This is a genomic window from Prescottella sp. D32 (assembly GCF_037287305.1).
GTDB lineage: Bacteria > Actinomycetota > Actinomycetes > Mycobacteriales > Mycobacteriaceae > Prescottella > Prescottella equi.
Map to the genome: position 1 here is coordinate 340,356 of NZ_JARBSW010000003.1, position 57,671 is coordinate 398,026.

Below are 57,671 nucleotides of genomic sequence, written 5' to 3' on the forward strand. Positions count from 1 at the left end.
CCGGCGGACGACCTGGCCGCGTTCGGCGTGGACACGGATCTGCTGCGGCACTGCCGGGAGACGGGCCTCGTCGATCCGCGAGTGCGGCGAGCACTGGGACACGTCGCGGCCCTCACCCGGGCGCTCTATCGCGAGGCCGAGCCGGGGCTGAACATGCTCGATCCGCGGGCCCGGCCGGGCATCCGGGCGGCCTACACGCTCTACTCGGAGATCCTCGACGAGGTGGAACGCAGCGGGTTCCGGGTGTTCGATCGTCGCGCGGTCGTGTCGAGGCGCCGACGGCTCGCGGTGGCGCTGCCGCTGCTGGTGCGCGCCACCCGGGCGAGAGCAGGTACGGCCGGGCGACAGGTCTGACCCGCCGCCCGGCCGCTACGCGGTGCTGTGTCAGAAGGCCATCGACTGGGCGCGGCGAACCACTTCACGCGCCTGGTCGGTGTGCATCGTCTCGATGGGCGTGGCGGACAGCGACTCGTCCTCGGTGAAGAGCCAGCGCAGAATCTCCTCGTCGTCGAATCCGCCGTCGCGCAGCACGACGATGAGGCCCGACAGCAGCCGGACCGGCTGGCCGTCGTCGCCGAAGAACGCCTCGGGAACACCGACGACGCTGTCGCGGCGGACCGCGATCAGCTTGTGGTCGCGCAGCAGCTGATGGACGTGGGTGACAACGATGCCCATCTGCTTCGACACGTCCGCCAACTGAAGCAGCGGGATCGAGCGGTCCAACACGTCATCGCAGTAAGGGATAGCACTCACTCCCGTAACGTTATCGGGTCGGCGGAGACGGTACGACCAGGGTCCCGCCGTGGAATCGGGTCGGGCGGCGTCTGCTGACTACGATCGAGATGAATCTGTGCACGGAAGCGAGGGGCGCGAGCGTGAATCCCGGAGGTCGACGGTTGATCGGTGTGGTGCTGGACAGGCGCTACCGCATCGATGCGCCGATTGCGCGGGGCGGCATGTCCACCGTCTATCGCGGCATGGACCTGCGTCTGGATCGCCCCGTCGCGATCAAGGTGATGGATCCGCAGTTCGCCGCCGATCCGCAGTTCCTGGCCCGGTTCGAGTTCGAGGCCCGGGCGGTGGCCCGCCTGGCCCATCCCGGGCTGGTGGCGGTCCACGACCAGGGCAGCGACGGCGAGCACGCCTTCCTGGTGATGGAGCTCGTCGAGGGCGGCACGTTGCGCGAACTGCTGCGCGAGCGCGGGCCCATGCCCCCGCACGCCGCGGCCGCCGTCGCGCGGCCGGTGCTCGAGGCGCTCGCCGTCGCGCACCGCGCCGGCCTGGTGCACCGCGACATCAAGCCCGAGAACGTCCTCATCTCGCACTCCGGCGACGTGAAGATCGCCGACTTCGGACTGGTCCGGGCGATCGCCGCGGCCGGCACGACGTCGCGCAGCGTGATCCTCGGTACTGCCGCATATTTGTCACCCGAGCAGGTCACCACCGGGACCGCGGATGCCCGCAGCGACGTCTACGCGGCCGGGGTGCTGCTGTACGAGATGCTGACCGGCGCCACGCCGTTCACGGGCGACACGTCGCTGTCGATCGCGTACCAGCGGATCGACAACGACGTCCCGGAGCCGAGCACCGTCATCGACGGCGTGCCGGCGGAGTTCGACGACCTCGTGGTCCGCGCGACCGAACGCGATCCGGAGCAGCGCTTCGCCGACGCCGGAGCGATGGCGGCGCAACTGCGCACGGTGAGTACGCAGCTGGGGCTGCCGGACTACCGGGTGCCCGCGCCGCGCCGCTCCGCGCAGCAGTCCGCGACGCCCACGGCCGTCACACCACGCGCGCCCGGAGCGCCGGGACCGTACGCCGAGCCCGGGAGTCGGCCCGTCCCGGCCGCCGACGCACCGACCACGGTCACCCCGGCGGCGGCCCCCCAGGACGGCGTCCAGCACACCAAGGTGGTGACGACGGTGACGCCGCGGCCTGCCGACGACGATGTCTCACCGCTCGACGCTCCGCCGGCCCGGCGCCCCTTCGGCGCGCCCGGGTCGCCGCAGCACGGTTCGCGGCGGACAGTTCTGGTGTGGCTGCTGGTGATCCTGTTGGTCGCCGGCGCGCTCGGTTTCGGTGGGTGGTGGCTCGGGTCGGGTCGCTACGCTGCGATTCCGGCCGTCGACGGTCTTGACAAGGCCGGCGCCACCTCGCAGATCGAGGCGGCCGGTCTGAGCGTGCAGACCCGCGGAGCGTACTCCGACACGGTGGCGATCGACACGCCGGTCGGCACCGATCCCGCGGCCGGTGAGCGCGTGACACGCGGGTCGTCGGTGGTCCTGCTGGTCTCGCTGGGGCGCCCGACGGTGCCCGAGGTCGGTGGCCGCGGCGACGTCGCGGCCGTGGAGGCGAGCCTGCGCGAGCGCACCTTCGTGCCGGTCGACGGTGGGGAGGCGTTCAGCGCGCGGGTTCCCGTCGGCGGGATCGCCGCCCTCGAGCCGGCGCCGGGCACCGTGCTCTCGGTGGGCTCCGAGGTCCGGATGCTGCGCAGCAAGGGCGCACCGCCGGTCGACGTCCCCGGGGTCGAGGGGATGTCGGAGGACGCGGCCCGCAAGGCGCTCGACTCGGTCGGCATCACCGTCCGCGACGTCCAGCAGGTCTTCGACGACAAGATCGACGCCGGCGACGCCGTCGGCACCGATCCTGCGGCGGGTACGTCCGTCAAGGCCGGTACCAGCGTCGTGCTGAAGGTGTCGAACGCCGTGAAGGTTCCGGCGCTGCTCGGCCGCTCGGTCTCGTCCGCCAAGTCCGAACTGGACAAGCTGGGGCTGCAGTACGAGGTACGCCAGATCGTCAGCTCGGACCGCTCACTGATCATCTCGCAGAGCCCCGGCGCCGGCGACCGCGTCGCCCCCGGCGGCACCGTCACCATCACGTCCCTGCTCTGACGATTTCCCGAAAACAGCTGAAGGGTCCCTTCGTGCGCTGCGAGCGTACGAAGGGACCCTTCAGCTGTTCGGGCTAGTCGCGCAGCATCTCCGCGACGAGGAACGCCAGTTCGAGCGACTGCTGGGTGTTCAGGCGCGGATCGCATGCGGTCTCGTAGCGACCGGACAGGTCGAGATCGGAGATGTCCTGCGCGCCGCCGAGGCACTCGGTGACGTTCTCACCGGTCAGCTCGACGTGGATGCCGCCCGGATGGGTCCCGAGTCCGTTGTGGACCTCGAAGAAGCCTTGGACCTCGTCGACGATGCGGTCGAAGTGGCGGGTCTTGTAGCCGGTGGTGGCCTCGTGGGTGTTGCCGTGCATCGGATCGCACTGCCAGATCACCTGGTGACCGGTGGCCTGCACCTTCTCGATGATCGGGGGCAGCAGGTCGCGCACCTTGCCGTTGCCCATGCGGGAGATCAGCGTCAGCCGGCCCGGCTTGTTGGTCGGGTCGAGGCGCTCGACGTATTCGACGGCCTGCTCCGGCGTGGTCGACGGGCCGATCTTGAGGCCGATCGGGTTCGCGACCAGTTCGGCGAACGCGACGTGCGCGCCGTCGAGCTGCCGGGTGCGATCGCCGATCCACAGGAAGTGCGCCGACAGGTCGTACAGCTTGGGGTGATCGTCGGTGTTGTCGAGACGCAGCATGGCGCGCTCGTAGTCGAGCACCAGCGCCTCGTGGCTGGCGTAGATCTGCGCCGACTGCAGGTTCGGGTCGGTGACGCGGCACGCGTTCATGAACCGCAGGCCGCGGTCGATCTCGGCGGCCAGCGCCTCGTAGCGGGCGCCGGCGGGCGAGGACGAGACGAACTCGCGGTTCCAGTCGTGGACCTTGTGCAGGTCGGCCATCCCCGAACCGGTGAGGGCCCGCACGAGGTTCATCGCCGCGCTGGCGTTGGCGTAGGCCCGCACCAGGCGTGACGGATCGTGGACACGCACGGCCTCGTCGGCGACGAGCGAGTTCACCATGTCGCCGCGGTACGACGGCAGACCCAGCGCGTCGGTGTTCGACGAGCGCGGCTTGGCGTACTGGCCGGCGATTCGCGCCACCTTCACGACCGGCATGCTCGCACCGTAGGTGAGCACGACGGCCATCTGCAGCAGCGTACGAATGTTGCCCTTGATGTGCGGTTCGGTGTTGTCCGCGAAGGTCTCCGCGCAGTCGCCGCCCTGCAGCAGGAAGGCCTCACCGCGAGCGACCTCGGCCAGCTTCTGCGACAGCGCCTCGACCTCACCGGCCACCGTGATGGGAGGCACGCTCTCGAGGACGGTGCGCATCGCGGCCGCCTGGTCGGCGGGCCACTGCGGCTGCTGCGCGGCGGGCTTGGCCAGCGCCGCATCCAGCTGATCTCGCATGGCTGCGGGCAGCGGCGGGAGTTCGGGCAAGCGGTCGATCGGAACGTCGACAGTCCAGTTCACCACTACAGGATATTCGCCTCACCCGGGTGGGGTGAGCGAAGGCCCCCATTCACACGGAATCGTTGCCCCGGCCGGGGCTCGTGATTCGCGTCACCGGACCGAGCGGAACGCCTCGATCGCCTCGAACTTCGCGAGGTTGTGCCGGGCGTCGGCGAGCGCGTCGTGGGCGTCGTCGGGAACCGGCGGCAGCGGCGGGGAACCGTTCGTCTCCCAGTGCTGACGCAGTTCACGGGTGTAGCGCGGCATGCACGACGGCAGCTCCGTCATTGCGCCCCACAGCTGGCACAGCACGACGTGGTCGTACGCCGCCACCCATGCCCACAGCTCCGGTTCGATGCCCGGCCGGGGAACCAGGAACTTCATGAGGTCGTCACGGATGCGTGCGCGGCTCTTCCAGACCGGCGACGACGGCGAGGGCAGCTTCGGCAGCACGTTGCGGCGCACCCACTTGCCGGCGCGGTCCGGATCGAACTCGGTGGAGACGGCGTAGAACTCACGCCCGTCCTCGCACACCACACCGATCGAGACCAGCTCGATTGTGCGACCATCCTCGATGAACTCGCAGTCGTAGAAGTAGCGCACGGTGGGGAGCCTATGCCCCGGATCCCGAGCCCTCGACACTGCCCCGCTCGCGGGGTCACTCGACACCGTGCCCCGTGTTCGTAGAAGGATGTTGTGGTGCACAACCCCACGAGCGACTTCGCCGGCCCCTCCCCCGCGGACGACGGCGCACCGCCGAAGACGACGTGGAGCCCCGCCGCCGTCGTCGCGGCCAGGGTCGTCGTGGCCTCCGCGTTCACCCTCGGGGCCCTCTTCTACCTGGTCGGTTTCCCGGGTGTGCGCGACGTGGGCTTCCAGTACCACATCGATCTCGACGTCTACCGCCTCGGCGGCGCCGTCTTCGCGGCCGGGGACCCGCTCTACGGCGAGCTGCCGCCGACGTTCTTCGGCCAGCACCTGCCGTTCACGTATCCGCCGCTCGCCGCCGTCGTGTTCGCCCCGATGTCGTGGATCTCGCTGCAGGCGGCCGGCGCGGTGCTCACGGTGCTGTCCCTGGCCGCACTGGTCGCGACGCTCGTGCTGGCGCTCGCGTCGGTGGGTGTGCGTCCGCGCACGACCCTGGTGTGGACGGCGCTCGGCGGCACGGCGGCCGCTCTCACGTTGGAGCCGGTCAGCTCGACGTTCGACTACGGCCAGGTCAACATCCTGCTGATGGTGTTCGTGGCAGCCGACTGTCTGATGAAGAAGACTCCGTGGCCGCGCGGCATCCTCATCGGATTCGTCGCGGCCGTGAAGCTCACCCCCGCGGTGTTCATCCTGTACTTCCTGTTCCGCAAGGACTTCCGGGCCGCGGTCACGACCGGAACGAGCTTCGTGGCGTTCGGCGCCATCGGCTTCCTCGTCGCCCGCGCCGACTCGTGGGAGTACTGGACCGAGACGCTGTTCGACTCGAGCCGCATCGGCGGCCCGGCCTACCCCGCGAACCAGAGCCTCACCGGCGTCCTCGCCCGGCTCGGGCTCGACCCTTCGATGCGGACCGTGCTGTGGCTGGTGCTGAGCGTGGCCGTGCTCGAGCTCGCCGCCGTCGCGATGCATCGGGCCTTCGCGGCCGGGCTGCCCGTCGTGGCGCTGTTCGTCAACGCGTTGTTCGGTCTGCTGGTCTCGCCCGTGTCGTGGTCACACCACTGGGTCTGGGTCGCGCCTCTGCTGGTGGTCCTCGCCGTGGCCGCCTACCGGCGCCGCAGCGTCGTCCTCGGCGCCGCCGTCGCTGCCAGTTTCGTGCTGTTCGTCCTCGCCCCGCACTGGGAGCTCGGCATCGGCCGCTGGGACGGAACCGGCTGGCCGCTGTGGGACCAGTTCCTCGCGTCGTCCTACGTGTGGTGGGCACTCGCCGTGATGATCGCGGTGACGCTGTCCCTCGGCCGGCGGGCCCGTCTCCGCGCCGGGGTCGCCGACTCCCCCACGCAGCTGGCGCCCACCGCCTGACACGGTCTCGCCCGCGGTGTCGCGCCACCAGCAGTAGACGTACAGCGCCAACGAGACCACGAGGGTCACGATCACCCATACCGTGACGGTGATGTCGACCCAGGCGCCGATCGGCGGCGCGCCGGGCAGGATGTTGCGCATCGGGATCACCGCGAAGACCATCGCGGCCATCCAGCCCAGCATGTCGGTGTGCACGACGCGGCGGCGGCGCGCGGTCTGGATCGACACGAACGCCGCCAGCGCCGCCAGGATCACCATCATCGCCAACAGCAGCGCCGAGTAGACGAGGATGCCGCCGGACCGGTGCACCTCCACGCGTACCTCCTGGACGTCCTGGCCGTCCGCCGAGAGCACGTCGTCGCCGACGGTCCAGCCCTCGGCTTCCCCGTCGACGAGCACACGGGTGGGATGGGTCTGCACGTCCGATCCGGATCCGGTGTACGCCGTCACCACGAGGGGATCGACGACGAACCGGTCGAAGGGCCACCGTCCGGCCTGCCCGTCGAGCAGCACCTGGGTGTCGAACGTCGTCACCGACGTCCCTTGTGGGAGGACGAGTTTCGTCCGGGCGATACTCGGCGAGAAGAGGACGGTCATCTCGCGCGCGAGATCGGCTCCGCCGGAATCGAGGAAGCTGGCGCCGGGCGCCACCGAGACCTCGACGTCGACCCGCGACGTGCTGGGACGGACCTCGGTGAGCGAGACGATGACGAGCACCTCGTCGGCATCGGGCGTCACCTCCGTCCATCCGGCATCACTGTCGTCACTCGCGGCGTAGACACCCAGCGACGACAGATACAGGGCGACGACGAGTGCGGCGATCAGCGACCAGAACAGGCGGGGCCGAGTGCGGGCGAACGAGACGACGGACACCCACGGAACATACCGTCAGGTCGTCATTCCGGGCAGTGACTCGACAGTGCTGCCGTCACCGAATCGTCCGGCGCGGAACCGACTTCCGGATCTCTCCCCGACAGGACGTCCCGTGCCGCCTTCGGATACGCCAGCATCTCGCGCACCGTGTTCCTCACCAGTGTGGATCTCCTGCCGCCGGCCCGGCCCGCGTACACCCCGTGGGCCTCGATTCCGGCGGCGCGGGCGAGCGCGACGGTGCGTGGCAGATGGAAAGGCTGAGTCACGAAGAGCGCGTTTCGGATTCCGAACGTTTCCGCCGCCCGCACACACGTGTCGTAGGTGTCGAGCCCATAGGGGTCGGCGACGATCGACGTTCGCGGAACTCCCACCTCGACGAGGTACTCGACCATCGCGGCGATCTCGTCGCCCGACCGCCCGTGCGCGTCGCCGGAGACCAGCACGACGGCCACCTTGCCGTCCCGCACCAGACGTGCGGTCGTGTCGAGACGTCCTTGGAGGAACTTCATCGGGCGGCCGTCCCGTACCCGCGCACCGAGCACGACCGCGACGGGCGCCCGGGGGGCTCGGGCCGCACGGTGCATGCGCCCAGCCGCGACCGCGCCGATCCACACGGCGGGACCGACGAGGGCGAGCAGCCCTGCGGCGGCGGCCGATCGGCCGAGCCGACCGAGCGTCACCCGCCCGCTACCCGGCGCGCGTGTCGGGCACGCGGTCGATGTCGGTCACCGGCTCGGCGGCGGGCGCCGGGTCCTTGAGGCTGGCGGCATAGATGTCGACGTACTCCTGACCGGACAGGCCCATCAGCTTGTACATGACCTCGTCGGTGATGGCACGTTCGACGAAACGGTTGCCGCCCATGCCCTCGAACCGGGAGAAGTCGATCGGCTCGCCGATGCGGACGGTGACCTTCGCCGGCCGCCACATCTTGGAACCGATCGGATTGACCTTCGCGGTGCCGATCATCGCGACCGGGATGACCTTGACGCCCGACTCGAGTGCGAGGCGCGCCATGCCGGTCTTGCCCTTGTACAGACGGCCGTCGGGCGAGCGGGTGCCCTCCGGGTAGATGCCGAGCAGCTTGCCCTGGCCGAGGACCCGCAGCCCGGCGTCGAGCGCGTCCTTGGCGGCGTCGGCACCGGTGCGGTCGATCGGCACCTGACCCACGGCCGAGAAGAACCACTTCTGGAAGGCACCCTTGAACCCGGTGCCGGTGAAGTACTCGCTCTTGGCGAGGAACGTGATCCGGCGCGGGCAGCGCAACGGAAGGAAGAAGGAGTCGAGTACAGCCTGGTGGTTGCTGGCCAGAATCGCCGGGCCGTCCGTCGGAATGTTCTCGGCGCCTTCCAGTTTCGGCCGCCCGAGGAGCCACATGACAGGACCCAACAACACGTACTTAAACAGCCAGTACCACATGGCGTCCTTCCGTCCGAGCTCGTTCCCCCGAGGCCTGCCAGGGCGGCCACCTACGCAATGACTGTACTCAGCAGTCTGGACGGCTGCCACACCGTGTTGGTGCGCTCCGCTGCGTCAACGCGGACCAGCCAGCGCCCGGCGCGCGAGGTCGGCGGCACCGATCATTCCGGCCGCCTCCCCCAACTGGGTGTGCCGGATCCGAGCGAGCGGCCGGTGCCCCGCGCCGGTGACCAGTCGCGCGTAGTGCTCGCGCGCCTCGTCCAGGAACAGCGATGCGGAACTGCCCACGCCGCCGCAGATGACGACGAGGTCCGGATCGAAGATGTCCGACACCGTCGCGAGCCCCACCCCGAGCCACCGCGCGAAGTCCGCGAACGTCGCGAGCGCCACCGGGTCCCCCTCCCGCGCGGCCGCCGCGATCCGTCGGCCGGTCAACGCGCCCGGATCGACGGCGACGTCCCGAGCCAGGACCGTCGAGCCGGACGGCTCGGCCGCGAGCATTTCGAGTGCGGTGTCCACCAGCGCGGTCCCGCTGCAGTACCGCTCCCAGCACCCGCGCTTGCCGCACGCGCACACCCGGCCGTCGGGCACGACCTGCAGGTGTCCGAGTTCCGGTGCCACGCCGAAGCTGCCCCGGTACAAGCGGCCGTCGATCAGCAGCGCTGCCCCGATACCCGTCCCGATCGCCACGACCACGACGTTCCGGCCACCTCCGGCCGCACCGAAGCGGCTTTCCGCCCAGGCCGCCGCGTTCGCGTCGTGTTCGAGCACGACCGGCAGCGAAAGCCGGTCTCCGAGACGGCGAGCGACGGGTGCGTCCACCCACGGCAGGTGCGGCGCGAACCGGACCGTGGTGCGGTCGTAGTCGACGAAGCCCGCCACCGCGAGCCCCACCGCCGCAATCCGGTGCCGTGACGTGAGCTCCCGGACGGCGCGGGTGATGCCCTGTTCGAGGGCGTCGGCAGAGTGCGGCGTCGGCGCCTGCGCGGTGTCGACGACCTCACCGCGGACGTCGACCACCGACGCGCGGATACTCGTCCCCCCGACGTCCACTCCGACGGTGAGCTCTTCGACGCTGTTCACGTCGACGATTGTGCCCACACCGCTGCGTGCGGTCGCCGCCGGGCGGTGCGGATCAGTCCTTGATCGTGATGTGGATCGGCACGAAGGCGGAGGCCTGTTCGGCCGGCTCCGGCACCTGCCCCGCGCGCGCCGCGGTGGCGTCCTGCTGCCCGTCGAGCACCTCACGCAGCACCGCGAGCAGGGCCGACGCATGACCCGCCACCGCCGTGACGAGGTCGTGCTGCTCACCCCGGATCAGCGCGGCGAGGGCGCACAGCGGACACCACGAACAGCTGCTGCATCCCGTCTGGCCGGCCGACTCGGGCCCGTCGGATTCCGCGGCGGCCTCGGCGCCCCGCGCCGCCTTCTGCAGGATCGGCTCGATCCGCTCGAGAACCGTCTCGGCCAGGGCCCTCAACTCCGCGACCATCTCGGCGTGCTCACCGGTCACTGCGGCCACACCGCCGGGTCCGGCACGAACCGCACGACCAGGTCGGTGCCGTCGAAATCCGCGTCGCGCACGGTGCACCGTCGGAGCACCGATGCCAGCCTGACGCGACGGCGCTTCCCGTCGGCCCCCACCACCAAGTCGTCCTCCACTCGTCCCAACGTCAATGCCCGAGGGTCCGCGAGCGGCAGGTGCATGCGCATCGCATACACCGATTCGAGGCCACCCGATCCTGATTCGAGCGCTACCCGGATGGGTTCGGTATCGGCGGTGAGCGCCGCCGACGGGCGGGATACGCCCGGGTAGAGGATGCGCGCCACGCCGTCCAGAGCCTTCAACCCTATCGGCTCGGTCGCCAGCTGGTCGACGGGAAGCACGACGGCGTCCCCGGCGGCCACGCGCAGATCCGCGAGAACCGAGTCCTGCGCACCGCGGCGAGCGCGGTACCAGCCGCCGGCATTGGACTCGTCCGCTTCGATGTCCGGCAGCAGCCCGTTGACGATCACGGCATCGACCCGCAGCGCCCCGAGAGCCAGCGCCGACAGCAATCTGCGTGTCTCCGCCGCCGCCATCCGCTCGGCCGTCGTCACCACCCGGATCGTCGTCCGCTCCCGATCCGAGAGCAGCGCCGCGATCGCCGACGCGGTCTCCAGCACGCGATCCACCATCGCGACGACCACGGCGATGCCGGTGTCGCCCGAGGTGAGTGCCGCCATGCGGCGGTGCTGGGGCCACACCCGCTCGATGTATCCGGCCACCGATTCGGGCAGGGACAGCAGGCGTTGCGCGTCGGAGGTGGCGGGGCAGTCGACGACGATCGTGTCCCAACGTGATTCGTCGGCCGACCGCACCACCTCGCCGAGCCCGAGTACGTCCTCCACGCCCGGCAGTCCGGTCAGCTCCTCCGGCGCCAGGTCGGTCAGGTCGGCGCCGTGATCGTGCGCTCCGCCCAGTGCCAGCAGCGCGACCAACCCCCGGTAGCGCTCCTCGAGCAACGCCAGCGTGTCGATCTCGAGGACGTCCAGTGCGGGTGCCACGCGCGTCGGTTCTCCCGGCGCGATCGGGTGGTCCAGCACGTCGGCCAGCCCGTGCGCACGATCGAGCGAGACCAGGAGGACGCGCTCACCGTTCGAGGCCGCGCCGACCGCCGTGGCAGCCGCCGTCGTCGTCTTTCCGGCACCGCCCTTGCCGACGAAGAACCGGACTGCGGCACCCGATCCCGAAGCTGCGGCGCTCAGCCCTCGACCCGCTTCTTGAGTTCCTTGAGCGCCGTGTCGGTGATGACTCTCTCGGCCTTGCGCTTGAACAGCCCGATCATCGGGATCGTGAGATCGACGGTCAGTTCGTAGGTGACACGGGTCCCCCCGCCGGCCTCGGGCTCGAGCGTGTACGAGCCGTGCTGCGATTTCTGGATCTCACCGGACACCAGGTCCCAGCTCACCGCCATGCCGTCCGGCGCCCAGCGGTAGCGGAGCACGTAGGTGTCCTTGACCATTCCGGCGTCGAGGACGAACCGCACCTCGTCGGCGCGGCCGTCGGGTCCCGACGCGAGGACCTCCACGGACTTCGCGGCCTCCACCCAGGACGGGTAGGCGCCGAAGTCCGCGATCACACCCATCACCTCGGCGGCGGGGGCGTCGATGGTGATCGACCTCTTGGTCTTCTCGGCCATGCCTCGGACGCTTCCTTTCAGAACGACGCGGTGCGCGCGTACCGCTCGTTCATCTCACACGATTGCCGACCTCGCGCACAATTCGCTACGCGGGCGGCTCCCCGGCGGCGCGTCCCGCCTCGAGTTGCTGCTTGATCTCGAAGGTCATCGTCTTACCGGCGAGGCGGCGGGCGTGGTTCATCCCGGCCAGGTCGAGTGACGCGAGAGCCTGCGGCGATACCCCGGTCGGCTCCGCGTGCAGGAAGTAGTGCATGACGGTTCCGTCCATCACCGGCTCGAGCCACACCTCCATCGTTCCGGTGAGGGGTCCCGCGACGGTCCAGCGGACGCCCTTCTCGGCCCGGTCCTCGCGCACGTCGAGGACCAGATCCGGCCACCACGCGCGCCAACGCGCGGGCACGGACACGCGGGCGGCCACCTTCTCGGGGGCTGCGGCGACGAACGTCTGGTCGGCGACCTGAATGCTGCTCACCCTCACAGCTTCACACACCGCCTGCCAGGTCGGTGATCTGGACTACACCTGGACGGACGACCATGCGAGCAGCCGCAGGTAGGTGGCAGTGCCGCACGTCACGCGCGGGCCGTCTATCGTGAGGATCAGCAAGCCCTACTCGTCAGTATCTTCAGTGTTCGGAGGTCGTCGTGCCCGAGTTCAGCGTTCCTGCCACATTCACGATTCCGGAGGACGCGTCCGCGGTCGACTCGGTCTACGAGTACGCAGCGACGAAGCCCGATCACGTGGTCTTCCGCAGACTCGTGAACGGATCGTGGGTCGACGTGACGGCCCGCGAGTTCGCGGAACAGGTGACAGCCGTCGCGAAAGGCCTCGTGGCCCGCGGCGTCCAGCCCGGCGACCGGGTCGCCCTGATGTCGGCAACCCGCTACGAGTGGCAGCTCATCGACTACGCAATCTGGTCCGCCGGCGGCGTGACGGTGCCGATCTACGAGACGTCGTCCGCCGAGCAGGTGAAGTGGATCCTCGAAGACTCCGGCGCCATCGGCCTCGTCGTCGAGACCGATCAGCATTCGAAGACCGTGGCCGAGGTCGCCGAGGCGGCGCCCGACCTGCGCGCGGTCCTCCAGATCGAACCGTCCGGCGCGGACGCCGGTGCCGTCGAGGTGCTCACCACGCAGGGAGCCGAGGTCTCCGACGACGAGATCCGCGCTCGCAGGGCAGCACTGAAGGCGAGCGATCCGGCCACACTGATCTACACCTCCGGCACCACGGGCCGCCCGAAGGGCTGCCAGCTCACCCATTCGAACCTGATCGCCGAGTCCAAGGGCATCATCGCCTCGAGCCTCGGGGATCTGCTGACCACGCCGGGCGTCAGCACGCTGATGTTCCTGCCGCTCGCGCACGTCCTCGCTCGCGCCGTGAGCATCGCAGCGTTCGACGCGGGCGCCTCGGTCGGCCACACGAGCGACATCCCCAACCTCGTCCCGACTTTCGCCGAGTACAAGCCGGACTTCATCCTCTCGGTGCCACGCGTGTTCGAGAAGGTGTACAACACCGCACGCCAGAAGGCCCATTCGGAGGGCAAGGGCAAGATCTTCGACGCGGCCGCAGCGACCGCGATCGCGTGGAGCGAGGCGAAGGACAACGGTGGACCCGGCCTGCTGCTGAACATCAAGCACGCGGTGTTCGACAAGCTCGTCTACTCGAAGCTGCGCGCCGCGCTCGGCGGCAACTGCAAGCTCGCGATCTCCGGTGGCGCACCGCTGGGCGCGCGCCTCGGCCACTTCTTCCGCGGTATCGGCGTCACCATCTACGAGGGCTACGGGCTCACCGAGACCACGGCGGCGTTCGCGGTCAACACGATCGGCAACCAGAAGGTCGGAACCGTCGGAAAGCCCTTGGCGGGCAACTCCGTCCGGATCGCCGAGGACGGCGAGATCATGCTGTCCGGCCCGGTGGTGTTCTCCGGCTACTGGCGTAACGAGACCGCCACGAAGGAAGCGATCGAGGACGGCTGGTTCCATACCGGCGACCTCGGCACCGTCGACTCCGACGGCTACATCACGATCACCGGCCGCAAGAAGGAGATCATCGTCACCGCCGGCGGCAAGAACGTCGCCCCTGCCCAGCTCGAGGACCACCTGCGGGCGCATCCGCTGATCAGCCAGGCAATCGTCGTCGGTGACCAGAAGCCGTTCATCGGCGCGCTGATCACGATCGACGCGGAGGCACTGCCCGCCTGGAACGAGCGCAACGGCAAGCCCGCCGGCACAACGGTTTCGGAGCTGCTGTCGGATCCCGATCTCACCGCCGAGGTCGACGCCGCCATCTCCGAGGCCAACAAGCTCGTCTCGCACGCGGAGGCGATCAAGAAGTACCGGATCCTGCCCGTCGACTTCACCGAGGAGACCGGCGAGCTCACCCCGACGATGAAGCTCAAGCGGGGCGTCGTCCACGAGAGCTTCGCGTCCGACATCGAGCAGATCTACAGCAAGTAGCCCACACCCGACGGCGCACGACGCCCGCGGCCCCGAAAGGGCTGCGGGCGTCGTGCGTTCCCGTTCTCCGGCGCGGGACCGTTCAGGACAACAGGTGGCGCAGCCGGGCGCCGAGCACGTCCCAGCGCCAGTGCGACTTGACGAACTCCCGGCCCGCTGCGCCCATCGCCGCTGCGCGGTCGCGGTCCTCGAGCACCTCGACGAGCGCGGCCGCGATGTCGTCCACCGAGGTCCCGTCGACGACGTACCCGGTCTCGTTCTCGCGCACCGTCTCCGGTGCGCCACCGGATCGTCCCGCGATCACCGGCACGCCGCTCGCCGACGCCTCGAGGTAGACGATGCCGAGACCTTCGACGTCCAACCCGGCGCCGCGGGTACGGCACGGCATCGCGAACACGTCCGCGATCGTGTGGTGCGCCGCCAACTCCGCCGCGGGGACACCCCCGGTGAACACCACGTGTTCGGCCACCCCGCACTCGTGCGCGAGGGCCTGCAGGCGCTCCGCGTACGGTCCGCCACCGACTATCACCAGCACGGCACCGTCGATGCGGCGTCGCACCGCCGACAACGCCCGGATGAGCTGATCCTGCCCCTTGCGGGGCACCAGGCGGGACAGGCACAGGATCGTGGGCCGCTCCCCCAGCCCGTATCGGGCGCGCAGCTCCGCGCGTGCCGCCGGGTCCGGGCGGAACACGTCGGTGTCCACACCGGGGGGCAGGTGTTCGAGCGCGGCACCGGCCCCGAACGCCGACGCGAAGCGCCCACGGGTGTACTTGCTGACGAACGTGACCGCGTCGGTGGTGTCGCCGATCCGCCGCAGCGCCTGCCGGGCACCGGGCAGCATCGACCAGCCCACCTCGTGGCCGTGGGTGGACGCGATCACCCGGTCCGCGCCCGCCCGGCGCACCGTCGGCGCGAGCAGTGCCAGCGGCGCCGCCGCACCGAACCACACGTTCGAGCACGCGTACTCGCGCACCAGCTTCGCGGCCCGGCGCGCGACGAACGGCGTCGGCACCATGAGCGTCGTGGGATGACGCACCACGCGGTAAGGCTGCTCGGCGTCGAAACGGATGTGGCTGTCACCCCGCCAGCGGGGCGCGTAGACCACCAGCTCGTCCGGCGGCAACTGGGCGGCAAAGGTGTGCAGGTACGACTGGATCCCGCCGGGGCGGGGGGGAAAATCGTTCGTCACCAACAGGGTTCGACGCATGCGTCCACCGTAGGTCCCGCGGACGGGGCGGCGGCCACCAGGGTCAGGACAGTTGTTCCTTGACCCACACACCCCACGAGTGCACCAGCTCGTCGGTCCCGACCCCCAGCACGCTGCGGATCCTGCGGTCGAGTTCCGCGTCGGCAACCGGCCCGCGGGCCAGCTCCCGGTACAGCGCACCCAGCTGCCCCTCGCCGTACTGCGACGCGATGAAAGTCGCCAACGACCACGACGATTCGTATGCGAGCCGAGCAGTGTCGCCACCGCCACGGAAGTCGCCGTCGACGGGCAGCCTGCTCGGCGGCCCGGACTTCGCGACGTCGGCCGCCAGGGTGGGTGCGAGCTGACCGAACTGCGCCTCGATACCCCGGTAACCGACGTAGTCGGCGTACCCCTCGAGCATCCACATCGGCGACCCGTCCTCGGTCACCGGACGCGCGGCGATGTGGGTGAGCTCGTGCCGCAACACCGAGACCCTCGTCAGGTCGGTCAGTCGCCCCGCCGACTCCGGGCTGAACACGATGCGCTGACCGGACGCCGTCCGCGAGCGCCGGTCGACCGCGTCGGACACGGCGACCGCAGCGATGTCCGCCCCGCTGTGATCGCTGCCGACGAGCGAGGAGAACTCCTCCTGCGAACCCGCGACCATGACCACGGCCCGGCGCGACCAGTCCTCACCCCACACGTCGGTGACGTGACCGACGGCGTCGCCGACCTCGCTCGCCAGCAGGTCGATCATCGGCGCCTGCGTCGTCGGCCCCAGCACGAACGACGGCCGGCCTTCCTCACCGTCCACGCGACGAACCGTCACCGGACCGAAATCCCAAGGGCCACGCCAGGTCTCACGATCGGAACCCGGCACGCCGGAATCGCTGACGAGCTTCCACTCGTCGCCGTGCCGCGCCAGGAGCAGCGCCACCGGTTTGCGGGTCGACTGCGCGTCGGCCCCCGCGATCGAGTAACGCAGGTACACCGTCGGCGCCCACACGTCCGAAGCCCCGAGTTCGTCCGCGGTCGCGGACGCCACCGGCGTCTCCGGCTCGACACCGATGTCGTAGGCGAACTCGCCGAACGGAACTCCCGCGGCGTTGTTCGCTCGGCGGATCTCCGACTCGAGGAAGCCGGGTTCGGCGTTCGGATCGAACAGCGCCGGCAACGAATCGGTGTCACCGGTGCGCACCGCGGCGGCCCACTCGTCGAGCAGGGCCTGCGCGCCCGCGCGTCGCGCATCCTCGTAAGGGTTGCCCACGGGGGCGGCACCCGGCGGGGCGGCTGGTTCGTCGTCACCGTGATCGAACGCCGACAGGCTCAGCACCAGCGCGACGGCCACACCCAGCCCGAGCAGACCCGCCCACTCCCACCGCCGAACACGCCGCCGGGGCGTGGCAGTGGACGAACGATCTTCAGCGGACACGTCCGAGAGTGTATGAGCCTCGGACGACAACGGACCCGATACCCCTGGGTATCGGGTCCGTTCGAGGGCCGTGTATCGACCGGGTCGGGCTGCGGGTCAGTACCGGCGTGCACCGTAGAACGGCATCGACGCCATCGAGTCGACCTTCACGGGCGTGCCGTAGGTGGAGGCGTGCAGTACGTTGCCGTCACCCGCGTACAGCCCGACGTGCGAGGCGTCCTCGTAGAACAGCACGACGTCACCCGGCTGCAGCTGACTCTTGTCCACCGGCGTCCCGCCACCCGCCTGCGCCTGGCTCGAGCGTGGCAGCACCTTGCCGATCTGCTTGTACGCCCACACGACCAACCCGGAGCAGTCGTAGGCGTCCGGGCCGGTGGCACCCCAGCTGTACGGCTTCCCGATCTGCGTCATCCCGGCCTGCAGCGCCGCGGAGCCGGTGCCGGGCGCCAGGTTCCCCAGGATGCGTCCGGCGTCGAACCCGGGCGGGAAGGAGCTACCGGCCAGCTGAGCCCGCTCGGCGCCGGTGAGACGGTCGAACGCCTGTGTCACCGACTCGATCTGCTTCTGCAGCTCACTCTGCTTGTTCTGCAGATCGTCGCTGACGACTCTGGCCTGGTCGGTGGCCGATCGCGCCGCGTCCGCGGAAACCCGCGAGGCCTCGGCGGCGGCGGACGCCTCGACCGACGCCTGCTTGAACCCCGCGACGGCCTTCGACGTCTCGTTCGAAATGGCGTCCAGCGCAGCCATCTGGTCCAGCAACTGCTGCGGCGAATCGCTCAGCATCAGCGCATAGAGCCGATTGGTCCGCGCGCCTTGGTAACTCGCGGCCGCCAGCTTGCCGACCGTGGGCCGGAACTGATCGATCCGGGATTCGGCCGCTGCGAGGGCGTCCCGGTCGCGCGCCAACCGCGCCTCCGCGTCCCGCTGGGCCGCCTGCTTGCCCTCGAGATCGATCTGGGCATTGTGGAGAGCTTCGGTGGTCCGTTCGGATTCCCGGGAGAGTTCCGCGAGGCGGTCGAGCGCCGCGGTCGGATTGCTCAGCACGGGATCGGCACCCGCCGAGCCTGCGGGCAGCCCCACGAGGGTCAGGGAGAGCACCCCCGTCGCCAGAGCAGTACACATCGAGCGCTTGAACTTGAGCGAGGACTTGTCAGCGGGCACAGCTGCGCGACACTCCGTTTCTGGATTCAGTCTCCATCGCACGGCGATGGGCTCCGTAATGTCTCGAATAGGTTACGGAAGGGTATATGTCCGTGTCTACCCACCGGTACAACAGAACGCCGCACAGTCGCGAATGCCACAGCTGACGCGGTGCGAACGGCGTTCGGATACGGCTCGGGGCGGGTCCGAAACCGGACCCGCCCCGAGAACCGAGAACTGTTGTGTCGACTACGCGTAGCGGCGAGCGCCGTCGAAAGGCATCGACGACACCGGCGCGAGCTTCACCGGCTGGCCGGCGGTCGATGCGTGGATGACGTTGCCGTTGCCGGCGTAGATACCCGAGTGGCTGCCACCGTAGAAGGAGATGACGTCGCCGACCTGCAGATCGTCACGCGCGACAGACCAACCGGCCGCGGCCTGGTCGTAGCTCGTACGCGGAAGGTTGAGGCCGGCCTGCTTGTAGGCCCACTGCACGAGGCCCGAGCAGTCGAACGCGTCCGGACCGGCGGCACCGTAGACGTAGGGGGCGCCGAGCTTGCTCTCCGCTGCCTGCAGGGCCTGCTGGCCGGCGCTGAGGATCGGCGCGACCGAAGCCGGAGCGGCGGGTGCGAGATCGGCGGAGCCGGTAGGCAGCGCAGGCGCGACGATCGGGGCGATCTGCGCGACGGCCGCGTCGACCTGAGCCTGGTTCACGCCGGGGAGGTCGACCGTGCCGACGCCCGGGACGTTGACGGGATCGGCGATGGCCGGGGCCGCGGAGACCGCGACGGCTCCGATTGCAAGTGCGCCGGCGACGGCTGCGCGCTGCGCGGAACGCTTGAGATTGGATGACGCCACGAGAAAGGTAACTCCGTTTCTTCCGTTCGTCCGCCGACCGAGTTAGCTGACGGGTTCGGGCTGGGAAGATCAGCCCTACCCGTCGACACCGCACACGCGGCTTCGACGGGATTCACCCCAAAGGAAACTTGGGTTCCCGGCACGTCCCCTCGATGAGGTTTCGATTAGGCGGGCCCAGCGATGCCGTTCCGGGTGGGACGGCAAGACTCCGCTAGGTCTCGAGAAGATTACGAAAGCGCATCCTCCGTGTCGACCCGGACGCGCCGAATCCGCACTTTTCAATCGTTTGGCCGGGGTTCGAGGCATCCTCCCGGCCCCAACATCACGGACGGATAACAACCAGTTCGGTTCCGCTCACACAGGGCGTTCACCCCGCTTCCCCCGCGCGGCGGCGGCGAACGCGCGCGACGAGCGACGAACCGCCGGTCGCCACTGGTCAGCGCGAGATCCACGGGCGCCGCCGAAGACCACACCCCGGCCCGCCCGCGTCCGTCACGACCACGCCGCGACGGCCGAAACCGAACTCGCCCAACAGCGATCGCACACGATGCGATCCGGGCGCCGAGAACGGCGGGTGTGATCCTCGTCTCTCCACGCCCGCGGACGGGTCCGACGCGCTACCGGAGCCGTTGTCGGAGGGGCTCTCTAAGGTCTGCGGTCGTGAGCAGATCGCCGAACGCCCGAACCGCCGACGGCCTCCAACTGACTTTCGACGAACTCGACACCCCCCTGCGCGAGACGACCTTCGTCGTCGTCGACCTCGAGACCACCGGCGGAAGCTCGGAGTCCGACGCGATCACCGAGATCGGGGCCGTGAAGGTGCGTGGCGGCGAGGTGCTCGGGGAGCTCGGCACCCTCGTCGATCCCGGCCGCGCGATTCCGCCGTACATCGTCGAACTCACCGGGATCACGACGGCGATGGTGCGCACCGCGCCGCGGATCGACACGGTGCTCCCGGCCTTCCTCGAGTTCGCCGGTGGTGCAGTACTCGTCGCGCACAACGCCGGCTTCGACGTCGGGTTCCTCAAGGCGGCAGCCGCCCGACAGGGTCTGCCGTGGCCCAAGTTCCAGGTGCTGTGCACCGTGAAGCTCGCGCGCCGAGTCCTGGGGCGTGACGAGGCGCCCTCGGTCAAACTGTCGGCGCTCGCGGCGCTGCTGGGGGCGGACACCACACCGACGCACCGGGCGCTCGACGACGCCCGGGCCACCGTCGACGTATTGCACGCGCTCATCGGGCGGGTCGGCAACCAGGGCGTGCACAGCCTGCCGGAACTTCTCGACTACCTGCCGCGCGTGTCGTCGGAACAACGCGCCAAACGCACCCTGGCGAGCCACCTTCCGCGGTCGCCGGGCGTGTACCTGTTCCGCGGGCCGTCGGACGAGGTGCTCTACGTGGGGACCGCGTCGGATCTGCGACGACGCGTGCGCAACTACTTCACCGGATCCGAGACTCGCGGACGGATGAAAGAGATGGTCGCGCTCGCGACCCGGGTCGACCACGTCGAGTGCGCGCATCCGCTCGAGGCGGGGGTGCGCGAGTTGCGACTGCTGAGCGCGCACGTGCCGCCGTACAACCGGCGCTCCAAGTTCCCGATGCGCGGCTGGTGGGTCACGCTCACCAACGAGGTTTTTCCGCGCCTCTCCGTGGTCCGTACGCCCACCGCAGACGCCCTGGGCCCCTTCCGGTCCCGGACGGACGCCACGGACGCCGCCGCGACGGTGGCCGAGTTCTGTGGGCTGCGGACCTGTACGACGCGGATCGGGAAGGGGCAGTGGCACGGACCGAAGTGCCCGCCACGGGACATCGGCGGTTGTCCTGCGATCGCCGACGACGAGGAGGGCTACCGCGTCGCGCCCGAGACGGCACGGGCGCTGATCCGGGGCGAGGACGACGCGCCGCTGCGGCGTGCGCGCGCTCGCATCGAGGAACTCGCCGCCGCCGAGTTGTTCGAGAGCGCGGCCCGCCTGCGGGACCGCGTGGCGATCCTCGGCCTCGCCCTGCGCCGTGTGCAACGGCTCGCCGCGCTGGCCGCCGTCGACGAACTGGTCGCCGCCCGGCCGGCTCCGGAGGGCGGTTGGGAGTTCGCCGTCATCCGGGCCGGACGCCTCGCGTCCGCGGGTGTCTCGAGGCGTGGCGTCGCGCCGATGCCGGTGGTCGAGGCACTGGTCGCATCGGCGGAGACGGTCCTCCCCGATCCGGTGCCACTGCGGGGCGCCTCACCCGAGGAGCTCGCAGTCATCGCGCGCTGGCTCGACGCCGACGGTGTGCGGATCGTCCGGACCAGCCACGGCTGGTCCGAGCCCGCACACGGCGCCGGATCCTGGGAGGACTGGTGCACGCTCGCCCGGACAGCCCGAGCGCCTACTGTGTCTGTCGAACGACAGCAAAGCTGAAGGAGCGCCATGATCAACGCGATCGTCATGATCCACGCCGAGGCCGACCGGATCCCCGAGACTGCACAGGCGGTCGCCGACCTGGGCGGAGTCTCCGAGGTCTACTCGTGCGCCGGCGACGTCGATCTGATCGCGATCGTCAAGGTGCGCGACCACGCCCAGATCGCCGAGGTCGTGACCGAGCGCATCAACAAGGTGCGCGGCGTGACCAAGACAGCGACGCACATCGCGTTCCAGTCGTACTCCAGCGCGGACATCGAGGCCGCCTTCTCGCTCGGCGAGTAGGCGGCCCCGCGCGTCTAGTGGTGGGCGGCCAGTTCCGTGGTGAGCGCCGCCCACCGCTCGAGCACCGTCGCGGCGGCACCCGAATCGATTGCCCGGGCCGCCTTCTCGAGACCTGCGGCCAGCGATTCCTCGAGGCTGTCGCCGACGCCGTCGAACGCGGCGAGCGCACCGGCCGCATTCAGCAGGACCGCGTCGCGGACCGGCCCCTCGTCGCCGGCGAACACACCGCGCGCGACCGCCGCGTTGGCCTGGGCGTCGCCCCCGCGCAGCGCATCCAGCGGCACCCGCGCGATACCCAGATCCGTCGGATCCAGCTTCCGGGTGCGCACGGTGCCACCCGAGACCACGTGCACCACCGACGTCGTCGACGTGGTGAGTTCGTCGAGTCCGTCGTCACCGCGCACCACCAGCGCCGAGTTGCCGCGCTCCGCGAGCACCCCGGCGACCACCTCGATGAGATCCTCGAAGGCGCAGCCGATCAGTCCGGCGCGCGGGCGGGCAGGGTTCGTCAGCGGCCCGAGGACGTTGAACACCGTCGGGATGCCGATCTCCTTGCGGGGCGCTCCCGCGAAGCGCAGTGCCGGGTGGAACACCGGCGCGAAGCAGAACCCGATCCCCACCTCCTCGACGCAGCGCGCGACCTCCTGAGCGCCGAGATTGATGTGCACGCCCAGCGCCTCGAGGACGTCGGCGCCACCGCTCTTGGAGGAGGCGGCACGGTTGCCGTGCTTGACGACCCGGACACCCGCCGCCGCCACCACGACCGACGCCATCGTGGAGATGTTCACCGTGTTGGAGCGGTCACCGCCGGTACCGACCACGTCGACCACGTCCGGCGAGACCGGCACGCTCCGGGCGTGGCCGAGCATCGCGTCCGCGAGGCCGCGCAGTTCGGGCGGCGTCGCACCTTTCATCTTCAGGGCGACACCGAACGCGGCGATCTGCGCGGAGGTGGCGTTGTCGGACATGATCTCGTCCATCGCCCATGCGGCGTCGTCGGCGGTGAGATTCCTGCCGTCGGTGAGGGCCCCGAGAATCGCCGGCCAGGTCCGGTCGGCCGCGCCCGCCACTCGATTCACTGCCTGCGCTGCCGACTGCCGCACCATGACGACCCCTTCTGCTGTACGCCCACCAACCGGTCGGGCGGAGATTTGACGTTCCGCAGCTTAGTGCGCCCGTCCGAGCTCACCCCGCGGACGGCGGCTGCAGCCCCTCCCAGCCCAGCGCGGTGCCCCCGAGCCGCTGGGCCAGGCCGGCCATCCGCGACCGCTCCTGGGAGCAGTGCAGGGCGTCGAGAAGCTGCACCCGCTCGAGGAGCACCGTCGCGACCCCGTCCGCGTCCACCACGGGTTCGTCCGCGAGCGCGTAGTCGTCCTGACCCGCGACGTCCACCGCCTCCTGCACCCGATCCGACGGCAGACGGAGGTGATGCCGGAGCACGGCCTGGGCATCGGGCACCCATGCCGGCGCGCCCGCAGCGCCACGTTCGAGGGTGGTCGAGCACGCCTCGACGTCGTCGAAGCCGGACACCACCACCACGAGGTCCTCGCGCGTTCGATCGAGGGCCGCGGGCGAGCGCCTGGACAGAAATCCGCCAAACCAACGAGCGACACCGCTCCTGAGTTCCATGTGCCTACTTTGTCACGTCCACCGACGCCCGCCGGGACCGCCGAGGAATGGCCTCTGACGTGGGCCGACGCGCCGACACCGGACCCGGGTGGCTTTCCTTTACGACGAAGCGTCATACTTCTCAGCGTGACGAGCGCAGTAGGGACTTCAGGATCGGCAATCACCCAGCGCGTGCACTCGCTGAACCGGCCAAACATGGTCAGCGTCGGCACCATCGTGTGGTTGTCAAGCGAGCTCATGTTCTTCGCAGGGCTCTTCGCCATGTATTTCGTTGCACGAGCACAGGCGAATGGGAACTGGCCACCGGAGCCGACGGAGCTGAACCTCACGTTGGCCGTGCCGGTCACGCTGGTGCTGATTGCGTCTTCCTTCACCTGCCAGATGGGTGTCTTCGCGGCAGAAAAGGGTGACGTCTTCGGTCTCCGGCGTTGGTACCTGGTGACTCTTGCCATGGGCACGTTCTTCGTGCTCGGCCAGGGTTACGAGTACTACCACCTGGTGCACGAGGGAACGACGATCTCGAGCAGTGTGTACGGATCGGTCTTCTACATGACGACCGGCTTCCACGGCCTGCACGTCATCGGCGGTCTGATCGCGTTCGTCTTCTTGATCGTCCGCACCAAGGTCAGCAAGTTCACGCCTGCACAGGCCACTGCGGCGATCGTCGTTTCGTACTACTGGCACTTCGTCGACATTGTGTGGATCGGCCTGTTCGCCACGATTTATTTCATCCGTTAGCCAGCTGAACGACCAGGCAGCCCCCTGACGCTTCAGTCGTCCCGACATACCAAAGGGATACAGATGAGTTCATCCCCCCCTCCCGCAATCGAGGGTGACATGCCCGACCGCACCACCGCCGCCAAGGCGCGCCGCCAGCGCAAGCTGCGCCGGCGCGTCACCGGCGCGTTGATCCTGATGATGGGTCTCGTGAGCGCCGGATTCCTCGCCTCCGCACTGACGCCTGCACCGCAGGTCGCCACCGCGAGCGACGATTCCGCCGCGCTGATCCGCGAGGGCAAGCAGCTCTACGACACCTCCTGCATCACGTGCCACGGCGCGAACCTGCAGGGTGTCCAGGACCGCGGCCCCAGCCTCATCGGTGTCGGCGAGGCCGCCGTGTACTTCCAGGTGTCGTCCGGTCGTATGCCGGCCGCTCGCAACGAGGCCCAGGCTTCCCGTAAGCCGGCCAAGTTCGACGCCCGTCAGACCGACGCCATCGGCGCCTACGTGCAGTCCCAGGGCGGCGGCCCGACCGTCATCCGCGACGAGAACGGCGAGATCGCGCAGTCCTCGCTGCGTGGCGGCGACGTCGCCCGCGGTAGCGAGCTCTTCCGCCTCAACTGCGCGTCGTGCCACAACTTCACCGGTCGCGGCGGTGCGCTGTCGTCCGGCAAGTACGCCCCCGTTCTGGACCCGGCCAACGAGCAGCAGATCTACGCCGCCATGGTCACGGGCCCGCAGAACATGCCCAAGTTCTCCGACCGTCAGCTGACGCTCGAGGAGAAGAAGGACATCATCGCCTACGTCAAGCAGTCCAGCGAGAACAAGAACCCCGGCGGCTACGGCCTCGGTGGAATCGGACCGGGTTCCGAGGGTCTCGCGATGTGGGTCGTCGGCATCGTCGCTGTCGTCGGTGCAGCACTGTGGATCGGAGCAAGGTCATGAGCGACGCCGGCAGCGGCGATACGCCGAAGAAGTACACGGACGACGAACTCGACCGTATGAGCCGTGACGACCTCGTCAAGCTCGGTACCAACCTCGACGGCGTCGATGTCGCGTTCCGCAAGGACCGCTGGGCGGTCAAGGGCACGAAGGCCGAGAAGCGCGCAGAGCGTTCGGTTGCCTTCTGGTTCATCCTGGCGGGCGTCTCGGCGATCGCGTTCATCGCGATCTTCCTGTTCTGGCCGTGGGAGTACGCCGGTCCGGGTGAGGACACCTACTCGGCGTACAACCTGTACACCCCGCTGATCGGCCTCACCATGGGTCTGGCGATCCTCGGTGTCGGCGTCGGCGCGGTGAAGTTCACCAAGAAGTTCGTCCCCGAAGAGGTCTCGATCCAGGACCGCCACGACGGCGGCTCGGCCGAGGTCGACAAGCGCACGCTCGTCGCGCAGCTCGGCGACACGCTCGACAGCTCGACGATCGGCCGCCGCAAGATGATCAAGCGCAGCCTGATCTTCGGTGGCGGCGCCATCGGCGTCATGTCCGTCATGCCCCTCGGCGGCATGATCAAGAACCCGTGGGCCAAGGGCGACGACTCGCCGCTGTGGGTGTCCGGCTGGACCCCGCGCTACGAGGGCGAGACCATCTACCTGCGTCGCGACACCGGACGTCCGCACGACATCGTGCTGGTTCGCCCCGAGGATCTCGACGCCGGCGCCATGGAGACCGTCTTCCCCTTCCGTGAGTCCGAGCGCGGCAACGACGAGGAGCTGTTCAAGGCTCTGCGTGGCATCCGCAACTCGGTCATGCTGATCCGTCTGCGCACCGAGGACACCCAGAAGGTCATCAAGCGCAAGGGCCAGGAGAGCTTCAACTACGGCGACTACTTCGCCTACTCGAAGATCTGCACCCACCTCGGCTGCCCCACCTCGCTCTACGAGCAGCAGACCAACCGAATCCTGTGCCCCTGCCACCAGTCGCAGTTCGACGCGCTGCAGTACGGCAAGCCGCTTTTCGGTCCCGCCGCTCGTGCTCTTCCGCAGCTGCCTATTACAGTGAACGAAGAGGGCTACCTCGTCGCCAACGGTGACTTCATCGAAGCCCTCGGCCCGGCATTTTGGGAGCGTCGACCGTGACCACTACCACTCAATCCAGAGTTGCCGCCCAGGCAGAGGGAGTCGACTCCCGCTACCACCTCGCGGCCGGTATGAAGCGGCAGATCAACAAGGTCTTCCCGACGCACTGGTCGTTCATGCTCGGCGAGATCGCGCTCTACAGCTTCATCATCCTGTTGATCTCGGGCGTCTACCTGACGCTGTTCTTCGACCCGTCGCTGGCCGAAGTCACGTACAACGGCGCCTACGAGCCGCTCCGCGGCGTCGAGATGTCCCGCGCCTACGCCACGACCCTCGACATCTCGTTCGAGGTTCGCGGCGGTCTGTTCGTCCGCCAGATCCACCACTGGGCTGCGCTGATGTTCGCCGCGTCGATCATCGTGCACCTGCTGCGCATCTTCTTCACCGGCGCGTTCCGTCGCCCGCGTGAGGCGAACTGGGTCATCGGCTCGCTGCTGCTGATCCTGGCGATGTTCGAGGGCTTCTTCGGTTACTCGCTGCCCGACGACCTGCTCTCCGGTACCGGCCTGCGCGCCGCGCTCTCCGGCATCACCCTGAGTGTCCCGGTCGCCGGCACCTGGCTGCACTGGCTGATCTTCGGTGGCGACTTCCCCGGCACCCTGATCATCCCGCGTCTGTACGTCGCGCACGTCCTGCTGCTGCCCGGCATCATCCTGGCCCTGATCGCCGCCCACCTGGCGCTGGTCTGGTACCAGAAGCACACGCAGTTCCCCGGCCCCGGCCGCACCGAGAAGAACGTCGTCGGCGTTCGCATCCTCCCGGTGTTCGCTCTCAAGGGTGGCGCGTTCTTCGCGTTCACGTTCGGTGTCCTGGCCCTGATGGGCGGCCTGCTGCAGATCAACCCGATCTGGAACATCGGCCCGTACAACCCGTCGCAGGTCTCCGCAGGCTCGCAGCCCGACTTCTACATGATGTGGACCGACGGCCTGGCACGTCTGTGGCCGGCATGGGAGCTGTACCTGTTCGACCGGTACACGGTCCCCGCGGTGTTCGCCGTCGCGGTGATCATGGGCCTGGTGTTCGCACTGCTGATCGCCTACCCGTGGATCGAGAAGAAGTTCACGAAGGACGACGCGCACCACAACCTGCTGCAGCGTCCGCGTGACGTCCCGGTCCGCACCGGCATCGGCGCGATGGCCATCGCGTTCTACCTGGTGCTGACGATCTCGTGCATCAACGACATCATCGCCTACCACCTGGACATCTCGCTCAACGCGATGACCTGGATCGGCCGCATCGGCATGGTGATCCTGCCTCCGGTCGCGTACTACGTCACCTACCGGTTCTGCCTGGGTCTGCAGCGCAGCGACCGCGCGGTGCTCGAGCACGGCATCGAGACGGGCATCATCAAGCGCCTGCCGCACGGTGAGTACGTCGAGATCCACCAGCCGCTCGGCCCGGTCGACGATCACGGCCACCCGATCCCGCTGGAGTACCAGGGTGCTGCGATCCCGAAGAAGATGAACAAGCTCGGCTCCGCCGGCAAGCCCGGCTCGGGTAGCTGGATCACCCCGGACCCGGTCGAGCAGAGCCAGGCGCTCGAGGCAGCCGATCACAAGGCTGAGCACGAGCAGCTGAAGATGCTCACGGAGTACCAGGACCGCATCCGCGGAAACGGCTCCGGCAACGGCAACGGCGAAGCGCACTAGTTCGCCGAGACCGACGAGGAAGGCCCCGAACCGATATCGGTTCGGGGCCTTCCTCGTTCCGGATCCGCCCGGAAACCACCCGGGTACCCCGACGTGCCTCTACTGTCCTCGACAACGACGACGTTGCGGGGGGATTCGATGGTGGCGAGCTATGTCGACGAACGGTATGCACCGGTGCGCGCCGAGGTGACCGAGTTCGACCTTCCGGTGCGGGGCACGATCCCGGAGTGGCTCGACGGCCGCTATCTGCGCAACGGCCCCAACCCGATCGCGCAGGTGCGTCCGGACGAGTACAACTGGTTCACCGGCGACGGCATGGTGCACGGCATCCGGATGAGCGGTGGACGCGCACTGTGGTACCGCAACAGGTGGGTCGACTCGGAGGTCACGTCGAGGGCGCTGCACCGATCCGCTCCCCCGGAGCACGGTCGCTCACCCCTGCACGGGCCGTCGGCGAACACCAACGTCATCGGCTTCGCGGGGCGCACCCTCGCCCTGGTCGAGGCGGGCGTCGCCTGTGCCGAACTCTCCTACGACCTTGACACGGTCGACGTGTGCGACTTCGACGGCACGGTGCGCGGCGGCTACACCGCCCATCCGATCGAGGAACCGGGTACCGGTGAGCTGCACGCCGTCTCCTACCACTTCGGTCGGGGCGACACCGTCCTCTACACCGTCATCGGACCGGACGGCCGTCTCCGCCGCAAGCTCCCGATCCGGGTCGGGGGCAGCCCGATGATGCACGCCTTCTCGCTCACCCCTGACTTCGTGGTGATCTACGACCTGCCGGTCACGTTCGACGTTCGCAGCGCCGTCACCGCCAACATCGCCCGCCCGCTGCGTCCCTTCGCCGCGCTCGCGCTGAGTGCCACGATCGGACGCGTCCGACTGCCGCGTCCGGTCCTGAACCGCGTGCCTGCGACCCGCGCCGGGAGCTTCCCGTACCGCTGGGACCACCGCTATCCGCCCCGTGTGGGGCTCGTCCCCCGCCGCGGTGATCCGACACCGATGTGGTTGGACGTCGAGCCGTGCTACGTCTTTCATCCGGTCAACGCCACCAGTGAGGGCGGGAAGGTGGTCGTGGATCTCGTCGTGCACGAGCGGGTGTTCGACGCCGACCGCACCGGTCCGTCCGAGGGGCGCCCGCGACTCGAGCGCTGGCATCTGGACCCGCTGGTCAGCAGCCGCGTCCGCCGCACCCGACTCGGCGACGAGAACGTCGAGTTCCCGCGGTTCGACGAGCGCTACACCGCCTCGCTCCATCACGACTGCTGGCTCGTGGTGGGCTCCGACGACCTCTCCGGCGAGCACCGCCTCGTCCGGTCCGATCGCGCCCACGGCATCCAGGCAATGCGCGATTTCGGTCCCCGATCGGCGGTGGGCGAATTCGTGTTCCACCCGGAGGCTCCGGACTCCCCGGAGGGGCACGGCGTGGTGATGGGATTGGTGACGAATCCCGCGGAGAACTCGACCGAGCTCAGGATCCTCGATGCGCGGACGCTCGAGGATCAGGCGTCGATCGCGCTCCCCCGCCGGGTTCCCGCCGGCTTCCACGGGAACTGGGTGCCGGACGCCGCAGCGACCCTGTGACGAGCCCCGAGAACGGCGAAGGCGCCGAACCCGGCTGGGGTTCGGCGCCTTCGGCGTCGTTCTGAGGTGAGCGCTAGTGCTTCTCGGGTCCGAGGTGGTACTCGAAGACCAGGCCGGCGGCGGCGGTGAGAACCAGCACCACGGCCACGACGATCATCCACGGCTGGAAGAACGCCAGCGAGATGGCCGCGAAGGCGGCCGCACCGGCCAGCAGGATCGGCCAGAAGCTGCCGGGGCTGAAGAAGCCCAGGTCGCCCGAGCCGTCGGAGATTTCGGCCTCTTCGTAGTCCTCGGGGCGGGTGTCGAGACGACGCGCCACGAAGCGGAAGTAGGTCCCGACGATCAGGCTCAGGCCTGCCGACAGGATGATCGCGGTGAGGCCGGCCCACTCGATTCCGGTCCGCGACATCGCGGTGAAGACACCGTAGACGATCGCGACGAGAATGAAGAACACCGTCAGGATCTCGAAGAGCTTGGCTTCGATCTTCATATCAGTTCTTGTCCTTGGTCAGTGGTTCTCGGGCGTCAGTTCCCGTTGGCCGATGCCTCGCGCACGGTGCGATCGGTGTAGAACGGGGAGGTCGAGGTCGCGGTGGGCGACTCGCCGATCGACGCCAGCGCCTCGCCGGTGTTCATGCCCTTGCCGCCCTCTTCGACCGACTTGCGGGCCTGGATGTACTGCTCGAACTTCTCCGGCGTCACTGCACGGACCTCGAAGTTCATCATCGCGTGGAAGGTGCCGCACATCTCGGCGCAGCGGCCCACGAACGCGCCTTCCTTCTCGATCTCGCTGATCTGGAAGACGTTGTCCGAGTGGTTCTCCTTGGGGTTCGGGTTCACGTCACGCTTGAACAGGAACTCCGGGACCCAGAAGGAGTGGATGACGTCGGAGGACGCCAGGACGAACTCGATACGCTTGCCGGTCGGCAGCACCAGGATCGGAACCTCGTTGCTGGTGCCGACGGTCTCGATCTTGTCGTACGCCAGGTAGGACAGGTCCTGCGGGTTCTTGCCGTGGATCGCGCCGATCTTCTCCTTGCCGTGCTCGTCGACGCCCTCGGGCTTCGACGCAGCCAGCGCGGCCTCGGTAGCGGCCTGGTCGATGCCGTCGTACTTGGCGGCGCCGTCACCGAGATCGATGCTGCGGTAGCCGAACTTCCAGTTCCACTGGTAGGCCGTCACGTCGACGACCACGTTCGGGTTGTCCTTCTTCTCGGTGACGTAGTTCTGCACCACGACCGTGAAGTAGAAGAGAACAGCGATGATCACGAACGGAACTGCCGTGTAGAACAGCTCCAACGGCACGTTGTATGCCGTCTGACGGGGGAACTCGGGCGAGTCCTTCTTCTTGCGGTGGAACACGACCACCCAGAAGGTGAGGCCCCACACGATGACACCCATGACGAGGGCGGCGATGACCGACCACGTCCACAGTTCGCGCATGCGTTCTGCCTGCGGGGTAACTCCCGAGGGCCACCCGAAGCGAAGCACCGAGTTGTCGATTGAACATCCCGACAACAGCATGGCAGCTATGCCCAAAGAGCCTGCCAGCCCGGCTCGCCGAAGGATCCGACCTTGCGCCACGTTCACGCCTTCCTGATCGCCGCAATTCCACTAGGGCACACCCGATGGGAAGGCCCAATTACTACGCAGCGTAGACCAAAGGCGCCGATCCTCCACTGTCGGGTCGGCGCCCGTGTTGCAGTCGGGACCAATGGCCCTCCACGCTACGCGCCCTACCTGGGATTCAGCTGAGATCGCGGCCACCTCCCGCGGTCCGGCGACGGTCCCCCTCCGGAAACTGCGGCATACTTTCCTGGGAAATCGGCGAGCCCCCGCGGACCACCGGTCTCCGCCCGACAACCGACTCTGAATCGAGGTACTGGACGCCGTGTGCGGACTGCTCGGACTACTCACCACCGACGGCACCAGCGACGACGCCGTCGCCCGCGTCGATGCGGCCATGCACTGCCTGCGCCATCGCGGCCCGGACGAGCACGGCACGTGGCACGACGACGACCTGATCTTCGGTTTCAACCGGCTGTCGATCATCGACATCGAACACTCGCACCAGCCGCTGCGGTGGGGTCCGCCGGAGAACCCCGAGCGGTACGCGCTCACGTTCAACGGTGAGATCTACAACTACCTCGAGATCCGAGCGGAGCTCGCGAAGGACCACGACGCGCAGTTCCGCACCGAGGGCGACAGCGAAGCCATCGTCGCCGCCTTCCACTACTGGGGCGCCGACGCCGTCCGCCGGCTGCGCGGGATGTTCGCGTTCGCGGTGTGGGACACCGAGACCCGCGAGCTGTTCGTGGCGCGCGACCCCTTCGGCATCAAGCCGCTGTTCATCGCGACCGGCGCCGCCGGCACCGCGTTCGGCAGCGAGAAGAAGAGTCTGCTCGAGCTGGCCGACGTCATCGGCATCGACACCGATCTCGATCCGCGCGCGACGGAGCACTACACGGTGCTCCAGTACGTCCCGGAACCCGAGACGCTGCACGCCGAGATCCGCCGACTGGAATCCGGGTGCTACGCGCGCCTGACGCCGGGCAAGGCGCCCGAGACCACGCGCTACTTCACGCCGACCTTCCCGGCGGTCCCGTTCGCGCCCGGCAGCGAGGCGTCCCGCTATCGCGAGATCGCGGAGGCCCTCGAGGACTCGGTGGCCAAGCACATGCGCGCCGACGTCACCGTGGGCTCGTTCCTGTCGGGCGGCATCGACTCCACCGCGATCGCGGCGCTCGCGATGCGGCACAACCCGAACCTGATCACCTTCACCACCGGGTTCGAGCGCGAGGGCTACTCGGAGGTGGACGTCGCGGCCGAGTCCGCGGCGGCGATCGGTGCACGGCACGTGGTCAAGGTCGTCTCCCCCGCCGAGTTCGCGGCCGCGATCCCCGAGATCATCTGGTATCTGGACGATCCGGTCGCCGACCCCGCCCTCGTTCCCCTCTGGTTCGTGGCGAAGGAGGCGCGCAAGCACGTCAAGGTGGTGCTGTCCGGTGAGGGCGCGGACGAGCTGTTCGGCGGTTACACCATCTACCGGGAACCGCTGTCGCTGAAGCCGTTCGACTACCTGCCGGCACCGCTGCGCAAGGCGGCCGGCAAGCTGTCCGAGCGCATCCCGGACGGCACCCGCGGCAAGAGCCTGCTGAGCCGCGGCTCCATGACGCTCGAGGAGCGCTACTACGGCAACGCGCGCAGCTTCAACGACGCCCAGCTGCGGGCGGTGCTGCGCGACTTCCGCCCGGAGTGGACGCATCAGGACGTCACCGCACCCATCTACGCGCAGTCACGGGACTGGGATCCGGTGGCGCGCATGCAGCACCTGGACCTGTTCACGTGGCTGCGCGGCGACATCCTGGTCAAGGCCGACAAGATGACGATGGCGAACTCGCTCGAGCTGCGGGTGCCGTTCCTCGACCCCGAGGTGTTCGACGTCGCTTCGCGTGTGCCGCTGGATCAGAAGATCACGAAGACCACGACGAAGTACGCGCTTCGGCAGGCACTCGAGGGCATCGTGCCGCCGCACGTGCTCCATCGCGCCAAGCTGGGCTTCCCGGTCCCATTGCGGCACTGGTTGGCCGGCACCGAGCTGTTCGACTGGGCGCACCAGCAGATCGCCGAGTCGGGTACCGATCACATCTTCGACAAGGCGGCCGTCACCCGCATGCTGAACGAGCACCGCGCGGGGACGTCGGATCACAGCCGCCGGCTGTGGACGGTTCTGTGCTTCATGGTGTGGCACGGGATCTTCGTCGAGAAGCGCATCGTGCCGCAGATTCAGGAGCCGGTGTACCCGGTCAGCCTGTAGGCGCTCCGCGCCCGTGCGCCTTTTCGGTAGCTGGTACTACCGAAAAGGCGCACGGGCGGCGTAGCCGCCTTACGGGAGCAGCGCCGCGATGTCGTCGGCGGCGCCGCGGCCGTACGCCTCGGTGAGGCGCTTGAGGGCGTCGTCGCGCTGGAACGTCCATTCCTGCGTGCCGACGGTCTCGAGGACGTAGACGGCGACGAGCGAGCCCAACTGCGCGGACCGCTCGATGCTCAGGCCCGCGGAGTGCGCCAGCAGGAAGCCTGCACGGAACGCGTCGCCGACGCCGGTCGGGTCGACCTTGCCGCGCTCGGGCACGACGCCGACGCGGACCCAGTTGCCGTCGGCGTCGACGATCTCGACGCCCTTGGCGCCGAGCGTGGTGACGCGCAGTCCGACCTGGGAGCGGATCTCCTCCTCCGACAGCCCGGTCTTCTGCTGCAGCAGACCCCACTCGTACTCGTTGGTGAACAGGTACTTGGCGCCCTGGATGAGCTTCTTGGCGTCGTCGCCCGACAGGCGCGCGAGCTGCTGGGACGGGTCGGCGGCGAACGGGATGCCGAGCAGTCGGCACTCGTCGGTGTGGCGCAGCATGGCGGCGGGGTCGTTGGCGCCGACGAGCACCAGGTCGAGGTCGCCGGCAGCCTTCGCGACGGCGGCGATCTCGATCTCACGAGCCTCGCTCATGGCGCCGGGATAGAACGACGCGATCTGGGCCATGTCCTCGTCGGTGGTGCACACGAAGCGGGCGGTGTACGCGCTGTCGGACACGCGAACCGCGCTGCAGTCGACACCGTTGGATTCGAGCCAGGTGCGGTACTCGGCGAAGTCGACGCCCGCCGCACCGACGAGCAGCGGCGAGCCACCCAGCACACCCATCGCGTATGCGATGTTGCCGCCGACGCCGCCGCGGCGGATCACCAGGTCGTCGACCAGGAAGCTCAGCGAGATGTGCGCGAGCTGGTCGGCGAGCAGCTGCTCGGCGAAGCGGCCCGGGAACCGCATCAGATGGTCGGTGGCGATGGATCCGGTTACCGCAATGGTCACGCGGGTGCCTTTCAGCTCGGGTGGCGCCGTCGGTCAGGACGCCAGTCGGGGGCGCAACGCAGTCTGACGCGGAGCCCGCCGGTGAGGCAGACTCCGCGTCAGAGTGCGTCGAGAAGGTTGTTCGGGACTCAGTTGAACGAGTCGCCGCAGGCGCAGGACCCCGTGGCGTTCGGGTTGTCGATCGTGAAGCCCTGCTTCTCGATGGTGTCGACGAAGTCGATGGAGGCGCCCTCGACGTAGGGGGCGCTCATGCGATCGACGGCGAGGTTGACGCCACCGAAGTCGACGACGAGGTCACCGTCGAGGCTGCGGTCGTCGAAGAACAGCTGGTACCGCAGGCCGGCACAGCCACCGGGCTGCACGGCGATGCGCAGCGCGAGGTCGTCGCGTCCCTCCTGATCGAGCAGCGCCTTCGCCTTGGAGGACGCGGCCTCAGTCATCGTGACGCCGTGCGTGGCCGTCTCGTTCTGCACAGTCATGGGCTCTCCCTGTCGCTCGTATCAAACCCGTGATCGCTTCAACGGTACTCTCCGCGCTGCTATTCCTCATGTATCGGGGCGATCCACACAGCGCTCGACGGGCCGCGCCATCGGTCGGCGACGCACGACGTCAGAGCCTCGAGCCGGCTGGCGGCCTCTGTCATGGCTCGCTCGACCGAGCCCGCGAACTCCGCCACCGAGAACGCCGCGACGATGCCGGCCTCGGCTGCGGTGTCCGGATCCACCGCGACCTGCCCCGCGAGAACCACCGTCGGCACTCCCCCGCGCCGGGCCGCGGCGGCGAGCGTGGTGACGAGTTTGCCGCGCAGGGACTGGTGGTCGAACCGGCCCTCACCGGTCAGCACGACGTCGGAATCCGCGAGCTGATCGGCCTGACCGGTGCACGCGGCCACCACCTCAGCCCCCGATTCGCGCACGGCGCCGAGCGCGAGCAGCGCCGCGCCCAGTCCGCCGGCCGCACCGGCACCGGGCAGGTCGGCGACGTCGCGCCCGCAGGCCCGCGCCAGTTCTCCTGCCCAGACGGCGTTGCGCTGCTCGAGGAGCTCGATCGCGGACGCGTCGGCGCCCTTCTGCGGGCCGAACACGTGGGCGGCCCCGTGCTCGCCGAGCAGGGGATGCTCGACGTCGGTGGCCGCGACGAGTTCCACATCCTGGAGTCGGCGCGCAGCCTCGTCCGGACCGCCGAGGGCGGCGATCATCCCGCGCCCGCCGTCGGTACAGCAGGACCCGCCGAGTCCGACGACGATCCGGCGCGCGCCGGCGTCGACCGCCGCCGCGATCAACTCGCCGACGCCGCGGCTGTGCGCCTCGAGGGACGTCGTCCGGGTGGGCGGCCCAGCGAGCAGCCCGAGCCCCACCGCCTGGGCCGATTCGATGTAGGCGGCGTCGTCGGCAAGGACCCAGCGCGCCTCGACCGCCTGCCCGAGCGGCCCTGACACGCGCGCGGATCGCATCCCCCCGGCAGTAGCCGAAATCACATCGGCGAACCCGGGGCCGCCGTCGGACTGCGGTGCGAGTACGACGGTGTCCGAGGGCCGTGCGGCCGACCATCCGGCCGCCATCGCCTCGGCCGCCTGTACCGCAGTGAGGGTTTCACCGAACGAGTCGGGGGCGATGAGCACGCGCATCAGCGCAGTGTATGGCGGCCATCCGACCTCGGCATTTCGGAAGGCGTCCTGGCGGTTCGACGGGTGGTCGGTTTCGACTGCAGGGCAGTTATCCCATAGCCTGGTGACGTGAAGCTGCTACGCCGAGGCGACTCCGACAATTCCGACAAGCGCGACGTCGAGGTCATCGAGTCGACCGCGGAGACCACCACTGACGCGCCCGGAACGGCCGATGCCGCCGGCGCATCCACGCCGGGCAAGGGCCGCCCGACCCCGAAGCGGCGCGAGGCCGAGGCCAAGAAGCGCGGTCCGGTGGCGCCCGCTCCGCTCACCTCCAAGGAAGCCCGCGCCCGCCGCAAGGCCAATCGCGGCAACAAGGAGGAGCGCAAGGCCGCGGCCGCCGAGCGCCGCGCCGAGTCCGCGAATCGCCGCGCCCGGATGCTCGCGGGCGAGGAGAAGTATCTACTCCCGCGTGACAAGGGTCCGGTCCGCGCCTACACGCGCGATCTCGTCGACAGCCGCCGTAATCTCGTCGGCCTCTTCATGCCGCTGGCCCTCGTGCTGATCATGGCGATGTTCCTGAGCCCCGTCATCCAGAACTACGTGACACTGGCGATGCTCGTGATGATGCTGTTCATGGCGGGCGAGGGCTACTTCCTCGGCCGGATGATCAACAACAAGGTCCGCGAGCGGTACCCGGACAGCGTCGACGGGGGCTTCAAGCTCGGCTGGTACGCCTTCGTCCGCGCGTCACAGATCCGGAAGATGCGCGCACCGGCACCCCGGGTCAAGCCGGGCGACGCCGTCTGATCCACCTGCGTCTCGGGCCGGTCCTCGCACTGCGGGGACCGGCCCGACGCGGTTGGTAGCGTCTACCCTCGTGCCCTCCCCCGATTCGTCCCGCGCCCGGCGCACCCTCGTGCTCGGCGGCGCGCGGTCCGGCAAGTCGGCATATGCGGAGGGCCTGCTCGACGACCTCGCCCCCGGCACGCACGTCCGGTACGTGGCCACGGCACGCCGCTACGCGGACGACCGGGACTGGGACGCCCGCATCGATCAACATCGCCGACGCCGCCCCGATGCGTGGTCGACGGTCGAGACCGGGCACGACGGCAGCCTCGTCGCCGTGCTGAGCGCCCCCGGCCCGCACCCCCCGACGTTGGTCGACGACCTCGGGACGTGGATCACCGCCGAACTGGACGACGCCGACGCCTGGGACGCTCCCCGCTGGACGATCGCGAGCCGCACCGACGGACTCGTCGACGCTGTCGCGTCGTACGGAGATCGGCTGCTGCTGGTGAGTCCCGAGGTGGGCATGGGCGTGATCCCCGAGCACCGCTCGGGGCGGTTGTTTCGCGACGAGCTCGGCGCCCTCAACGCCCGCCTGGCCGATGTGTGCGACGACGTGATCCTCGTGGTCGCCGGCCTCCCCCTGATCCTCAAACGACCCGCGCCGATACGAAAGGCTTAGCGTGACAAGCGAACCCGTGAGCCCGTCCGCTCCACTCTACGAGCCGCTCACCCCGCCGGACGCCGGGGTGCGGGAGCAGGCACTGGCCCGTCAGTCGATGCTGACGAAGCCGACCGGCGCCCTCGGCCGCCTCGAGGAACTGTCGGTGTGGGCCGCGGCCTGCCAGGGCGTGTGCCCCCCGCATATCTTCGCCCGCCCACGCGTGGTGGTGTTCGCCGGCGACCACGGCATCGCCCGCGGCGGGGTGTCCGCGTACCCGCCCGAGGTGACCGCGCAGATGGTCGCGAACATCCAGGGCGGCGGTGCGGCCGTGAACGTGCTCGCGGACGTCGCGGGCGCGTCGGTGCGCGTCGTCGACCTGTCCGTCGACGCCGACACCGATCCGGTCGTGTCGGCGTACAAGATCCGCCGCTCGTCGGGGTCGATCGACCGCGAGGACGCGCTCACGCACGAGGAGACGCTGCGCGCCGTCGCGGCCGGACGCGCGATCGCCGACGAGGAGATCGACTCGGGCGCGGACCTGCTCATCGCCGGCGAGATGGGCATCGGGAACACCACGCCCGCAACGGTCCTCATCGCCGCGCTCACCGACACCGAGCCAGTCGCCGCGGTCGGTCGCGGCACCGGCGTCGATGACGCCGGGTGGATGCGCAAGACCGCCGCGATCCGTGACGCGCTGCGTCGGGCGCGCCCCCACGTCCGCGACGCGGTGGGACTGCTCCGCACGGTGTCCGGCGCCGATCTGGCCGCCATGGCCGGCTTCCTGGCGCAGGCGTCGGCGCGCAGGACGCCGGTGATCGTCGACGGCCTCGTCGTCACCGCCTCCGCGGTGGTCGCGGAGGCGCTCGCCCCCGGTGCGCGCGAGTGGTGGGTGGCCGGTCACCGCTCCACCGAACCGGCACATTCGATCGCGCTGCGGCACCTGGGTCTCGATCCGATCCTCGGCCTCGACATGCGTCTCGGCGAGGGCTCGGGCGCCGTCGCGGCGCTGCCGATCCTGCAGGGCGCGGTCGCGACCCTCGCGCACATGGCCACCTTCGATTCCGCCGGGGTGAGCAACAACACCGAACTCGAGCCCGAACCCGACGGCGCTGCAGCGGAATCGAACTGATCGTGCGCGCCGCGGTCGCCGGGCTGTCGACGGCACTGTCCTGGCTCACGGTGCTACCGGTGCGCGGCCCGCGCGAGATCGGCCGCGCCGAAGGGCGGGCGGCCATCGGCGCGGCGCCGGTGGTCGGGGCACTGCTCGGTGCGGGCGCCGTCGCCGTGCTGTGGGTGCTGGTGTGGGCCGGACTCGACCCGGCACTGGCGGGACTGCTCACGGTCGGCGCGCTGGCCGTGTCGACCCGCGGGATGCACGTCGACGGTCTCGCCGACACCGCCGACGGCCTGGGCTGTTACGGCCCGCCGGAGCGGGCGCGCGAGGTGATGCGCAGCGGGGGCGCCGGACCGTTCGGGGTGGCCGCGTTGATCGTCACCATCGGCGTGCAGGCGCTCGCGTACGGTTCGCTGGGCGCGGGCGGCGCCTGGATCGCGGTGGCGGTCGCCGTCGCGACCGGACGCGTGTCGGCCGTCTTCGCCTGTCGCCGCGGCATTCCCGCGTCGAGCCCGAGCGGTTTCGGCGCGTTGGTGGCCGATTCGCAACCGGCGTGGACGGCCGCGGTGTGGGGCGCAGCGGCAGCGGTCGCGGCGCTGTGGGCAGTCCCGGACCGGTGGTGGCAGGGCCCGCTCGTGATCGTCGTCGCCCTCACCGGGGCGATACTGCTGGTTCGGCACTGTGTCCGCCGCTTCGCGGGCGTCAACGGCGATGTGCTCGGGGCTGCGATCGAGTTGACGGTCGCCGCGACGGCCGTAGGATTCCTGATCGGTTCCTGAGCCCGGACGCGCTCGGGCCCTCCCGCCGAAGCGGAAGGGCCCGAGACGAATCGGTGTGCGGACTCAGCGCAGCTTGGTCATCCAACCGTGGGTGTCGGCGAAGGTGCCGCGTTGGATGCCGGTGAGGGTGTCGCGCAGCGCCATCGTGATCTTGCCCGGCTCGCCGTCGGCGATGGTGAACTCGCCCTCGGCGGACTTCACGCGGCCGACCGGCGTGATGACGGCGGCGGTACCGCACGCGAACACCTCGGTGATCTCCCCGGATGCGGCCTTCTCGCGCCACTCGTCGGTGCTGATCTTGCGCTCCTCGACGGCGAAGCCGGCGTCGGCGGCCAGCGCGAGCAGCGAGTCGCGGGTGATGCCCGGCAGCAGCGAGCCGGACAGCGACGGCGTCACCAGACGCGCGTCCGGGCCCGAGCCGAAGACGAAGAACAGGTTCATCCCGCCCATCTCCTCGACGTACTTGCGCTCGATCGCGTCGAGCCACACCACCTGGTCGCAGCCCTCGTCCGAGGCCTGCGCCTGCGCCAGCAGCGACGCGGCGTAGTTGCCGGCGAACTTCGCGGCGCCGGTACCACCCGGGGCCGCCCGCACGTACTCCCGCGAGAGCCACACGCTCACGGGCTTGACGCCGCGCGGGAAGTACGCGCCGGCCGGGGACGCGATCAGCAGGTAGCGGTATTCCTTGGCCGGGCGAACTCCGAGACCGGCCTCGGTGGAGAACATGAAGGGCCGCAGGTACAGCGAGTCCTCGCCACCGGCGGCGGGGACCCACGCCTCGTCGACGTCGAGCAGCGCGTCGATCGAACGGACGAACAGGTCGTCGGGCAGCTCCGGCATCGCCAGACGGCGGGCCGACTGACGCAGACGCTCCGCGTTCGCGGTGAGACGGAACGACGAGATGCCGCCGCCCGGCTGACGGTAGGCCTTCAGACCCTCGAAGATGGCCTGCCCGTAGTGCAGCACCATGCCGGCCGGGTCGAGTTCGATCGGACCGTAGGGCAGCACCTCGGCGTCGTGCCAGCCGCGGCCCTCGGTGTACATGATCGAGACCATGTGATCGGTGAAGAACCGACCGAATCCGGGCGCCTCCAGAATCTCGCGCCGCGCCTCTTCGGTCGCGGGAGAAGGATGCTGGGTGCGCGCGAATTCGAGGCCGTCTGTCATAAGCCGTAATCCTATCTAACGGAGTTTCGCCGCTTTTTCCCTGGTGCCGAGCGTTACCTGGTGTGGACCGGCACGAACGGCGGCGTGACGACCTCGCATCGGAGGCTACGCCCGCGCACGTCGACGGAGATCTCGTCGCCCGCCGCCACCCCGGAGGCAGTGTCGAGCAACGCCAGAGCGATCCCCACCTTGAGCGTCGGCGAGAAGGTGCCCGACGTGGTCTCGCCGATCGACGCACCGTCCTTCGACACGGTCTGTCCCTGCCGCAGAACGCCGCGGTCGAGCGCCTTGATGCCCCACATCCGCCGGGCCGGACCCGCGGCCTTCTCCGCGGTCAGCGCGTCGCGACCCCAGAACTGCGGCTTGGCCCAGCCGATGGCCCAGCCGCAGCGCGCCTGCAACGGCGAGATGTCGAGCGAGAGTTCGTGTCCGTGCAGCGGGTATCCGGCCTCGGTACGCAGGGTGTCGCGGGCACCGAGCCCGGCGACCTCACCGCCCTGCGCGCGCACGGCATCGATCAGTGCCCGGAACAGTGCCTCGGCGTCGGCCCAGCGCGGCAGCAACTCGAAGCCGCGCTCACCGGTGTAGCCGCTCCGGCACACCCGGACCGGGACGCCGTGCCAGTCCATGTCCGCGAAACCCATGTAGTCGATGTCGGCGATCGCGATGTCACCGCGCAGGTCCAGCGCCGCGAGGACGTCGCCCGCCTTGGGTCCCTGCACCGCGAACACCGCGTAGTCGCGGTGCTGGTCGGTGATCTCGATTCCCTCGGGCGCGCCCGCCTGCAGTCGCGCGACGACGTCGGCGGTGTTGGCCGCGTTCGGGACGAGGAACACCTCGTCGTCGGCGACGTAGTAGGCGATCAGGTCGTCGACGACGCCGCCGGTCTCCGTGCAGCACAACGTGTACTGGGCCTGGCCGGGGCCGATCTTGCCGAGGTCGGCGGTGAGTGTCGCGTTGACGAAGTCGGCGGCGCCGGCGCCCGCGACGAGCGCCTTGCCCAGGTGGCTGACGTCGAACAGGCCGACCGCCTCGCGGACCGCGGTGTGCTCGGCGACGGTGCCGGCGTACGAGACGGGCATCTCCCAGCCGCCGAACGGGGCGAAGGTGGCGCCGAGGTCGACGTGAACGGAGTGGATGGGTCCCTGCAGCAGCTGCTCGTCGCTCATGGGCGACAACGCTAGCCGACGCCGCCTGCACCTCCGTACCGCATTCCGGGCACTAACATCGGATTTCGGCAAGCCCCCATTTTTCTTCCCCACCGCAGGAGATGCCCGTGCCCGCAACCTCGTCCCCCATTCGCCCCCTGGGCCCCGAACTGGCTCCGGTCGGATCGATCGGAAAGCGGGCCGACGTGCTCGTGATCGGTCTGACGGCCGGATCCGACGGACCGGAGGCGCTCGTCGGCGCCGGCGTGGACGAGGAAGTGTTGGCCGGGCTCCTGGACGACCTGCAGGCCGTCGGCGCGACCGGCAAGGCCGAGGAACTCACTCGCGTCCCCGCCCCGGCCGCACTGGCGGTGTCGAGCGTGCTGGCCGTCGGACTGGGCGCCGCCGACAAGATCGACGGCGAGCAGGTCCGCAAGTCGGCCGGCGTGGCCGCTCGTGCACTGACCGGTGTCGCAACCGCCTCCACCACTCTGTCGGCCGTCGACCTCGGTGCCGCCGCGGAGGGCTTCTACCTGGGGGCGTACAGCTACAGCGAGTTCAAGGCGAAGTCGGCGCCGGGCGCCGGCGCGCAGCCGCTCGCCCGCGTCGAACTGCTCGTCGAGGCACCGCGGGCGAAGTCCACGAAGGACACGTTGGCCCGCTCGATCGCCGTCGCCGAGGCCGTCGCCACTGCGCGTGAGCTCGTCAACACCCCGCCGAGCCACCTGTTCCCGGCCGAGTTCGCCGCCCGCGCCAAGGCCCTCGGCTCCGCCGCCGGGCTGACCGTCAAGGTCCTCGACGAGAAGGCACTCGCGAAGGCCGGTTTCGGCGGCATCGTCGGTGTCGGTCAGGGCTCGTCCCGCCCGCCGCGCCTGGTGCAGATGACGTACTCGTCCGGCAAGCGCCGCGGAGTCAAGAAGGTCGCACTGGTCGGCAAGGGCGTCACGTTCGACACCGGCGGCATCTCCATCAAGCCGGCTGCCGGCATGGAGAACATGACCTCCGACATGGGCGGTGCGGCCGCCGTCGTCGCCACGGTCGTGCTGGCCGCCAAGCTGCGCCTGCCCGTCGACGTCACGGCGTGGGTGCCGATGGCGGAGAACATGCCGTCGGCGACGGCGCAACGTCCCGGCGACGTGCTCACCCAGTACGGCGGCACCACCGTCGAGGTGATCAACACCGACGCCGAGGGCCGCCTGATCCTGGCCGACGCGATCGCCCGCGCCTGCGAGGACGAGCCCGACTACCTGATCGACACCGCGACGCTGACCGGCGCGCAGATGGTGGCCCTGGGCAACCGCACCGCGGGCGTCATGGGCACCGACGACTTCCGCGACCGCGTCGCCACGATCTCGCAGGAGATCGGCGAGAACGCGTGGCCGATGCCGATGCCGTCGGAGCTGCGCGCCGACCTGAACTCGCGGGTCGCCGACCTCGCGAACGTCACCCCACACCGGTGGGGCGGCATGCTCGCCGCCGCCATCTTCCTGAAGGAGTTCGTCGCCGACGACGTGCAGTGGGCGCACATCGACGTCGCCGGACCGGCGTTCAACACCGGCGGCCCGTTCGGCTACACCGGCAAGGGCGGCACCGGTGTCCCGGTTCGGACGATGATCTCGGTGATCGAGGACATCGCCGCCAACGGCTAGGCACTCCGCGCCCGTGCGCCCTTCTGGTAGCCGCGACTACCGAAAAGGCGCACGGGTGGCGCAGCCGCCTACAGTTCGCGCTGCCGTTCCCGCTTGCGTTCGATCCGGCGCCGGTTGTCGTAGTCGCGCATGCGCTGCGGGTATCCGGTCTTGCGCACGTCGTAGACGGGGATCTTCAAGTCCTGGCCGAGTTTGCGGGCACCCCGCTCGCCGCCGACCTTGCGCCGCGTCCATTCGCCGTCGTACGCGACGAGCACGACGGTCAACTCGGTCACCGTGGTCTCGGGTTCGATGTAGGCCTCGACGCCGCGGTGCGAAGCCGCCCAGTCCGCCAGGTGACGCGCGTCGGACTCGACCCCCGCCCTCGGACGCGCCCCACCCCGGCGCGTGAATCGGTCGAACAACCCCACGTGAACTCTCCTCCCGGCGCTTCGCGGACGACTCCGCAGCGATCTGTCCGATTTTGCCAGCCCGTGACAGCAGCGACGAGGAAATTCACGTGACACGCCCCTCGCACGACGCGCCCAGGGCATCAATGAAAGGATGGGCGGAGGCGCCGCACGACGGGTCCGAAGCGCAGCACACCGCCGGAGTGAGGCGCCTCGGAAACGTCGTACAACGCCGCCGGAACCGTGCTTCTCGAGCACAATGGTTTTCGACCACAAGTCGACAAAACTCAACAAACCCGAACACAACCGTCGAGGAGTCAAAAGAAATGGCCTTCTCCGTCCAGATGCCAGCCCTGGGTGAATCCGTCACCGAGGGAACTGTCACGCGGTGGCTCAAGCAGGAAGGGGACACGGTCGAAGTAGACGAGCCGTTGCTCGAAGTCTCCACCGACAAGGTCGACACCGAGATCCCGTCGCCCGCTGCCGGCGTCCTGACGAAGATCGTCGCGCAGGAGGACGACGTCGTCGACATCGGTGGCGAGCTGGCCGTGATCGGTGAGGCCGGCGAGGCGCCTGCCGCCGAGGCCACTCCCGCTCCCGCCGCCGAGGAGACCCCGGCCCCCGCCGAGGAGACTCCGGCTCCCGCCGCCGAGTCTGCACCGGCTCCGGCCGCCGAGCCCGCCGCTGCTCCTTCCGACGGTTCCTCGTCCGGCACCCCGGTCACGATGCCGGAGCTGGGCGAGTCGGTCACCGAGGGCACCGTCACCCGCTGGCTCAAGGCCGTCGGTGACGAGGTTGCCGTCGACGAGCCCCTCCTCGAGGTCTCGACGGACAAGGTCGACACCGAGATCCCGTCGCCCGTCGCCGGTGTGCTGCTCGAGATCAGCGCGCAGGAGGACGACGTCGTCGACGTGGGCGGCCAGCTCGCCGTCATCGGCTCCGGAGCTCCGGCGGCCGCTGCCCCGGCCGCTCCGGCTCCCGCACCCGAGCCCACCCAGGCTCCCGCACCCGAGCCCACCCAGGCTCCCGCACCCGAGCCCACCCCGGCACCGGCACCCGAGCCGACCCCGGCTCCCGCCGCTGCTGCTCCGGCTCCGGCTGCCGCACCGGCCGCCCCCGCTGCTGCTCCCGCACCGGCCGCCGCACCGACCCAGTCGACCGACAACGCGCCGTACGTCACCCCGCTCGTGCGCAAGCTCGCCGCCGACAACAACGTCGACCTGTCGAAGGTCTCGGGTACCGGCGTCGGTGGACGCATCCGCAAGCAGGACGTCCTCGCGGCCGCCGACGCCGCCAAGGCTCCCGCCGCCGCTCCGGCTGCAGCCGCCCCCGCTGCAGCCGCCCCCGCTGCCGCCGCTCCGGCCCCCGCCGCGACCGCGGGTGTGCGTCCGGAACTCGCGCACCTGCGTGGCACCACGCAGAAGGTCAACCGGATCCGTCAGATCACGGCCGTCAAGACCCGCGAATCGCTGCAGAGCACCGCTCAGCTGACCCAGACCTTCGAGGTCGACGTCACCCGGATCGCGGCGCTGCGTGCGCAGGCGAAGGCCGACTTCGCCGAGCGCGAGGGCGTCAACCTGACGTTCCTGCCGTTCTTCGCGAAGGCCGTCGTCGAGGCCCTCAAGGTTCACCCGAACGTGAACGCGAGCTACAACGAGGACGCCAAGGAGATCACGTACCACGCTGCCGAGCACCTGGGCATCGCGGTCGACACCGAGCAGGGCCTGCTCTCGCCGGTCATCCACAACGCGGGCGACCTGTCGCTGGCCGGCCTGGCCCGCGCGATCGCCGACATCGCCAAGCGTGCCCGCACCGGTGGCCTCAAGCCGGACGAGTTGTCCGGTGGCACGTTCACGATCACCAACATCGGTAGCCAGGGCGCCCTGTTCGACACCCCGATCCTGGTGCCGCCGCAGGCTGCGATGCTGGGCACCGGCGCGATCGTCAAGCGCCCGGTCGTGGTCCAGGACGAGAACGGCAACGAGTCCATCGGCGTCCGCTCGATGTGCTACTTGCCGCTCACCTACGACCACCGCCTGGTCGACGGCGCGGATGCGGGTCGTTTCCTGACCACCATCAAGCAGCGCCTCGAGGAGGCGTCGTTCGAGGCCGATCTGGGCCTGTGAGGTCCCGCGGATCGCGAACGCCACACGAATGACCGCCGAGGGGCACCACTTCCACACGAAGTGGTGCCCCTCGGCGTATCGGCAGGAGCCGTCGAAGGAGGAGAACACATGCGGATCGTCGTCGCCGGGTCGTCGGGCCTGATCGGGAACGCGCTCGTCACATCGCTGCACGCGGACGGCCATGAGGTGACCCGACTGGTGCGCAGACGGCCGTCGAGTCCCGACGAGTCCCAGTGGGATCCCGGACGTGGGCAGCTCGACGACGAGGTGCTGCGCGGCATCGACGCGGTCGTCAACCTGTGCGGCGCCGGGATCGGCGACAAGCGCTGGTCGGGGGCCTACAAGCAGGAACTGCGCGACAGTCGGCTCACCACGACGGACGTGCTCGCCCACGCGGTCGCCGAGGCCGGCGTTCCGGTGCTCCTGAACGGCAGCGCGATCGGCTACTACGGCGACACCGGTGACCGGATCGTCGACGAGCGTTCACCGGCCGGCGGCGGGTTCCTCGCAGATCTGTGCCGGGACTGGGAGGCGGCCACTGCGCGGGCGAGTGCGGCCGGTGTCCGCGTCGTGAACCTGCGGACCGCGACGGTGCTCTCCCCCACCGGGGGCATGCTCGGCAAGTTGCGTCCACTGTTCTCGCTGGGCCTCGGTGGACGCCTGGGCAGCGGCCGGCAGTACCTGTCGTGGATCTCCCTCGCCGACGAGGTGGCCGCGATCGAGTTCGCACTCACCCACGACGACGTTCGCGGGCCCGTGGACCTGTGCGCGCCCGAACCGGTCACCAACACGGCCTTCACGTCGGCGATGGGTCACGCGCTGCACCGGCCGACCCCGTGGATCGTGCCGGGCTTCGCGGTGTCCGCGCTGGTCGGCGAGTTCGCGCGGGAGGCCGTCCTGACCGGACAGCGGGCGGTCCCGAAAGTGCTGACGGACGCCGGTTTCGACTTCCGGCACCGCACGATCGAGGACGCTCTCGGATACGCATTCGGTCAGGCGTAACGTCTTCGATCATGAGCAGTGTCTTCGCGGCGGCCACGAGCACGGCCCGCTCCAGTTCCCAGCCGATGGTCGTCGAGCAGCTCGGGCGCATCGACTACATGGAGGCGTGGGATCGCCAGCGCGTGATCGCCACCGCGCGGGCGGACGACGAGGGTGCCGACACGCTGCTGCTGCTCGAGCATCCCGCCGTGTACACCGCGGGTAGGCGCACCGCGCCGGAGGACCGTCCCGCCGACGGCACACCCGTCATCGACGTCGACCGCGGCGGCAAGATCACGTGGCACGGTCCGGGTCAGCTGGTCGGCTATCCGATCGTCAAACTCGCCGAGCCGGTCGACGTCGTCGGGTACGTCCGCCGGATCGAGGAGGCGCTCATCGCGGTGTGCACCGACCTGGGCCTGACGTGCGGACGGGTCGAGGGCCGATCCGGGGTGTGGCTGCCCGCGGCGCTGGTCGACGGCAACTTGCTGCCCGAGCGAAAGGTGGCCGCGATCGGGGTGCGGGTGCAGCGCGGCGTCACGATGCACGGTTTCGCCCTCAACTGCAACGCCGAACTCGACGGGTTCGACAACATCGTCCCCTGCGGCATCACCGACGCCGGGGTGACGACCCTGTCGCGGGAGCTCGGGCGCGACGTGACCGTCGACGACGTCGCGCCCGCCGTGATCGCGGCAGTACAGGCGGCGCTCGACGGCGGCTTGCCGGTGACCGCCCACGACATCGAACGAGTGACCTTCGACACGGCTGCGGCGGCCCCCGAGTTCACGACCGTGCGGTTCGGTTGAGGCCTGCCGCCCAGCCCGGAGCGACGGTTCGGTCAGGCGTACGATCGACGGCGTGACTGTCGCCCCAGAAGGACGGAAGCTGCTCCGCATCGAGACCCGAAATGCGGAAACTCCGATCGAACGCAAGCCCAACTGGATTCGGACCCGCGCGAAGATGGGCCCGGAGTACACCGAGCTCAAGGGCCTGGTGAAGAACGAAGGCCTGCACACGGTCTGCGAGGAAGCCGGCTGCCCCAACATCTACGAGTGCTGGGAGGACCGGGAGGCGACGTTCCTCATCGGCGGCGAGCAGTGCACGCGCCGTTGCGATTTCTGCCAGATCGACACCGGCAAGCCGGCCGCGCTCGATCGTGACGAGCCGCGCCGGGTCGCCGAGAGCGTCAAGGCGATGGGTCTGCGCTACTCGACCATCACCGGTGTGGCCCGCGACGACCTGCCCGACGGCGGCGCCTGGCTGTACGCGGAGACCGTGCGTCAGATCCACGCGATGAATCCGGGCACCGGTGTCGAGAACCTGATCCCCGACTTCAACGGCAAGCCCGATCTGCTGGCCGAGGTGTTCGAGTCCCGTCCCGAGGTGCTCGCGCACAACCTGGAGACCGTGCCACGCATCTTCAAGCGGATCCGCCCGGCGTTCCGCTACGAGCGCTCACTCGGCGTGATCACGGCGGCCCGTGAATTCGGCCTGGTGACCAAGTCGAACCTCATCCTCGGTATGGGCGAGACCCCCGAGGAGGTCCAGCAGGCGATGGTCGACCTGCACGAGGCGGGCTGCGACATCATCACGATCACGCAGTACCTGCGCCCCTCGCCGCGGCACCATCCGGTCGAACGGTGGGTCAAGCCCGAGGAGTTCGTCGAGCACTCGCGGGCCGCCGAGGAGATCGGATTCGCCGGTGTGATGGCCGGTCCGCTGGTGCGTTCGTCGTACCGGGCCGGCCGCCTGTACGCGCAGGCGATGGCCCGCCACGGCCGCGCCCTCCCCGAGGGCCAGGCCCACCTCGCCGAGGAGGGCATCGCTTCCCAGGAGGCGAGCTCGGTGCTCGAGAGGCTCGCCGCCCGCGCCTGACGTGTTCTCCCCCTCACCGCGCGCGCGATAGGGCGCGGTGAGGGTCGTATCCTGTGAGGTATGGCGAACGGCAGTAAGTCCGGTAAAGCGGGCAAACCAAGCAAGGAAGCGAAGGCTGCGGCGAAGGCGGCCCGCAAGCAGGCGTCCAAGGAACGCCGGACTCAGCTCTGGCAGGCGTTCCAGATGCAGCGCAAGGAAGACAAGCTGCTGCTGCCGATGATGATCGGCGCACTCGTCGCGAGTGCGCTCGTGTTCTTCCTCGTCGGGCTGATCTTCGGCATCGAGTGGTTCCTGCTGCCGATCGGCGTGCTGGTGGGCGTCCTGCTGGCCTTCATCATCTTCGGCAAGCGGGTCCAGAAGACGGTGTACGGCAAGGCCGAGGGCCAGGCCGGTGCGGCCGCGTGGGCACTCGAGAACATGCAGGGCGCGTGGCGGGTGAAGAACGCCGTCACCGGCACCGCTCAGCTCGACGCGGTGCACCGGGTGATCGGCCGTCCCGGCGTCATCTTGGTCGCCGAGGGTTCGCCGCAGCGGGTCAAGGGCCTGCTCGCGCAGGAGAAGAAGAAGACGGCCCGCCTCGTCGGCGACACCCCGATCTACGACATCGTCGTCGGCAACGACGAGGGCCAGGTTCCGCTGTCGCAGCTGGTCAAGTACCTCAACAAGCTGCCGCGCAACATCGACACCAAGCGCATGGACTCCATCGAGTCGCGTCTGGCCGCGCTCGGCGGCCGCAGTGGTGCGGCCATGCCCAAGGGTCCGCTGCCGCCCGGCGCACGGATGAAGGGCATGCAGCGCACCATCCGTCGTCGCTGACCCTTCCCACGCACGAACGCCGAATGTCACATCGGTTCAGTCGGACTGAACCGATGTGACATTCGGCGTCTACGGGCTACCTGGACAGTGACGAATCAGCGAGTGCGCACCAACGCGGTGCCGGTGGCACGGTCGTGCATGCCGCGGCCGTCGACGTCGGTGATGACGGCCGGCGCGATGAAGACGATCAGGGCCTGACGGGCCAGGGCGCGCAGGAATCCGACGGGCACGGGGCCGTCGACGCGGGCCACCTGCAGTCCCATCGCGTACTGCCCCGGAGTGAACGAGAACAGGGTGACGCAGACGAGGCCGACGACGAACCACAATCCCAGCGTGTACGTCGAGACGTAGGAGTCCCACGGCGCCTGCTGCATGAACAGCATGACCACGCCGGCCGACATGAACCAGTCGATGACGAGGGCCCCGATGCGGCGACCGGTGGTCGCGAGCGACCCGGGGCCGTCGGCCGGAAGCCCGAGAAGTTCGCCTCGGTACGCCTGCGCCTCGGTCTGGTCCTTCGGCAGCGCCGCGGACGGTCCGGAGAGCCAGGAACCCATCATTCGTGCCATAGCGTCCAGGATAGGCGTCGACGTGCGGGTTCCGACCGGCCGTGGCACCCGGGGTGCCCTCCGTCACACTGACGGAAGTGGGCCGACCGGTGGGAATGGTCACATTCACACCCGGTCCACGGGCCGAATCCCGACGTGTAACACTGGCGAAACATAGGCTTGATTAGCGGGCAACACCGGCTCTCTACCGTCTTGCCTCGACGAAGCCGCCGCAACCCGACCGGCAGGTAACCGACTTAAGGAGCACCAACGTGGCGTTCACCACGGCCGATGAGGTCATCAAATACATCGCCGAACAGGACATCGAGTACGTCGACATCCGATTCAGCGACCTGCCGGGCGTCCAGCAGCACTTCTCCATCCCGGCCTCCGCGTTCAACCAGGACGTGTTCGAGGACGGCCTCGCGTTCGACGGCTCTTCGGTCCGCGGCTTCCAGTCGATCCACGAGTCCGACATGATGCTCCTCCCCGACGTCGCGACCGCGCGGATCGATCCGTTCCGCAAGGCCCGCACCCTGAACATGGACTTCTTCGTCCACGATCCGTTCACCCGTGAGGCCTACAGCCGCGATCCCCGTAACGTCGCCCGCAAGGCGGAGGAGTACCTGAAGTCGACCGGCATCGCCGACACCGCGTTCTTCGGTGCCGAGGCCGAGTTCTATATCTTCGACTCGGTCCGCTACGACTCGCAGATGAACGGCGCGTTCTACGAGCTGGATTCGGTCTCCGGCGCCTGGAACACCGGCAACGACGTCAACGCCGACGGCTCCCCCAACCTCGGCTACAAGGTTCGCCCCAAGGGCGGCTACTTCCCCGTCGCACCGTACGACCACTACGTCGACCTGCGTGACGCGATCTCCACGAACCTGACGAACGCGGGCTTCGAGCTCGAGCGCGGCCACCACGAGGTGGGCACCGGTGGTCAGCAGGAGATCAACTACAAGTTCAACACCCTGCTTGCCGCTGCCGACGACCTGCAGCTGTTCAAGTACATCGTGAAGAACACCTGCTGGCAGTACGGCAAGTCGGCCACCTTCATGCCGAAGCCGCTGTTCGGTGACAACGGCTCGGGCATGCACGTGCACCAGTCGCTGTGGAAGGACGGCAAGCCGCTGTTCCACGACGAGGCCGGCTACGCGGGCCTGTCGGACATCGCTCGTTGGTACATCGGCGGCATCCTGCACCACGCGCCGTCGCTGCTGGCGTTCACCAACCCGACGATCAACTCGTACCACCGTCTGGTGCCGGGTTACGAGGCCCCCATCAACCTGGTCTACAGCCAGCGCAACCGCTCCGCCGCGGTCCGCATCCCGATCACGGGCAACAACCCGAAGGCCAAGCGCATCGAGTTCCGCGCCCCGGACTCCTCGGGCAACCCGTACCTGAACTTCGCCGCGCAGATGATGGCCGGCCTGGACGGCATCAAGAACAAGATCGAGCCGATGGCTCCGGTCGACAAGGACCTCTACGAGCTCCCGCCGGAGGAGGCCCGCAACATCCCGCAGGCGCCCACCAGCCTGTCGGCCGTCATCGACCGCCTCGAGCAGGATCACGACTACCTCACCGAGGGCGGCGTGTTCACCACCGACCTGATCGAGACCTGGATCGCGATCAAGCGCGAGCAGGAGATCGCCCCGGTCAACCTGCGTCCGCACCCGTACGAGTTCTCGCTGTACTACGACTGCTGAGTCGTATGAACCGCTGACGCCGTCGCGTCGGTAGTTCGTCGAATCGACCCGCTCCCCGATCACCGAAACGATCGCGGAGCGGGTCGATTCGTTCATGTCGGCCCAGAACCGGGCGACGTCGATCCGAGTGATGTTAGATCGGAATCATGTGGTCCGATCGGTCCACATGGAGAGGATGCCGTGCCTGCCCCCATTGCCACCGCAACTCCTGCCGCGCACGCGGCCCTCCTGGGCCTCGGCGTGTACCGGCCCCGACGTGTGGTCCCGAATTCCGAGATCGTCGACCGCATCGACTCGTCCGACGAGTGGATCCGGACTCGTTCCGGCATCACGGCTCGCGGCTGGGCCGAGCCCGACGAGACCATCGTCTCGATGAGCGTCGCCGCCGCCCGCGACGCGCTCGCCGCGGCGGGACTGGTCGCCGAGCAGATCGACGCCGTCGTGCTGGCCACCTCGTCACAGATGGTGCTCGGCCCGTCGGCCGGAGCGGTCGTGGCGACGGAACTCGGCATGCAGGACACCGCCGCCTTCGACGTCTCCGCAGGTTGTGCCGGCTTCTGCTACGCGCTCGGCAACGCGGCGAGCCTCGTCCGCGCAGGGCAGGCCCGGCACGTTCTGGTGATCGGCGTGGAGCGGCTGTCCGACCTACTCGATCCCACCGACCGGACGTGCGCGTTCATCTTCGCCGACGGCGCCGGTGCGGTCGTCGTCGGTCCCTCCGATTCCGAGGGGATCGGTCCGGTCGCGTGGGGTTCGGACGGGAGCCAGACCAAGGCGATCAAGCAGGACAAGGACTTCATGCAGTATTTCGCCGAGGTCGCGGCCGCCGAAGCCGCGGGTGGCAGTACGGAGCGGCCGTACATCCGGATGGACGGCCAGGCCGTCTTCCGTTGGGCCATCACTTTTCTGGAGAAGGCGTGCCGCGACGCGCTGGAGAAGGCCGGGGTCACCGCGGACGACCTGGACGCGTTCGTGCCGCACCAGGCCAACAGTCGCATCACCGACGCGCTGATCCGCACTCTGGGGCTCCCCGATTCCGTCGCGGTGGCGCGGGACATCGCCGAGAGCGGCAACACCAGCGCTGCATCGATCCCCATGGCGATGGAACAGCTCCTCCGCTCCGGCGAGGCCCGCCCCGGTGACACCGCGCTGCTGCTCGGCTTCGGCGCCGGCCTGGCCTATGCCGGGCAGGTGGTCCAGCTCCCCGCGATTTCGTAGGCAGGACAGGCAAGAAACGAGCCCGTCACTCCCTCGGGAGTGACGGGCTCGTCGGTGTCGGTGCCGAGCGCTCGACTCAGTAGCGGCTCGCGCCGGAGAAGGTCATCGAGTCCAGCGGCGAGATCTTCACGTTCTCGCCCTCGGTGGGGGCGTGCACGACACTGCCGTTGCCGATGTAGATGCCGACGTGCTCGGCGCCGTAGAAGGCGACGACGTCACCGGGCTGCAGGTTGGCCTTGGACACCGAGGTGCCGCCGCCGACCTGGTCGTAGCTGGTGCGCGGGACCGACTTACCGGCCTGCTTGTAGGCCCACTGGACCAGACCGGAGCAGTCGAACGAGCTGGGGCCGGTGGCGCCCCACACGTACGGCGAGCCGACCTTCGACTGGGCGGCGTTCGCGACGGCCTGGTTCGACCCGGCGACCGGGGTGGCCTCGATGGAGCTGCTGCCCCAGCTGGGCGCCGTGAACGGCTGCGCCATGGCGGGGGCGGCGGGAATCATGACGGCGCCGGCGGCGACAGCGCCGAGCAGCAGGCCGCGGGTGGTACGGGTCAGGCGGGTGTTCTTCAGGGCCATTCGAGGGTCCTCCGAGTCTTGCTGTGGTCCGACACTTGGTCTGGCATCGGTGTTCGGGCACAACCCAGAGTTCCGTCGTTATGGATTCGATACATCCGTAGAAGTACGCGAAGGGGTACCTGTTCAGGTAACCGGGTATACGTGGTCCGCGCCGGAGCGGCGGTGGACATCCGGCGGAAATAGAGCGCTGACCAGCAAAGGGACGCAGGAGATCAGCCGTCTCCCACAGCTCGGAGTGACTGTGCGGTTCGTGACTCACGCGACAATACGGGCAGTGTGATCCGGACCGCGATCACCCGAGACGCACCCGACGAGCCTCGAAGTAACGGCTCGAATGTCACGCTTACATCTCCGCGGCCGACGATCGTGACGGTATCTCGACGTTGTCTCAGCCCGGTAATTTGCTCGCCAGCACGTCGACCTTGGTGATGGTGGGGTGCGCGACGAACAACTCGTCCGCGCGCGCCATGAGAGCCTGCGCGACCTTACCGGCGAGGTGCGCCTGCCGCCCCGCATCGTCGGGGAACGCGTCGAAGATGCCGAACGTGGCCGGGCCGAAACGCAGCGCGAACCACGCGGTGGTGTCCGGTTCCTCCTCTACCAGCGACAGCGCACTCTCGAGGAACTCGGCGACGGCAGCCTCCTTGCCGCGTTTCGCCTCCACTCGTACCAACAGTGCTGCGCGAACCATTCGGCACCTCCGAAGATCGTTCCCGGTACCACTCACTGTTCTCGCGCGCGCAGGCCGAGTCAACGAGGAGCGGGCGCCGCGACAAGGAGGTCACGACGCCCGCTCGCGGGTTGTCTCAGTCGAGGTCGGCGAACCGCGGAATCAGGTGCTCGGCCACCTGCTTTGCCTCGTCGATCAGCGGCCAACCGGCCAGGATGAGCGACGTCAGCCCCGTCCGCTCCTTCAGCACCCGGACGTGGTCGGTGATCTCGTCGGGGGCGCCGACGTAGTACACGGCCGACGACCCGGTCGCGAAGATATCGAGCGGCGACCACGCGGTGATGCCGGCGTACAGGCCGTCCCCGAGGTAGAGATCGTTCGGTTCGGGGATCTTTCCGGCCACGATGGTGTCGACCCACCCCTGCCGCTGGGCGTCACGCGCGGTGAAGGTCTTCAGGTCCTGTTGCCCACCGGTCCGACGCCGCACCGCCTTGTCCAGGACGTCGGTGATCTGATCGATTCCCGCCTTCTCGAACAGCGACCGGAACCGGTCCATCGCCTCGTCCCGGGACGGGCGGACGATCACGCCGGACAGCGCGCCGAAATCGGTGAACTCGCGTCCTGCGGCAGCCGCGGCAGCCCGCGCACCGGCGAACTTGTCCTCGATGAACGACGTCTCGCGGAGCATCACCAGGTACGCATCGAGCACCTTGCCCGAGTTCGCCAGGCCGGCCGGGGAGTCGCCGGTACCCCACAGTGGAACGTCGTGGTCGGCCGGCCCGTCGATACGCAGCGGCGTGTTCGGGAAGTTCGACTCGGTGCCCTCACGGTAGTACCGCCGGAAGTCCGCCCAGTACTGTTCCCCCAGTTCGTAGCGGCGGTCGTGTTCGACGTTCATGTCGTACTTGGTGAGGATGTTGTCGCGTCCGTTCACCGAGTTGATCATGAGGCGGCCACCGGTGAAGGCGTCGAACGTGAGCGCCTTCTCGGCGAGCAGGCGCGCCGGGATCATGTTGGCGTAGATCGCGACGAGGAACTTCATCCGGCTGGTGTGCGAGGCCGCCCATGTCGCGGAGGCGAACGGATCGTTGGACCAGGTGGCGACGAGGGCGCCGTCGAAGCCGCCGTCGTCGATGGTCTTCGCGAGTTCGATCTGACGCGCCCCGTCCACCGGGTAGAGGCCGCCGGGGCTCCACGGGAAGTCGCCGTCGGCCTGCGTGAGGTACCAGAAAGTCTTGATGCTCATCGATTTCCACCCACGATCGCCGGATCGATCGACTCGACGAGGGCACGCTCGGCGAGCGTGGCCGCGTCGACCGCAGCCAAGGCGTCGAGGTACTCGACCGCGAACGAGCCAGGGCCCGAGGACTTCTCGGCGGCGATCTCCGACGCGACCGCGACGTGCGCGTGCGCGGCGGCGAGGCCGACGAGCGGGCTGGGTGCGACCGCGAGGTAGGCCGCGACCAGGCCACCGAGCGAGCACCCGGTCGAGGTGACCCGGGGCAGCAGGTCACTGCCACCGCCGATCCGGACCCCGACGACAGCGCCGTCGGCGTCGCGGCCCACCAGGTGGTCCACCGGGCCCGAGGCCGAGACGGCGTCGGCGTGCGCGAGCAGGGCGACTGCCGCGGGCACCGCCGCGGCGGGGTCGTCGGAGCTGTCGACGCCACGGGTGTCGCCGCCGAGACCGGCGAGGGCGATGATCTCGGAGGCGTTGCCACGGATCGCGGTGGGCCGGTGCTTCAGCAGATCGACCGCCAGTCCACTACGCCACGGCAGGCCGCCGACCCCGACGGGGTCGAGCACCCACGGGGTGCCGGCATCGTGCGCGGCCTCGGCCGCGAGCGTGAAGGCTGCCGCGGTGCCGTCGTCAGGCGTGCCGAGGTTCACCAGCACGCCGCCGGCGATGCGGGCGAATCCTGCTGCCTCGTGGGCGTTGTCGATGTGGGCGTTGCTGGCACCGGCAGCGAGGACCACGTTGGTGAGGAAGTTCGCGGACACGATGTTGGTGAGCGAGTGAACGAGTGGCACCTGGGTGCGCAGCGCGTCGAGGGCGCCGGCGAGATCATCGCCGGTGATGGTGCGGTTCATGGAAATCCTTGGGGAGTGGAACGATTCGGGTGGGAGGAATCAGGACCGACGACATCGGGTCACGGTTCACCGCCGGGCAGGGTCACGAGTGGCAACGCCGGGTCGGCGGTCCACTCCTCGAGGGATCCGTCGTAGATCCTGATGTCGTGGTGGCCGGCGAGGACCAGTCCGAGGGCGGACAGGCACGCCGAGATGCCGCCACCGCAGTAGAGGACCACCGGATCGTCGGCGCCGGCGAGCGCCGCTGACGCGAGGGACCGGAGTTCCTCGACCGGCCGCAGTCGGCCCGTCTCGTCGAGCAGGCTCTTCGCCGACAGGTTCCGGCTGCCGGGGATGTGTCCGCGGCGCGAGTACCGGGTCTGCTCGGCACCGGAGAACTGGGCCGGCGCAAGCGCGCAGACCAGCGTCCCCGGCGCGCTCCCCTCGACGATCGCGACCGCATCGTGCCGGTCCGCCCATGCCGGCCGGTATTCCGTCACGTCGAGCGGCGCCGCCGCCGGGCGGACCGGAGCATCGTCCCCGACCGCGACCGGCAGATCGAGTGTGCGCCAGCGGGCCAGACCACCGTCGAGGACGCGCGCGTGAAACCCGATGCTGCGGAGCAACCACCACACCCGCGCCGCCCACGTCGTCGTGCCCTGGTCGTACAGGACGACGTCGGTGTCGGCTGTGATGCCCAGCCCGGCGAGGTCCTCGACGAGTTGCCCGACGCGGGGCCGGGAGAAGTGCAGGTCGCTGCCGCCGTCCGAGAGCACGGCGAGAAGATCGACGTGCCGCGACCCCGGCACATGCGCCTCTCGCCACGCCGATACTCCCGACGCGGGCCGGTAGTCGCCGTCGAAACGGGCAGGAGCCAGGAGGACTGTGACGTCCAGCACGACGGGCGCCGACTCCTCCCCGAGTAGGGCGGCGAGTTCCTCCGCCTGGATCAGGGGCCACGCAACGCTCGACAACTTGTACATCCTCACTACGACGATCAGCGCCCACGAACCTAAATGACGACGTGCGTATACGCAAGTATCCGACCGGCGTCGATGGCATAATCAGCGAGTCCGAAGCACAAACGACAGATGGGGCACCGATGGCACACGGGGACGACCTGACGGAACTCGGCGCACTCATACCCACCGACGCCGCCGGCCGATCCGATCAGACGTCCAGGCAGTACCTCCACCTGCGCGCCGACATCCTCGCCGGCAAGTTCCCACAGGGTGCGGCACTGCACGAGACGCAGCTGAGTGAGAAGTACGGCGCGTCCCGCACGCCGATTCGCGAGGCCTTGAACTGGCTCGCACACGACGGCCTCCTCGAACGCGCCGCGCGTGGTTTCCGGGTCCGCTCCGGCACTCCCGAGGACGTGATCGAGATCTACGCGGCGCGCGTCGCCCTCGAGTCGGAAGCCGCCGGCGCTGCCGCGATCCGGCACACCGACCTGGACATGGCCCGCCTCGACCGACTGCACAACTCCTGCTGCGGAGCCAAGGACGACAACGAGATCCGCACCGACAACTTCCGTTTCCACGAGGCGCTGTGGCAGGCCGCCCACAACACGACGATCATGACGCTGCTGGTCCGACTGACGACGCAGCTGCGGATCTACGACAGCGGACCGCCGTCGAACTACGGCGAACCCGATCTCCTCAATGCCGAGCACAGCAACATCCTC

The 57,671-nt window shown here is 69.3% G+C and carries 55 protein-coding genes, 1 pseudogene and 1 riboswitch (2 of these 57 cut by a window edge); of the genes and pseudogenes, 25 read left to right on the forward strand and 31 right to left on the reverse strand.

Annotated elements, in window-relative coordinates; all coding sequences use genetic code 11:
• Positions 1–354, forward strand: partial view of a phytoene/squalene synthase family protein gene (locus tag PSS76_RS16235; RefSeq protein WP_084962956.1) — the 3' end only. 567 nt of this gene lie to the left of the window's left edge; only the last 354 of its 921 coding nucleotides appear in the window; its start codon lies off the left edge, out of view; its stop codon occupies positions 352–354.
• Between the two features lie 30 nt (positions 355–384).
• Here the strand turns inward: PSS76_RS16235 and PSS76_RS16240 are convergent, their stop codons facing one another.
• On the reverse strand, positions 385–753 hold the full coding sequence (locus PSS76_RS16240) for an Rv2175c family DNA-binding protein (protein WP_013416376.1): 369 nt from the start codon (positions 751–753) through the stop codon (positions 385–387).
• A 122-nt stretch (positions 754–875) separates the two neighbouring features.
• Between PSS76_RS16240 and pknB the strand changes: the two genes are divergently transcribed.
• Entirely contained in the window at positions 876–2,891 is a 2,016-nt protein-coding gene (gene pknB, locus PSS76_RS16245) for a Stk1 family PASTA domain-containing Ser/Thr kinase (protein WP_064078121.1), read from the forward strand.
• Positions 2,892–2,964: 73 nt separating this feature from the next.
• Here pknB and PSS76_RS16250 read toward each other — a convergent pair whose 3' ends face one another.
• Positions 2,965–4,350, reverse strand: a complete 1,386-nt coding sequence (locus PSS76_RS16250) for a class II 3-deoxy-7-phosphoheptulonate synthase (RefSeq protein WP_022596552.1) — start codon at positions 4,348–4,350, stop codon at positions 2,965–2,967.
• Positions 4,351–4,440: 90 nt separating this feature from the next.
• Positions 4,441–4,932, reverse strand: a complete 492-nt coding sequence (locus tag PSS76_RS16255; protein ID WP_005512507.1) for a polyadenylate-specific 3'-exoribonuclease AS — start codon at positions 4,930–4,932, stop codon at positions 4,441–4,443.
• Between the two features lie 93 nt (positions 4,933–5,025).
• Between PSS76_RS16255 and PSS76_RS16260 the strand changes: the two genes are divergently transcribed.
• Positions 5,026–6,336, forward strand: coding sequence for a glycosyltransferase 87 family protein (locus PSS76_RS16260; protein WP_337456354.1), 1,311 nt, complete (start codon positions 5,026–5,028; stop codon positions 6,334–6,336).
• A 33-nt stretch (positions 6,337–6,369) separates the two neighbouring features.
• Here the strand turns inward: PSS76_RS16260 and PSS76_RS16265 are convergent.
• From PSS76_RS16265 to PSS76_RS16300, 8 genes and pseudogenes are all read right to left on the reverse strand, one after another.
• Positions 6,370–7,209 (reverse strand): annotated as a pseudogene (locus tag PSS76_RS16265) (DUF8686 domain-containing protein); the annotation flags it as partial.
• Between the two features lie 23 nt (positions 7,210–7,232).
• Positions 7,233–7,889: a SanA/YdcF family protein gene (locus tag PSS76_RS16270; protein WP_005512503.1), complete on the reverse strand. Its 657-nt coding sequence runs from the start codon at positions 7,887–7,889 to the stop codon at positions 7,233–7,235.
• Positions 7,890–7,896: 7 nt separating this feature from the next.
• Positions 7,897–8,625, reverse strand: coding sequence for a lysophospholipid acyltransferase family protein (locus PSS76_RS16275; protein ID WP_005512502.1), 729 nt, complete (start codon positions 8,623–8,625; stop codon positions 7,897–7,899).
• Between the two features lie 114 nt (positions 8,626–8,739).
• Positions 8,740–9,726 (reverse strand): ROK family glucokinase, encoded by a 987-nt coding sequence (locus PSS76_RS16280; RefSeq protein WP_005512501.1) that lies wholly within the window; start codon positions 9,724–9,726, stop codon positions 8,740–8,742.
• Positions 9,727–9,760: 34 nt separating this feature from the next.
• Positions 9,761–10,138 (reverse strand): hypothetical protein, encoded by a 378-nt coding sequence (locus tag PSS76_RS16285; protein ID WP_037085133.1) that lies wholly within the window; start codon positions 10,136–10,138, stop codon positions 9,761–9,763.
• A complete protein-coding gene (locus tag PSS76_RS16290; RefSeq protein ID WP_337456386.1) occupies positions 10,135–11,373 on the reverse strand; it encodes an ArsA family ATPase in 1,239 nt (412 codons plus the stop codon). Before PSS76_RS16290 ends, PSS76_RS16285 begins: the two co-directional genes overlap by 4 nt.
• The gene (locus PSS76_RS16295; RefSeq protein WP_005512497.1) at positions 11,370–11,807 is read right to left on the reverse strand and encodes an SRPBCC family protein; all 438 of its coding nucleotides are present in this window, start codon (positions 11,805–11,807) and stop codon (positions 11,370–11,372) included. Before PSS76_RS16295 ends, PSS76_RS16290 begins: the two co-directional genes overlap by 4 nt.
• An 85-nt stretch (positions 11,808–11,892) precedes the next feature.
• Positions 11,893–12,279, reverse strand: a complete 387-nt coding sequence (locus PSS76_RS16300; RefSeq protein ID WP_022596559.1) for a hypothetical protein — start codon at positions 12,277–12,279, stop codon at positions 11,893–11,895.
• 170 nt (positions 12,280–12,449) lie between these two features.
• Between PSS76_RS16300 and PSS76_RS16305 the strand changes: the two genes are divergently transcribed.
• Positions 12,450–14,261 carry an AMP-dependent synthetase/ligase gene (locus tag PSS76_RS16305; RefSeq protein WP_337456355.1) on the forward strand — a complete coding sequence of 604 codons (1,812 nt, stop codon included), beginning with the start codon at positions 12,450–12,452 and terminating at the stop codon, positions 14,259–14,261.
• Between the two features lie 82 nt (positions 14,262–14,343).
• On the opposite strand, the gene PSS76_RS16310 is transcribed toward PSS76_RS16305, so the two are convergent.
• The 4 genes from PSS76_RS16310 to PSS76_RS16325 all read right to left on the reverse strand — a co-directional run bounded on the left by PSS76_RS16310 (position 14,344) and on the right by PSS76_RS16325 (position 18,883).
• A complete protein-coding gene (locus tag PSS76_RS16310) occupies positions 14,344–15,471 on the reverse strand; it encodes a glycosyltransferase family 4 protein (protein WP_005512491.1) in 1,128 nt (375 codons plus the stop codon).
• A 43-nt stretch (positions 15,472–15,514) separates the two neighbouring features.
• The gene (locus PSS76_RS16315; protein WP_005512490.1) at positions 15,515–16,801 is read right to left on the reverse strand and encodes a peptidase MA family metallohydrolase; all 1,287 of its coding nucleotides are present in this window, start codon (positions 16,799–16,801) and stop codon (positions 15,515–15,517) included.
• A 180-nt stretch (positions 16,802–16,981) separates the two neighbouring features.
• A complete protein-coding gene (locus tag PSS76_RS16320) occupies positions 16,982–18,007 on the reverse strand; it encodes an NlpC/P60 family protein (RefSeq protein WP_044991208.1) in 1,026 nt (341 codons plus the stop codon).
• Between the two features lie 267 nt (positions 18,008–18,274).
• Positions 18,275–18,883, reverse strand: a complete 609-nt coding sequence (locus PSS76_RS16325) for a C40 family peptidase (RefSeq protein ID WP_005512488.1) — start codon at positions 18,881–18,883, stop codon at positions 18,275–18,277.
• Positions 18,884–18,898: 15 nt separating this feature from the next.
• A riboswitch (cyclic di-AMP (ydaO/yuaA leader) is annotated at positions 18,899–19,064 on the reverse strand.
• Positions 19,065–19,543: 479 nt separating this feature from the next.
• On the opposite strand from PSS76_RS16325, the gene PSS76_RS16330 reads away from it, so the two are divergent.
• Both PSS76_RS16330 and PSS76_RS16335 read left to right on the forward strand, forming a co-directional pair.
• Complete coding sequence (locus tag PSS76_RS16330) at positions 19,544–21,277, forward strand: DEDD exonuclease domain-containing protein (protein WP_337456356.1); 1,734 nt, start codon at positions 19,544–19,546, stop codon at positions 21,275–21,277.
• Between the two features lie 9 nt (positions 21,278–21,286).
• A complete protein-coding gene (locus PSS76_RS16335; protein ID WP_005512486.1) occupies positions 21,287–21,562 on the forward strand; it encodes an Lrp/AsnC family transcriptional regulator in 276 nt (91 codons plus the stop codon).
• A 14-nt stretch (positions 21,563–21,576) separates the two neighbouring features.
• On the opposite strand, the gene trpD is transcribed toward PSS76_RS16335, so the two are convergent.
• Both trpD and PSS76_RS16345 read right to left on the reverse strand, forming a co-directional pair.
• Positions 21,577–22,668, reverse strand: a complete 1,092-nt coding sequence (gene trpD / locus PSS76_RS16340; protein WP_064057677.1) for an anthranilate phosphoribosyltransferase — start codon at positions 22,666–22,668, stop codon at positions 21,577–21,579.
• A gap of 79 nt (positions 22,669–22,747) precedes the next feature.
• Positions 22,748–23,191 (reverse strand): hypothetical protein, encoded by a 444-nt coding sequence (locus PSS76_RS16345; RefSeq protein WP_005512483.1) that lies wholly within the window; start codon positions 23,189–23,191, stop codon positions 22,748–22,750.
• A gap of 126 nt (positions 23,192–23,317) precedes the next feature.
• Between PSS76_RS16345 and ctaE the strand changes: the two genes are divergently transcribed.
• The 5 genes from ctaE (at position 23,318) to PSS76_RS16370 (ending at position 29,228) form a co-directional block, all read left to right on the forward strand.
• Positions 23,318–23,929: an aa3-type cytochrome oxidase subunit III gene (gene ctaE, locus PSS76_RS16350; protein WP_022596569.1), complete on the forward strand. Its 612-nt coding sequence runs from the start codon at positions 23,318–23,320 to the stop codon at positions 23,927–23,929.
• A gap of 63 nt (positions 23,930–23,992) precedes the next feature.
• Positions 23,993–24,856 carry a cytochrome bc1 complex diheme cytochrome c subunit gene (gene qcrC / locus PSS76_RS16355; protein WP_172504533.1) on the forward strand — a complete coding sequence of 288 codons (864 nt, stop codon included), beginning with the start codon at positions 23,993–23,995 and terminating at the stop codon, positions 24,854–24,856.
• On the forward strand, positions 24,853–25,989 hold the full coding sequence (qcrA, locus tag PSS76_RS16360) for a cytochrome bc1 complex Rieske iron-sulfur subunit (RefSeq protein WP_005512480.1): 1,137 nt from the start codon (positions 24,853–24,855) through the stop codon (positions 25,987–25,989). Before qcrC ends, qcrA begins: the two co-directional genes overlap by 4 nt.
• Entirely contained in the window at positions 25,986–27,638 is a 1,653-nt protein-coding gene (gene qcrB, locus PSS76_RS16365; protein WP_064079564.1) for a cytochrome bc1 complex cytochrome b subunit, read from the forward strand. Before qcrA ends, qcrB begins: the two co-directional genes overlap by 4 nt.
• A 138-nt stretch (positions 27,639–27,776) precedes the next feature.
• Positions 27,777–29,228: a carotenoid oxygenase family protein gene (locus PSS76_RS16370; protein WP_337456357.1), complete on the forward strand. Its 1,452-nt coding sequence runs from the start codon at positions 27,777–27,779 to the stop codon at positions 29,226–29,228.
• 73 nt (positions 29,229–29,301) lie between these two features.
• On the opposite strand, the gene PSS76_RS16375 is transcribed toward PSS76_RS16370, so the two are convergent.
• Together PSS76_RS16375 and ctaC are read right to left on the reverse strand one after the other, a co-directional pair.
• Positions 29,302–29,718 (reverse strand): cytochrome c oxidase subunit 4, encoded by a 417-nt coding sequence (locus PSS76_RS16375; RefSeq protein WP_005512476.1) that lies wholly within the window; start codon positions 29,716–29,718, stop codon positions 29,302–29,304.
• Between the two features lie 35 nt (positions 29,719–29,753).
• A complete protein-coding gene (gene ctaC, locus PSS76_RS16380) occupies positions 29,754–30,818 on the reverse strand; it encodes an aa3-type cytochrome oxidase subunit II (protein ID WP_080561105.1) in 1,065 nt (354 codons plus the stop codon).
• Between the two features lie 301 nt (positions 30,819–31,119).
• On the opposite strand from ctaC, the gene asnB reads away from it, so the two are divergent.
• A complete protein-coding gene (gene asnB, locus PSS76_RS16385; RefSeq protein ID WP_005512473.1) occupies positions 31,120–33,045 on the forward strand; it encodes an asparagine synthase (glutamine-hydrolyzing) in 1,926 nt (641 codons plus the stop codon).
• Between the two features lie 69 nt (positions 33,046–33,114).
• On the opposite strand, the gene PSS76_RS16390 is transcribed toward asnB, so the two are convergent.
• From PSS76_RS16390 to PSS76_RS16400, 3 genes are all read right to left on the reverse strand, one after another.
• Positions 33,115–34,089: a carbohydrate kinase family protein gene (locus PSS76_RS16390; protein WP_084955203.1), complete on the reverse strand. Its 975-nt coding sequence runs from the start codon at positions 34,087–34,089 to the stop codon at positions 33,115–33,117.
• Between the two features lie 128 nt (positions 34,090–34,217).
• Positions 34,218–34,568: a HesB/IscA family protein gene (locus PSS76_RS16395; protein ID WP_005512470.1), complete on the reverse strand. Its 351-nt coding sequence runs from the start codon at positions 34,566–34,568 to the stop codon at positions 34,218–34,220.
• Between the two features lie 59 nt (positions 34,569–34,627).
• A complete protein-coding gene (locus PSS76_RS16400; RefSeq protein WP_337456358.1) occupies positions 34,628–35,716 on the reverse strand; it encodes a glycerate kinase family protein in 1,089 nt (362 codons plus the stop codon).
• Between the two features lie 108 nt (positions 35,717–35,824).
• Here PSS76_RS16400 and PSS76_RS16405 point away from each other — a divergent pair, with 108 nt between their 5' ends.
• The 4 genes from PSS76_RS16405 (at position 35,825) to PSS76_RS16420 (ending at position 39,041) form a co-directional block, all read left to right on the forward strand.
• Positions 35,825–36,505 (forward strand): DUF3043 domain-containing protein, encoded by a 681-nt coding sequence (locus tag PSS76_RS16405; protein ID WP_081120456.1) that lies wholly within the window; start codon positions 35,825–35,827, stop codon positions 36,503–36,505.
• 70 nt (positions 36,506–36,575) lie between these two features.
• Positions 36,576–37,166, forward strand: a complete 591-nt coding sequence (locus tag PSS76_RS16410) for a bifunctional adenosylcobinamide kinase/adenosylcobinamide-phosphate guanylyltransferase (RefSeq protein ID WP_337456359.1) — start codon at positions 36,576–36,578, stop codon at positions 37,164–37,166.
• Between the two features lies 1 nt (position 37,167).
• Positions 37,168–38,277 (forward strand): nicotinate-nucleotide--dimethylbenzimidazole phosphoribosyltransferase, encoded by a 1,110-nt coding sequence (cobT, locus tag PSS76_RS16415; RefSeq protein WP_041674300.1) that lies wholly within the window; start codon positions 37,168–37,170, stop codon positions 38,275–38,277.
• A 2-nt stretch (positions 38,278–38,279) separates the two neighbouring features.
• Positions 38,280–39,041: an adenosylcobinamide-GDP ribazoletransferase gene (locus PSS76_RS16420; protein WP_337456360.1), complete on the forward strand. Its 762-nt coding sequence runs from the start codon at positions 38,280–38,282 to the stop codon at positions 39,039–39,041.
• Between the two features lie 63 nt (positions 39,042–39,104).
• On the opposite strand, the gene PSS76_RS16425 is transcribed toward PSS76_RS16420, so the two are convergent.
• Both PSS76_RS16425 and gcvT read right to left on the reverse strand, forming a co-directional pair.
• Positions 39,105–40,208, reverse strand: a complete 1,104-nt coding sequence (locus tag PSS76_RS16425) for a branched-chain amino acid aminotransferase (RefSeq protein ID WP_005512459.1) — start codon at positions 40,206–40,208, stop codon at positions 39,105–39,107.
• A 53-nt stretch (positions 40,209–40,261) separates the two neighbouring features.
• Complete coding sequence (gene gcvT, locus PSS76_RS16430; RefSeq protein WP_337456361.1) at positions 40,262–41,377, reverse strand: glycine cleavage system aminomethyltransferase GcvT; 1,116 nt, start codon at positions 41,375–41,377, stop codon at positions 40,262–40,264.
• A gap of 101 nt (positions 41,378–41,478) precedes the next feature.
• On the opposite strand from gcvT, the gene PSS76_RS16435 reads away from it, so the two are divergent.
• A complete protein-coding gene (locus PSS76_RS16435) occupies positions 41,479–43,005 on the forward strand; it encodes a leucyl aminopeptidase (protein ID WP_041674301.1) in 1,527 nt (508 codons plus the stop codon).
• Between the two features lie 68 nt (positions 43,006–43,073).
• On the opposite strand, the gene PSS76_RS16440 is transcribed toward PSS76_RS16435, so the two are convergent.
• A complete protein-coding gene (locus tag PSS76_RS16440; RefSeq protein WP_005512454.1) occupies positions 43,074–43,415 on the reverse strand; it encodes a hypothetical protein in 342 nt (113 codons plus the stop codon).
• A 305-nt stretch (positions 43,416–43,720) separates the two neighbouring features.
• On the opposite strand from PSS76_RS16440, the gene sucB reads away from it, so the two are divergent.
• The 5 genes from sucB (at position 43,721) to PSS76_RS16465 (ending at position 49,192) form a co-directional block, all read left to right on the forward strand.
• Positions 43,721–45,520, forward strand: coding sequence for a 2-oxoglutarate dehydrogenase, E2 component, dihydrolipoamide succinyltransferase (sucB, locus tag PSS76_RS16445; protein ID WP_337456362.1), 1,800 nt, complete (start codon positions 43,721–43,723; stop codon positions 45,518–45,520).
• Between the two features lie 108 nt (positions 45,521–45,628).
• Positions 45,629–46,522, forward strand: coding sequence for a TIGR01777 family oxidoreductase (locus PSS76_RS16450; protein WP_337456363.1), 894 nt, complete (start codon positions 45,629–45,631; stop codon positions 46,520–46,522).
• 11 nt (positions 46,523–46,533) lie between these two features.
• Positions 46,534–47,307, forward strand: a complete 774-nt coding sequence (gene lipB / locus PSS76_RS16455; RefSeq protein ID WP_337456364.1) for a lipoyl(octanoyl) transferase LipB — start codon at positions 46,534–46,536, stop codon at positions 47,305–47,307.
• A gap of 52 nt (positions 47,308–47,359) precedes the next feature.
• Positions 47,360–48,376, forward strand: a complete 1,017-nt coding sequence (gene lipA, locus PSS76_RS16460; protein WP_337456365.1) for a lipoyl synthase — start codon at positions 47,360–47,362, stop codon at positions 48,374–48,376.
• 60 nt (positions 48,377–48,436) lie between these two features.
• Positions 48,437–49,192, forward strand: a complete 756-nt coding sequence (locus PSS76_RS16465) for a DUF4191 domain-containing protein (protein WP_064058996.1) — start codon at positions 48,437–48,439, stop codon at positions 49,190–49,192.
• 95 nt (positions 49,193–49,287) lie between these two features.
• Here the strand turns inward: PSS76_RS16465 and PSS76_RS16470 are convergent, their stop codons facing one another.
• Positions 49,288–49,761, reverse strand: coding sequence for an RDD family protein (locus PSS76_RS16470; RefSeq protein WP_005512439.1), 474 nt, complete (start codon positions 49,759–49,761; stop codon positions 49,288–49,290).
• Positions 49,762–50,012: 251 nt separating this feature from the next.
• Here PSS76_RS16470 and glnA point away from each other — a divergent pair, with 251 nt between their 5' ends.
• Entirely contained in the window at positions 50,013–51,449 is a 1,437-nt protein-coding gene (gene glnA, locus PSS76_RS16475) for a type I glutamate--ammonia ligase (RefSeq protein WP_005512438.1), read from the forward strand.
• A gap of 180 nt (positions 51,450–51,629) precedes the next feature.
• Entirely contained in the window at positions 51,630–52,667 is a 1,038-nt protein-coding gene (locus tag PSS76_RS16480) for a beta-ketoacyl-ACP synthase III (RefSeq protein ID WP_022596593.1), read from the forward strand.
• A 76-nt stretch (positions 52,668–52,743) separates the two neighbouring features.
• On the opposite strand, the gene PSS76_RS16485 is transcribed toward PSS76_RS16480, so the two are convergent.
• From PSS76_RS16485 to PSS76_RS16505, 5 genes are all read right to left on the reverse strand, one after another.
• A complete protein-coding gene (locus tag PSS76_RS16485) occupies positions 52,744–53,244 on the reverse strand; it encodes a C40 family peptidase (protein WP_005512434.1) in 501 nt (166 codons plus the stop codon).
• Between the two features lie 388 nt (positions 53,245–53,632).
• Positions 53,633–53,935: a putative quinol monooxygenase gene (locus PSS76_RS16490; protein WP_005512431.1), complete on the reverse strand. Its 303-nt coding sequence runs from the start codon at positions 53,933–53,935 to the stop codon at positions 53,633–53,635.
• A 115-nt stretch (positions 53,936–54,050) separates the two neighbouring features.
• Complete coding sequence (locus tag PSS76_RS16495; protein ID WP_084844271.1) at positions 54,051–55,160, reverse strand: LLM class flavin-dependent oxidoreductase; 1,110 nt, start codon at positions 55,158–55,160, stop codon at positions 54,051–54,053.
• Positions 55,157–56,005 carry a hydroxyethylthiazole kinase gene (gene thiM, locus PSS76_RS16500; protein ID WP_005512428.1) on the reverse strand — a complete coding sequence of 283 codons (849 nt, stop codon included), beginning with the start codon at positions 56,003–56,005 and terminating at the stop codon, positions 55,157–55,159. Before thiM ends, PSS76_RS16495 begins: the two co-directional genes overlap by 4 nt.
• Positions 56,006–56,064: 59 nt before the next feature.
• On the reverse strand, positions 56,065–56,967 hold the full coding sequence (locus tag PSS76_RS16505) for a sulfurtransferase (protein ID WP_005512427.1): 903 nt from the start codon (positions 56,965–56,967) through the stop codon (positions 56,065–56,067).
• Positions 56,968–57,086: 119 nt separating this feature from the next.
• Here PSS76_RS16505 and PSS76_RS16510 point away from each other — a divergent pair, with 119 nt between their 5' ends.
• Positions 57,087–57,671, forward strand: partial view of a GntR family transcriptional regulator gene (locus tag PSS76_RS16510; protein WP_005512425.1) — the 5' portion only. Its footprint extends 102 nt past the window's final position; the window shows 585 of its 687 coding nt (coding positions 1–585); it begins with the start codon at positions 57,087–57,089; the stop codon falls past the right edge of the window.

Excerpts from the sequence above, each read along its gene's own strand:
- PSS76_RS16295 (WP_005512497.1), bottom strand. The coding sequence starts at position 11,807 with ATGGCCGAGAAGACCAAGAGGTCGATCACCATCGACGCCCCCGCCGCC.
- PSS76_RS16335 (WP_005512486.1), top strand. The coding sequence starts at position 21,287 with ATGATCAACGCGATCGTCATGATCCACGCCGAGGCCGACCGGATCCCC.
- PSS76_RS16400 (WP_337456358.1), bottom strand. The coding sequence starts at position 35,716 with ATGCGCGTGCTCATCGCCCCCGACTCGTTCGGTGAAACCCTCACTGCG.
- PSS76_RS16375 (WP_005512476.1), bottom strand. The coding sequence starts at position 29,718 with ATGAAGATCGAAGCCAAGCTCTTCGAGATCCTGACGGTGTTCTTCATT.
- PSS76_RS16320 (WP_044991208.1), bottom strand. The coding sequence starts at position 18,007 with ATGTGTACTGCTCTGGCGACGGGGGTGCTCTCCCTGACCCTCGTGGGG.
- PSS76_RS16450 (WP_337456363.1), top strand. The coding sequence starts at position 45,629 with ATGCGGATCGTCGTCGCCGGGTCGTCGGGCCTGATCGGGAACGCGCTC.
- PSS76_RS16465 (WP_064058996.1), top strand. The coding sequence starts at position 48,437 with ATGGCGAACGGCAGTAAGTCCGGTAAAGCGGGCAAACCAAGCAAGGAA.
- PSS76_RS16490 (WP_005512431.1), bottom strand. The coding sequence starts at position 53,935 with ATGGTTCGCGCAGCACTGTTGGTACGAGTGGAGGCGAAACGCGGCAAG.
- lipB (WP_337456364.1), top strand. The coding sequence starts at position 46,534 with ATGAGCAGTGTCTTCGCGGCGGCCACGAGCACGGCCCGCTCCAGTTCC.
- qcrA (WP_005512480.1), top strand. The coding sequence starts at position 24,853 with ATGAGCGACGCCGGCAGCGGCGATACGCCGAAGAAGTACACGGACGAC.
- PSS76_RS16505 (WP_005512427.1), bottom strand. The coding sequence starts at position 56,967 with ATGTACAAGTTGTCGAGCGTTGCGTGGCCCCTGATCCAGGCGGAGGAA.
- thiM (WP_005512428.1), bottom strand. The coding sequence starts at position 56,005 with ATGAACCGCACCATCACCGGCGATGATCTCGCCGGCGCCCTCGACGCG.
- PSS76_RS16395 (WP_005512470.1), bottom strand. The coding sequence starts at position 34,568 with ATGACTGTGCAGAACGAGACGGCCACGCACGGCGTCACGATGACTGAG.
- PSS76_RS16470 (WP_005512439.1), bottom strand. The coding sequence starts at position 49,761 with ATGGCACGAATGATGGGTTCCTGGCTCTCCGGACCGTCCGCGGCGCTG.
- PSS76_RS16370 (WP_337456357.1), top strand. The coding sequence starts at position 27,777 with ATGGTGGCGAGCTATGTCGACGAACGGTATGCACCGGTGCGCGCCGAG.
- PSS76_RS16345 (WP_005512483.1), bottom strand. The coding sequence starts at position 23,191 with ATGGAACTCAGGAGCGGTGTCGCTCGTTGGTTTGGCGGATTTCTGTCC.
- PSS76_RS16495 (WP_084844271.1), bottom strand. The coding sequence starts at position 55,160 with ATGAGCATCAAGACTTTCTGGTACCTCACGCAGGCCGACGGCGACTTC.
- PSS76_RS16425 (WP_005512459.1), bottom strand. The coding sequence starts at position 40,208 with ATGACAGACGGCCTCGAATTCGCGCGCACCCAGCATCCTTCTCCCGCG.
- PSS76_RS16435 (WP_041674301.1), top strand. The coding sequence starts at position 41,479 with ATGCCCGTGCCCGCAACCTCGTCCCCCATTCGCCCCCTGGGCCCCGAA.
- sucB (WP_337456362.1), top strand. The coding sequence starts at position 43,721 with ATGGCCTTCTCCGTCCAGATGCCAGCCCTGGGTGAATCCGTCACCGAG.
- PSS76_RS16275 (WP_005512502.1), bottom strand. The coding sequence starts at position 8,625 with ATGTGGTACTGGCTGTTTAAGTACGTGTTGTTGGGTCCTGTCATGTGG.
- qcrC (WP_172504533.1), top strand. The coding sequence starts at position 23,993 with ATGAGTTCATCCCCCCCTCCCGCAATCGAGGGTGACATGCCCGACCGC.
- trpD (WP_064057677.1), bottom strand. The coding sequence starts at position 22,668 with ATGGTGCGGCAGTCGGCAGCGCAGGCAGTGAATCGAGTGGCGGGCGCG.
- PSS76_RS16485 (WP_005512434.1), bottom strand. The coding sequence starts at position 53,244 with ATGGCCCTGAAGAACACCCGCCTGACCCGTACCACCCGCGGCCTGCTG.
- gcvT (WP_337456361.1), bottom strand. The coding sequence starts at position 41,377 with ATGAGCGACGAGCAGCTGCTGCAGGGACCCATCCACTCCGTTCACGTC.
- PSS76_RS16310 (WP_005512491.1), bottom strand. The coding sequence starts at position 15,471 with ATGCGTCGAACCCTGTTGGTGACGAACGATTTTCCCCCCCGCCCCGGC.